This window comes from Salipiger sp. IMCC34102, assembly GCF_004145405.1.
Lineage (GTDB): Bacteria > Pseudomonadota > Alphaproteobacteria > Rhodobacterales > Rhodobacteraceae > Loktanella.
This window is the reverse complement of the sequence record NZ_SELQ01000002.1, coordinates 336232-393078: the sequence shown is the minus strand read 5'-3', so window position 1 is coordinate 393078 and position 56847 is coordinate 336232. Positions and strand designations below refer to the sequence as shown.

The 56847-nt window shown below is 66.5% G+C and carries 52 protein-coding genes and 1 tRNA gene (2 of these 53 cut by a window edge); 38 read left to right on the top strand and 15 right to left on the bottom strand.

Features of this window, described 5'->3' with window-relative positions; translation table 11 throughout:
* A protein-coding gene (locus EU805_RS06190; RefSeq protein ID WP_129763079.1) for a DsbE family thiol:disulfide interchange protein crosses the window boundary here: on the top strand, positions 1–479 show its 3' portion. The gene continues 61 nt to the left of window position 1, outside the view; 479 of the gene's 540 nt are visible here — the last part of the coding sequence; its start codon lies beyond the left edge, outside the window; the stop codon is at positions 477–479.
* Between the two features lie 42 nt (positions 480–521).
* Here EU805_RS06190 and EU805_RS06185 read toward each other — a convergent pair whose 3' ends face one another.
* From EU805_RS06185 to acnA, 4 genes are all read right to left on the bottom strand, one after another.
* Positions 522–1640 (bottom strand): C45 family autoproteolytic acyltransferase/hydolase, encoded by a 1119-nt coding sequence (locus tag EU805_RS06185; RefSeq protein WP_129763078.1) that lies wholly within the window; start codon positions 1638–1640, stop codon positions 522–524.
* A 1-nt stretch (position 1641) separates the two neighbouring features.
* Entirely contained in the window at positions 1642–2787 is a 1146-nt protein-coding gene (locus EU805_RS06180) for a PHB depolymerase family esterase (RefSeq protein WP_129763077.1), read from the bottom strand.
* Positions 2788–2808: 21 nt separating this feature from the next.
* Positions 2809–3225, bottom strand: coding sequence for a CopG family transcriptional regulator (locus tag EU805_RS06175; protein WP_129763076.1), 417 nt, complete (start codon positions 3223–3225; stop codon positions 2809–2811).
* A 135-nt stretch (positions 3226–3360) separates the two neighbouring features.
* A complete protein-coding gene (gene acnA, locus EU805_RS06170; RefSeq protein WP_129763075.1) occupies positions 3361–6138 on the bottom strand; it encodes an aconitate hydratase AcnA in 2778 nt (925 codons plus the stop codon).
* 237 nt (positions 6139–6375) lie between these two features.
* On the opposite strand from acnA, the gene EU805_RS06165 reads away from it, so the two are divergent.
* Positions 6376–7071, top strand: coding sequence for a thioredoxin family protein (locus EU805_RS06165; protein ID WP_129763074.1), 696 nt, complete (start codon positions 6376–6378; stop codon positions 7069–7071).
* A 61-nt stretch (positions 7072–7132) separates the two neighbouring features.
* On the opposite strand, the gene EU805_RS06160 is transcribed toward EU805_RS06165, so the two are convergent.
* The 3 genes from EU805_RS06160 to purB all read right to left on the bottom strand — a co-directional run bounded on the left by EU805_RS06160 (position 7133) and on the right by purB (position 10630).
* Positions 7133–7969, bottom strand: coding sequence for a lysophospholipid acyltransferase family protein (locus EU805_RS06160; protein WP_242494070.1), 837 nt, complete (start codon positions 7967–7969; stop codon positions 7133–7135).
* A gap of 98 nt (positions 7970–8067) precedes the next feature.
* A complete protein-coding gene (locus EU805_RS06155; protein ID WP_129763072.1) occupies positions 8068–9117 on the bottom strand; it encodes a FliG C-terminal domain-containing protein in 1050 nt (349 codons plus the stop codon).
* Between the two features lie 205 nt (positions 9118–9322).
* On the bottom strand, positions 9323–10630 hold the full coding sequence (gene purB / locus EU805_RS06150) for an adenylosuccinate lyase (protein ID WP_129763071.1): 1308 nt from the start codon (positions 10628–10630) through the stop codon (positions 9323–9325).
* Positions 10631–10703: 73 nt separating this feature from the next.
* Between purB and EU805_RS06145 the strand changes: the two genes are divergently transcribed.
* Complete coding sequence (locus tag EU805_RS06145; protein ID WP_129763070.1) at positions 10704–11120, top strand: DUF6314 family protein; 417 nt, start codon at positions 10704–10706, stop codon at positions 11118–11120.
* Positions 11121–11187: 67 nt separating this feature from the next.
* Complete coding sequence (locus tag EU805_RS06140; RefSeq protein WP_129763069.1) at positions 11188–11787, top strand: biotin transporter BioY; 600 nt, start codon at positions 11188–11190, stop codon at positions 11785–11787.
* A gap of 186 nt (positions 11788–11973) precedes the next feature.
* Here the strand turns inward: EU805_RS06140 and EU805_RS06135 are convergent, their stop codons facing one another.
* The 4 genes from EU805_RS06135 to EU805_RS06120 form a co-directional block, all read right to left on the bottom strand.
* Positions 11974–12798: a GGDEF domain-containing protein gene (locus tag EU805_RS06135; RefSeq protein WP_129763068.1), complete on the bottom strand. Its 825-nt coding sequence runs from the start codon at positions 12796–12798 to the stop codon at positions 11974–11976.
* Between the two features lie 70 nt (positions 12799–12868).
* Positions 12869–15334: a penicillin acylase family protein gene (locus EU805_RS06130; protein ID WP_129763067.1), complete on the bottom strand. Its 2466-nt coding sequence runs from the start codon at positions 15332–15334 to the stop codon at positions 12869–12871.
* Positions 15335–15396: 62 nt separating this feature from the next.
* Positions 15397–15744: a DUF4345 family protein gene (locus EU805_RS06125; protein WP_129763066.1), complete on the bottom strand. Its 348-nt coding sequence runs from the start codon at positions 15742–15744 to the stop codon at positions 15397–15399.
* Positions 15745–16031: 287 nt separating this feature from the next.
* Positions 16032–17069 carry an extracellular solute-binding protein gene (locus EU805_RS06120; RefSeq protein ID WP_129763065.1) on the bottom strand — a complete coding sequence of 346 codons (1038 nt, stop codon included), beginning with the start codon at positions 17067–17069 and terminating at the stop codon, positions 16032–16034.
* A gap of 486 nt (positions 17070–17555) precedes the next feature.
* Between EU805_RS06120 and acuI the strand changes: the two genes are divergently transcribed.
* The 10 genes from acuI (at position 17556) to EU805_RS06070 (ending at position 30892) form a co-directional block, all read left to right on the top strand.
* The gene (gene acuI, locus EU805_RS06115) at positions 17556–18539 is read left to right on the top strand and encodes an acryloyl-CoA reductase (RefSeq protein WP_129763064.1); all 984 of its coding nucleotides are present in this window, start codon (positions 17556–17558) and stop codon (positions 18537–18539) included.
* A 90-nt stretch (positions 18540–18629) separates the two neighbouring features.
* Entirely contained in the window at positions 18630–20354 is a 1725-nt protein-coding gene (locus EU805_RS06110; protein ID WP_129763063.1) for a BCCT family transporter, read from the top strand.
* Between the two features lie 138 nt (positions 20355–20492).
* On the top strand, positions 20493–22154 hold the full coding sequence (locus tag EU805_RS06105) for a BCCT family transporter (RefSeq protein ID WP_129763062.1): 1662 nt from the start codon (positions 20493–20495) through the stop codon (positions 22152–22154).
* Positions 22155–22252: 98 nt separating this feature from the next.
* Positions 22253–23677, top strand: a complete 1425-nt coding sequence (locus tag EU805_RS06100) for a deoxyribodipyrimidine photo-lyase (protein WP_129763061.1) — start codon at positions 22253–22255, stop codon at positions 23675–23677.
* Positions 23678–23794: 117 nt separating this feature from the next.
* Positions 23795–25000, top strand: a complete 1206-nt coding sequence (locus EU805_RS06095) for a cyclopropane-fatty-acyl-phospholipid synthase family protein (RefSeq protein ID WP_129763060.1) — start codon at positions 23795–23797, stop codon at positions 24998–25000.
* A gap of 31 nt (positions 25001–25031) precedes the next feature.
* Entirely contained in the window at positions 25032–25472 is a 441-nt protein-coding gene (locus EU805_RS06090; protein ID WP_129763059.1) for a TrgA family protein, read from the top strand.
* Position 25473: 1 nt separating this feature from the next.
* Positions 25474–26616, top strand: coding sequence for an NUDIX domain-containing protein (locus EU805_RS06085; protein ID WP_129763058.1), 1143 nt, complete (start codon positions 25474–25476; stop codon positions 26614–26616).
* 30 nt (positions 26617–26646) lie between these two features.
* The gene (locus tag EU805_RS06080; RefSeq protein WP_129763057.1) at positions 26647–27675 is read left to right on the top strand and encodes a cysteine synthase A; all 1029 of its coding nucleotides are present in this window, start codon (positions 26647–26649) and stop codon (positions 27673–27675) included.
* Positions 27672–30173: a DUF3772 domain-containing protein gene (locus EU805_RS06075; protein WP_129763056.1), complete on the top strand. Its 2502-nt coding sequence runs from the start codon at positions 27672–27674 to the stop codon at positions 30171–30173. The genes EU805_RS06080 and EU805_RS06075 overlap by 4 nt, the downstream gene beginning before the upstream one ends.
* Entirely contained in the window at positions 30170–30892 is a 723-nt protein-coding gene (locus EU805_RS06070; RefSeq protein ID WP_129763055.1) for an alanyl-tRNA editing protein, read from the top strand. Before EU805_RS06075 ends, EU805_RS06070 begins: the two co-directional genes overlap by 4 nt.
* Positions 30893–30902: 10 nt before the next feature.
* Here the strand turns inward: EU805_RS06070 and EU805_RS06065 are convergent, their stop codons facing one another.
* Genes EU805_RS06065 through EU805_RS06055 form a run of 3 tightly spaced genes read right to left on the bottom strand, consistent with a single transcriptional unit; the run spans position 30903 to position 33360 of the window.
* Positions 30903–31526 (bottom strand): hypothetical protein, encoded by a 624-nt coding sequence (locus EU805_RS06065; protein WP_129763054.1) that lies wholly within the window; start codon positions 31524–31526, stop codon positions 30903–30905.
* Positions 31523–32239 (bottom strand): glycosyltransferase family 25 protein, encoded by a 717-nt coding sequence (locus EU805_RS06060; protein WP_129763053.1) that lies wholly within the window; start codon positions 32237–32239, stop codon positions 31523–31525. The genes EU805_RS06065 and EU805_RS06060 overlap by 4 nt, the downstream gene beginning before the upstream one ends.
* Positions 32236–33360: an AI-2E family transporter gene (locus EU805_RS06055; RefSeq protein ID WP_129763052.1), complete on the bottom strand. Its 1125-nt coding sequence runs from the start codon at positions 33358–33360 to the stop codon at positions 32236–32238. Before EU805_RS06055 ends, EU805_RS06060 begins: the two co-directional genes overlap by 4 nt.
* Positions 33361–33503: 143 nt before the next feature.
* Here EU805_RS06055 and EU805_RS06050 point away from each other — a divergent pair.
* From EU805_RS06050 to EU805_RS05935, 24 genes are all read left to right on the top strand, one after another.
* Positions 33504–33593 (top strand) — tRNA-Ser (locus EU805_RS06050).
* A 192-nt stretch (positions 33594–33785) separates the two neighbouring features.
* Positions 33786–34319, top strand: a complete 534-nt coding sequence (locus tag EU805_RS06045) for an NADH-quinone oxidoreductase subunit B family protein (RefSeq protein WP_129763051.1) — start codon at positions 33786–33788, stop codon at positions 34317–34319.
* 11 nt (positions 34320–34330) lie between these two features.
* Positions 34331–34963, top strand: coding sequence for an NADH-quinone oxidoreductase subunit C (locus EU805_RS06040; RefSeq protein ID WP_129763050.1), 633 nt, complete (start codon positions 34331–34333; stop codon positions 34961–34963).
* Positions 34960–36198 (top strand): NADH-quinone oxidoreductase subunit D, encoded by a 1239-nt coding sequence (locus EU805_RS06035; protein WP_129763049.1) that lies wholly within the window; start codon positions 34960–34962, stop codon positions 36196–36198. The genes EU805_RS06040 and EU805_RS06035 overlap by 4 nt, the downstream gene beginning before the upstream one ends.
* Entirely contained in the window at positions 36195–36524 is a 330-nt protein-coding gene (locus EU805_RS06030) for a hypothetical protein (RefSeq protein WP_129763048.1), read from the top strand. The genes EU805_RS06035 and EU805_RS06030 overlap by 4 nt, the downstream gene beginning before the upstream one ends.
* Before the next feature lie 24 nt (positions 36525–36548).
* Complete coding sequence (gene nuoE, locus EU805_RS06025; RefSeq protein ID WP_129763047.1) at positions 36549–37958, top strand: NADH-quinone oxidoreductase subunit NuoE; 1410 nt, start codon at positions 36549–36551, stop codon at positions 37956–37958.
* Between the two features lie 128 nt (positions 37959–38086).
* A complete protein-coding gene (locus EU805_RS17570) occupies positions 38087–39157 on the top strand; it encodes a hypothetical protein (RefSeq protein ID WP_207208081.1) in 1071 nt (356 codons plus the stop codon).
* A gap of 3 nt (positions 39158–39160) precedes the next feature.
* Positions 39161–39370, top strand: coding sequence for a DUF5337 domain-containing protein (locus EU805_RS06015; RefSeq protein ID WP_129763046.1), 210 nt, complete (start codon positions 39161–39163; stop codon positions 39368–39370).
* Positions 39371–39412: 42 nt separating this feature from the next.
* A complete protein-coding gene (gene nuoF, locus EU805_RS06010; protein WP_129763045.1) occupies positions 39413–40696 on the top strand; it encodes an NADH-quinone oxidoreductase subunit NuoF in 1284 nt (427 codons plus the stop codon).
* Complete coding sequence (locus EU805_RS06005; protein WP_129763044.1) at positions 40696–41178, top strand: DUF3291 domain-containing protein; 483 nt, start codon at positions 40696–40698, stop codon at positions 41176–41178. The genes nuoF and EU805_RS06005 overlap by 1 nt, the downstream gene beginning before the upstream one ends.
* Before the next feature lie 59 nt (positions 41179–41237).
* Positions 41238–41624, top strand: coding sequence for a DUF5333 domain-containing protein (locus EU805_RS06000; RefSeq protein WP_129763043.1), 387 nt, complete (start codon positions 41238–41240; stop codon positions 41622–41624).
* Between the two features lie 139 nt (positions 41625–41763).
* On the top strand, positions 41764–43782 hold the full coding sequence (gene nuoG, locus EU805_RS05995; RefSeq protein ID WP_129763042.1) for an NADH-quinone oxidoreductase subunit NuoG: 2019 nt from the start codon (positions 41764–41766) through the stop codon (positions 43780–43782).
* A 35-nt stretch (positions 43783–43817) separates the two neighbouring features.
* Positions 43818–44156 carry a hypothetical protein gene (locus EU805_RS05990; RefSeq protein ID WP_129763381.1) on the top strand — a complete coding sequence of 113 codons (339 nt, stop codon included), beginning with the start codon at positions 43818–43820 and terminating at the stop codon, positions 44154–44156.
* A gap of 13 nt (positions 44157–44169) precedes the next feature.
* Positions 44170–45207 (top strand): NADH-quinone oxidoreductase subunit NuoH, encoded by a 1038-nt coding sequence (nuoH, locus tag EU805_RS05985; RefSeq protein WP_129763041.1) that lies wholly within the window; start codon positions 44170–44172, stop codon positions 45205–45207.
* 1 nt (position 45208) lies between these two features.
* Complete coding sequence (nuoI, locus tag EU805_RS05980; protein ID WP_129763040.1) at positions 45209–45697, top strand: NADH-quinone oxidoreductase subunit NuoI; 489 nt, start codon at positions 45209–45211, stop codon at positions 45695–45697.
* Entirely contained in the window at positions 45694–46092 is a 399-nt protein-coding gene (locus EU805_RS05975; RefSeq protein WP_129763039.1) for a carboxymuconolactone decarboxylase family protein, read from the top strand. Before nuoI ends, EU805_RS05975 begins: the two co-directional genes overlap by 4 nt.
* Positions 46089–46694: an NADH-quinone oxidoreductase subunit J gene (locus EU805_RS05970; protein ID WP_129763038.1), complete on the top strand. Its 606-nt coding sequence runs from the start codon at positions 46089–46091 to the stop codon at positions 46692–46694. Before EU805_RS05975 ends, EU805_RS05970 begins: the two co-directional genes overlap by 4 nt.
* Positions 46695–46696: 2 nt before the next feature.
* Positions 46697–47002, top strand: a complete 306-nt coding sequence (gene nuoK / locus EU805_RS05965; protein WP_129763037.1) for an NADH-quinone oxidoreductase subunit NuoK — start codon at positions 46697–46699, stop codon at positions 47000–47002.
* Positions 47003–47005: 3 nt separating this feature from the next.
* The gene (nuoL, locus tag EU805_RS05960; protein ID WP_129763036.1) at positions 47006–49189 is read left to right on the top strand and encodes an NADH-quinone oxidoreductase subunit L; all 2184 of its coding nucleotides are present in this window, start codon (positions 47006–47008) and stop codon (positions 49187–49189) included.
* The gene (locus EU805_RS05955) at positions 49189–50739 is read left to right on the top strand and encodes an NADH-quinone oxidoreductase subunit M (protein ID WP_129763035.1); all 1551 of its coding nucleotides are present in this window, start codon (positions 49189–49191) and stop codon (positions 50737–50739) included. The genes nuoL and EU805_RS05955 overlap by 1 nt, the downstream gene beginning before the upstream one ends.
* A 2-nt stretch (positions 50740–50741) precedes the next feature.
* A complete protein-coding gene (gene nuoN / locus EU805_RS05950; protein WP_129763034.1) occupies positions 50742–52175 on the top strand; it encodes an NADH-quinone oxidoreductase subunit NuoN in 1434 nt (477 codons plus the stop codon).
* Positions 52165–52926: a biotin--[acetyl-CoA-carboxylase] ligase gene (locus EU805_RS05945; RefSeq protein ID WP_370318172.1), complete on the top strand. Its 762-nt coding sequence runs from the start codon at positions 52165–52167 to the stop codon at positions 52924–52926. The genes nuoN and EU805_RS05945 overlap by 11 nt, the downstream gene beginning before the upstream one ends.
* A 16-nt stretch (positions 52927–52942) precedes the next feature.
* Positions 52943–53716, top strand: coding sequence for a type III pantothenate kinase (locus EU805_RS05940; RefSeq protein WP_129763033.1), 774 nt, complete (start codon positions 52943–52945; stop codon positions 53714–53716).
* Positions 53713–55392, top strand: a complete 1680-nt coding sequence (locus tag EU805_RS05935; protein ID WP_129763032.1) for a ribonuclease J — start codon at positions 53713–53715, stop codon at positions 55390–55392. The genes EU805_RS05940 and EU805_RS05935 overlap by 4 nt, the downstream gene beginning before the upstream one ends.
* Positions 55393–55527: 135 nt before the next feature.
* Here EU805_RS05935 and EU805_RS05930 read toward each other — a convergent pair whose 3' ends face one another.
* A protein-coding gene (locus tag EU805_RS05930; RefSeq protein ID WP_129763031.1) for a DEAD/DEAH box helicase crosses the window boundary here: on the bottom strand, positions 55528–56847 show its 3' portion. 267 nt of this gene lie beyond the right edge of the window; only the last 1320 of its 1587 coding nucleotides appear in the window; the start codon falls outside the window, past its right edge — the gene reads right to left on this strand; its stop codon occupies positions 55528–55530.

The following is a 56847-nucleotide window of genomic DNA, read 5'->3' as shown; positions in this document are numbered from 1 at the left end:
TGTTCTACGTAGGCCTCTACCGCGAGAACGCAGGCGAATTGCCGTCGACCTTCATTGGCCAGCAGGCCCCGGCACTTCCCGAGGAGGCCGTGGCCGGCACGACGCTTCTGACCGCGGAGGACCTCGCGTCGGGAGAGATCACCATCGTCAACTTCTGGGCCAGCTGGTGCCCGCCGTGCCGCGCGGAACATCCGAACTTGCAGGCTCTTTCCGACCAGGGCGTGCGCGTGGCGGGTGTGAATTTCCGCGACACCGGAGAGGACGCCGCAAGCTACCTCGCGGACGAGGGCGATCCCTTCTTCGCCACCGGGTTCGATCCGCGGGGGCGTCGAGCGATCGACTGGGGCGTGACCGCGCCGCCTGAGACCTTCATCGTCGGTCCCGACGGCACGGTCCTCAATCGCTTCATCGGCCCGCTCGTGGGGGACGATTACGAACAGCGCTTCCTGCCGATGCTGGAAGCGGCCCGCGCGGAGTGACGGGGCAGGGGCGGGCGGCCCTTCCGTGCCGCCCGCGTGCCATCAGGCGTATTCGGCGATGTAGTCCTCCACCGAGCGCCCGCGGCCTTCGGCGTAGTCGCGACCGACCTTGACCCAATCGACCCGCGCCGCCGCCGACCAGTCGATCCCGGCGCGCACGCCCGTCGCATCGGTCGCCGCGGCAAGCGTGCCGCCCGCGTAATCGGCCGTCCGCTGGCCTTCCTCGAAGGCATTCAGCGATTGGTCCCAGCGGTCACCCGCGATGGTCAGCGCCAGGCTCAACGCCCTTGGATCGTATTCCGCGGTAAAGAGCGTCCCGAAGCCTTCGCCGTAGCGAGTCTGGATCAGCGGCGCTTCGAGGAAGCGGTCTGCAAGGTCCCGCGCCGGGGTGTCGAGGGCGGACAGGTGATCGTGCCGCTCGGTCGTGCGCGTGAAACCGGGCCGGTCTGCGGGCACGGGTCCGCTTTGGTGGTTGGTGGCAATGGCCTTGTCCATGACCTTGGCCCCGCCACCGGGTGAAAGTTCGACGCTCGCGGTTGCACCGGCGGCATCGGCCAGCACCACGTTGTAGGCCATGTGCGACGGCACGCGGTGCAGGACGGCGAGCGCCTCCTCGACCGTGTCGCAGACCTCCAGCACGTAGCGCAGGATCGTGGTGATCCCGAAACCTTCGCCGCTTTCCGCGCGGCCACCGTAGGCCAGTGCTATGGACAGGCCAGCCGCATTGATCCCGTCGGACAGGCCCCAGAGGAATTCCACCATGCCCATCACGGGACGCCCGGTCCACTCGGTCCGAAGCAGCAGCCCTTCGTTGAGGGTGGGTGACAGATCGTAATTGCGCACCAGTCGCACGTCGTGCGCGTCCGCGACGGCGGCCAGGGAGCATCCGCCCAGATACGTCGGTGGGCACCAGGTGGAAAGGAACTGCCTGGCCCGATCCGAGCCTCCCGCCAGCAGCACCAGCCGGTCGTAGGTCGCCAGAAGCTCCGGCATGTGCCGCTCGAGCGCCGCGCGACAGGCGGCGGGCGTCGGTCCGGCATCGCCGCCGCGGGCGGTGAACCAGGCCTCGTAGGCGGGCCAGGACCGCTCCCACCGGGCCCGCCACTTGGGGCCGGGCGTGGGTTCGGAGACGGCGTCGAAGGTGAGTGTCATGTCGGTCATGTCAAATATCCTTGTCGTCGAAGAAGAAGCGGATCATCTCGGCGCTGGCATCGGGGCCCGCCGCATCGGTGTAGGAGCCCGTAGGCTGCCCGCCCGACCAGGCGTGGCCCAGCCCGTCGATGGTCCAGTGTTCCAGCAGGGTGGTGCCATTGGCATCGGTCGTCGTCTCGACGCGCCAGTCGCGGCCCTTCGTGGTGCCCCTGCGCTCGGTCTGGATCGTCTGGCCGCCAGCGGTGGTCAGCACGTCGCGCCCGATGGTTTCCCCGTTGGAAGGATGCACCGTCGCATCCGCGCTGCCGTGAAAGACGATGGTCCGGGCGATGCCGTTCCGGGGCAGGACCCGCCGGTCGGCGGCGGTGCCCCCCATGGCAGCGAAGGCGGACGGGACGTCGCGCGCGGCCCCGTACGCCAGGCCGGAATGAGCGCCGACGGCGGCGAAGGAATCGCCATGCGTCTCGCCCAGGATCACGGCCATGGCCGCCCCGGCCGAAAGGCCCGCAACGAAGGTCCGCTCGGCACCGATCCCGAAGCGCGCCGCAACCTCCCGGGCGAGGCCCGCCAGGATCGCGGGTTCGCCCCGGTCGCGGGTCTGGTCGCTGCGCTGGAACCAGTTCCAGCAGGATTGCGCGTTGTCGCCTCGCGACTGACGGGGATAGATCACGACGAATCCCCGGGCCTCGGCCAGCGCGTTCATGCCGGTGCCGGCGGCGAAATCCTCTGGCGTCTGGGTGCAACCGTGCAACATCATCACGACGCCGGTGACGGCATCGGCCTTCGCGGGCACGTAGAGCCGATAGTCGCGGCGGCCCGCTGCGTTGGAATAGCTGCCGGTCTCGAATGCGGCCCCGTCGGGAATGACGGGATCTGCCGTCGCGCCGAAGTTGGCCATCGCGCCGCCGGATCGCGTCATGCCCGAAAGGCGGGAGGTCAGGTCGCCGAAGTCCATGTTGGGCATCCGGCTTTTGAGCTGCGCCATGGGATCGGCGGTGTTCCGTGCGGCTGATCGGATTGTCGGAGCCGGGGAAGACCCGTCCCCTCCGGGCATCAGCCCGTGTTGCGCCAGCGTGCGCCGGACGAGGTCGTTGGCTGTGGCAAGACGTGCGTCACCGGTCGCCGGGCGCGGGGCGCCTGCGTTGAGAAGTCTCATGATGTCAGTTCCTTGAAGGAGTTACTTGATTCGGTCGGCGAGGGCCGCCTTGACCTCGGCGCTGGCCTGTAGCGCGCCGAGGACGGTGATCGATCCGATGGTGGCCAAGGCCAGTTCGGGCGTGACGTCGGGATGGATACGCGCAAGGCCCACGACTTTGACGTGCAGCACCTCGTTCGCGGCCCTCAGGGCCTCGAGGTCGGTCACGGAATAGTCGCGCAACCCCAGCTCCATGGTGTGCCGGTCGATGGAACGCGACACGGTATCGCCCTGGGTATCAAGCTGGTTGCGGATCGCGGTGCGAATGAAATCGCTGCGATTGGAATAGAACCCCTCCTGCACCAGCAGGTCGATCCGGCCGAGGTCCACATAGCCCAGGTTGATCGTGATCTTCTCGCTTTCGGGCATCTTGTCCCGAATGTTCCTGACGTTGCTCATCATCCATTCTCCATCCGTGTGGATGGTATATGGCTGTGCGCACGCGCTGTGCAAGGGGAGGGTCGAGAAAAGACGTTCGAACGAAAACGGGCCGCGCAGATCTGCGCAGCCCGTCGGTCGTGATGATGGCCTGGCTCAGGCGGCTTGCGCGAGGTTGCGCAGCACGTAGTGCAGCACGCCGCCATGTTCGACATATTCGATCTCGATCGCCGTATCGATCCGGCACTTGATCTCGATGTCCTTCGTGGTGCCGTCCGCGTAGGTGATGGTCGCGGTGCAGACCTGCTGCGGCTTGACGTCAGAGAGGCCCTCGATCGTGATCTGCTCGTCGCCGGTCAGGTTCAGCGAGGACCGGGTGTCGCCGCCCGTGAACTCGAACGGGATGACGCCGAAGCCCACGAGGTTCGAGCGGTGGATCCGCTCGAAGCTTTCCGCGATCACGGCCTTCACGCCCAGCAGGGCCGTGCCCTTGGCCGCCCAGTCGCGCGAGGATCCCGCGCCGTACTGCTCGCCGGCCACGACCACCAGTGGCGTGTCGTTGGCCTGGTGTTCCATCGCCGCATCGAAGATCGACGTCTGCTCGCCATCCGGCCCCTTGGTGTAGCCACCTTCGACGCCGTCCAGCATCTCGTTGCGGATGCGGATGTTGGCGAAGGTGCCGCGCATCATCACCTCGTGGTTGCCGCGACGGCTGCCGTAGGAGTTGAACTCGCGCACCGGCACCTGGCGTTCCACCAGGTACTGGCCCGCGGGGCTGGATTCCTTGAAGGATCCCGCCGGGCTGATGTGGTCGGTGGTGACCATGTCGCCCAGCAGGGCCAGCATCCGTGCGTCCTTCACATCGTCGATCGCGCCCGGCTCCTTGGACATGTTCTGGAAGTAGGGCGGGTTCTGGACATAGGTCGATTGCGGCGGCCAATCGTAGGTCTCGCTGTCGGTGACCTCGACCGCCTGCCACTTCTCGTCGCCCTTGAAGACATCGGCGTATTTCGACTGGAACGCCTCGCGGGTGACGGTCTTCTCGACCAGCTCGGCAATCTCCTTCTGAGAGGGCCAGATGTCCTTGAGGTAGACGTCGTTGCCGTCCTTGTCCTTGCCCAGGCTGTCCTTGGTGATGTCGACGTTCATGTCGCCCACCAACGCGTAGGCCACCACCAGCGGCGGCGAGGCCAGGTAGTTCGCGCGCACGTCCGGGCTGATCCGGCCTTCGAAGTTGCGGTTGCCCGACAGGACCGAGACGCCGATGATGTCGCCGTCATTGATCGCCTTGCTGATCTCGGGCTCCAGCGGGCCGGAGTTGCCGATGCAGGTAGTGCAGCCGTAGCCCACCAGGTCGAAGTCCAGCGCGTCGAGGTCATCCTGCAGGCCCGCGGCTTCGAGGTACTGCGACACCACCTGGCTGCCCGGCGCGAGGGAGGTCTTCACCCAGGGCTTGCGGGTCAGGCCCTTTTCGCGGGCCTTGCGGGCCACCAGACCGGCACCGATCATCACGTAGGGGTTCGACGTGTTGGTGCAGGAGGTGATCGAGGCGATCACGATGGACCCGTCGTGGATCTGGTAGTTGTCGCCGTGGGGATTGTTGACGTAGGCGCGCTGGTGGTGACCTTCGTCGCCGGGAATCTCCAGCGGTTCGGGCTGGCCGCCTTCGCCTTCCCAGCGGATCTCGGAGGTGACGGTGGTGTCCTTGCCCTCGCGGATGCCCTTGACGTACTTGCCGAACTCCGTCGCCGCCACGTCCAGCGCGATGTGGTCCTGCGGCCGTTTCGGGCCGGAGATCGCGGGCACGACGGTGCCCATGTCCAGCTCAAGCGTGTCGGAATAGATCGGGTCGTAATCGGCGTGACGCCAGAAACCGTTTTCCTTGGCGTAGGCTTCGACCAGCGCGATACGGTCCTCGTCGCGGCCCGTCAGGCGCAGGTACTTCAGCGTCTCGTCGTCGATCGGGAAATAGCCGCAGGTCGCACCGTACTCGGGCGCCATGTTGCCGATCGTGGCGCGGTCCGCCAGCGGCAGGTTGTCGAGGCCCGGCCCGTAGAATTCGACGAACTTGTTGACCACGCCCTTCTCGCGCAGCATCTCGACCACGCGCAGCACGAGGTCGGTGGCGGTGGTGCCTTCGGTCATCTCTCCGGTCAGCTTGAAGCCCACGACCTCGGGGATCAGCATCGAGATCGGCTGACCCAGCATCGCGGCCTCGGCCTCGATTCCGCCGACGCCCCAGCCCAGGACGGCAAGGCCGTTGACCATCGTCGTGTGGCTGTCGGTGCCCACCAGCGTGTCGGGATAGGCGATTTCGGTCCCGTTCTGGTCGGTGTCGGTCCAGACCGTCTGCGCGAGGTATTCGAGGTTCACCTGGTGGCAGATGCCGGTGCCCGGCGGGACCACGCGGAAGTTGTTGAAGGCCTTCTGACCCCACTTGAGGAACTGGTAGCGCTCCATGTTGCGCTCGTACTCGCGGTCCACGTTCATCTGGAAGGCGCGAGGGTTGCCGAATTCGTCGATCATCACCGAGTGGTCGATGACCAGATCGACCGGGTTCAGCGGGTTGATCTGCTGCGCGTCGCCGCCCAGGGCCACGATCCCGTCGCGCATCGCGGCAAGGTCGACCACGGCCGGGACGCCTGTGAAGTCCTGCATCAGCACACGGGCAGGGCGGTAGGCGATCTCGATCGGGTTCTTGCCGCCGTTCTCGGCCCACTTGGCAAAGGCCTTGATGTCCTCGGAGGTGACGGTCTTGCCATCCTCGAAGCGCAGCATGTTCTCCAGCACGACCTTGAGGGCCGCGGGCAGTTTGCTGAAATCACCCAGACCGGCCGCGCTCGCCGCATCGATGGAATAGTAGTCGACCGATTGGTCGCCCACGGACAGCGTCTTGCGGGTCTTGTTGGTATCGGTGCCGACAGTGACGGTCATGGCAATCCCTTTCTGATATGGCTCTCAAGCGACTTAGCCCCGGTTTTGACGAAAGGAAGGGAAGCGCGCAAGAGGGGTGGCGAGATTTCGGCATACTATTGCATACAAATGTGTCCATCTCGCGACGCGCCCAGTTCGCAGGGATGTCGTCAGGGCCACAGTCGTGACAATCTCGATTGGTTGATTGGCACGCGGGTCCCGCCTTGCATAAGACACCCCCACCAACCGGAGAAGTTCATGCGCCATATCCTCACCCCCATCGCGATGCTCGCCGCCCTGTCAGCGCCGGTGGCGGCCCAGACCTCGCGACCGGTGGTGGAACTCTATACCTCGCAAGGGTGCTCCAGCTGCCCGCCGGCGGACCGTCTTCTGGCGGAGCTGATCGAGGCGGGCGACGTCATCGCATTGGCGCTGCACGTGGACTACTGGGATTACATCGGTTGGGTCGACGATCTGGCCGATCCGGCCTACAGCGCGCGGCAACGGGCCTACGCGCGGGCGGTCAAGGCACGGCACGTCTTCACGCCGCAGATGGTGATCGACGGCCAGATGTCGGTGGTCGGCAGCGATCCTGCGGCGCTGGATGCGGGATTGGCGCAGGCGAAGGCGCAGCCTGCACCGGTCGACTTGACCGCGACCCGCGCGGCGGGCAGCCTGCACATCTCGGCCCGGGCGACGGGTGTCGTTCCCGCGACGGCCATCGTGCAGGTGGTGCGCTACGCCCCGTCCGAGACCCGCGTCATCACCCGTGGAGAGAATGCGGGCAAGACGATCACCTACCGCAATATCGTCACCGACTGGGCGGTCGCCGGCGAATGGCGCACCGGAACACCGCTGGAATTGAGCGTCCCGCTCGCCGACGAGAGCCCCGTGGTCGTCATCCTGCAAGGCGATCCGACCGGCCCGATCCTGGCGGCGGTCGAGCCGAACTGAACCGGCTCCACTTGGACGGCCCCGGGTCCGGGGCAACCGATGCCGCACGCGCCGTGACCGGTCAGCGCTTCGACTGTTTCCACCGGCGGTGCACCCAGAACCATTGTTCCGGATGTCGCTCGATCCGCGCCTCCAGCCGGGCAGTCGCGGCGCGCATCATCTCGTCCGGCGGACCATGGGGGATCGGGGCATCGACCTCCACCCGGAACGAGACCCCGTCGGCCTGCCGGATCCCGAAATAGGGGATCATCGCCGCGTCGAAGCGCACCGCCATCTCGGCGGCGGAGAGCGAGGTCATGGCGTCGCGGCCCAGGAAGGGGATCGGGACGCCTTCGTGGACCATCACGTCGAACAGCAATGTGCCCAGCCCGCCGGACTTGAGATGCCGCGCGAAGCCCATGGTCCCGCGACTTCCCTGCGCGAAGACCGGCCCGCCCCAGCTTGTCATCGTCTCGCGGTAGTGGGCGTCGATCTGGGGGTTGGCCATCGGCCGGTAGAGGCCCCCGATGGTCAGGCCCCTTTGCGTGAGCACGTGGCGCGGGGCCTCGAAGTTCCCGAAATGCCCGGTGACGAAGATCACGGGCCGCCCCTGTGACACGGCCTCCTCGAGTGCCGCGACACCCGGACCTTCCGGCGTCGTCCCGGACAGGCGGGCGCCGAATTCGACGTGCGAGTAGTTCTCGATCAGCGTCCGGCCGAAGTTGTCGCAGACCTGCCGCGCGCGTTCGCGCCGCTCCGTCGCGGTCAGTTCGGGCCGGATCAACGCGAGATTGGCCTCGGCACGAGCACGGTAGCCGCTGAGCGGTCCGACGACCCGCGCCATGACACGCCCCATCAGCGCAAGCCGTGTCCCGTAGGGCAGGCGACGCAGCCCCCATAGAACCCCACGGAGGGTCATATCCTGCAGGCGATGGGACAGTCGGCCGTCGTCAGGGGCAAGGGAACGGGTCATGCCTTGCGATACCGCTCCCGGCCGGTGGTGAAAAGGGCCCTGCGTCAGCCGTCCTTGGGGGCCTTCAGCCGGATCGTGCCGGCGTCGGCCTGGTCGCGTATCACGGCGGCAATGGCACCGACCGCGTCTTCCCCGTCAGAGGTCGGGATTTCGCCCATGTCGTCCCCGGCATCGCGGATCTGCTGGGCCATGCGCTGGCTGAGACCATTCAGCAGGAAGTCCGCGGCTTCGCGCAACTGTCCACCTTCCGCTATCGCGAAGGCCACGCCGCGGGCCAGTTCGGTCGGATCCACATCGCGCAGGCAGCCCGGCACGTCGAATTGTTCCAAGCGGTCGGGGATATCCTCGAAGGTGAAGATCGCGCGGCGCACGTCGGTTGCGAAGTCGCGGTCGGCCTCCTCGAGGTCTCCAAGCATCGTGTTGCGTGCCTTGGAGGAGGAGGAATTCAGGATATCCCCCATCCGGGCCGAGGGGGCCTTGCCGAAGGCCGGTTGCCGGAGCGATCCGTAGCTGGCCGCCAGCGCCTGGCCGATCCGCGTCACCGCCACCGGGGCGATATCGCCGGTGGTCTTCACCGCCACCGCGATGCGCCGCGCGCGTTCGCCGGGCAGGGCGCCCAGCAGGCGCGCCGCCCGTGCGACGGGCAGTTTCGACAGAAGGACCGCGCTGACCTGCAGATCCTCGGTTTCCAGGATCTGGCGGATCGTGGCGTCGTCGAGGTTCAGGACCGTGCCCCAGCGTTCGACCTGGCCGCCGCTCTCGATCTTCTCGCGCAGGGTCGCCAGCAGTTCGGGCGAGATCAGGTCGCTCATCGCCTCGAGCGTGGCCAGGGGATCGCCCGGCGCGCTGAGCCCGATGGCGTCCAGCAGCGCCACGAACTCTTCCGCCACGGCGTTGACCGTGTCGCGGTCCACGAGCCGGATCGCCGCGATTTCGCGCGTCAGGTCTTCCTGTATGCGTTCGGGCAGGCTCGACAGGGCCAGCCGGTTGCCGTCGTTGATCAGCAATTGCACGATGATCGCAGCCTTGCGCTGCCGCGTGAGCTGCTGGGGCGGTGTGCCCGCGTCGGGAGAAGGGAGGTCAGCGTGATGCATGCCCTCCGCTAGGGAATCTTCGTGAACGATCCCTGAACGCGAGCGCCGCGACGCGGCAGAAATCTGCCCTCGCCCATGTCAAGGACCGGACGGGAGGCCTTGGCGCGGCCATGCCTCCCGGCGGTTTGTTGCCTCCGGGCCGCAAGGTTCAAACGTGGCGCTGGCGGCGCATGGAGTGCTGCGGTCGGACGCGCCGGGCGGAATGTCACGCGTCGCCGAAGACCCGCTTGAAGATCGTGTCCACGTGCTTGGTGTGATAGCCCAGATCGAACTTCTCGCGGATCTCGTCTTCCGACAGGGCGGCCCGCACGTCGTCGTCGGCCAGAAGCTCGGTCATGAAATCCCGGTCTTCCTCCCAGACCTTCATCGCGTTGCGTTGCACCAGCGTGTAGGCATCCTCACGGCTGACGCCCGACTGGGTCAGGGCCAGAAGCACGCGCTGCGACATCACCAGCCCGCGGAACTTGTTCATGTTGTCGAGCATGCGCTGCGGGTAGATCACCAGCTTCTCGACCAGCCCCGCCAGCCGGTGCAGCGCGAAATCGAGGGTGATCGTGGTGTCCGGGCCGATCGCGCGTTCGACGGAGGAATGGCTGATGTCGCGCTCGTGCCAGAGCGTCACGTTCTCCAGCGCAGGCGTGACCGACATCCGGACGAGGCGCGCAAGGCCGGTCAGATTCTCCGTCAGCACCGGGTTGCGCTTGTGGGGCATGGCGGAAGAGCCCTTCTGACCTTTCGAGAAGAACTCCTCGGCCTCCAGCACCTCGGTGCGCTGCATGTGGCGAATCTCCGTCGCGATATTCTCCATCGAGGAGGCTATGACGCCCAGCGTGGCGAAGAACATCGCGTGCCGGTCGCGGGGGATGACTTGCGTACTGATCGGTTCGGGCGTCAGGCCCATCTGCGCGCAGACGTGTTCTTCCACCGCCGGGTCGATGTTGGCGAAAGTGCCCACCGCGCCGGAGATCGCGCCGGTCGCGATCTCCTCGCGCGCGGCGACAAGCCGGCGGCGACCGCGGTCCATCTCGGCGTAGAAGCGCGCGAAGGTCAGGCCCATGGTGGTGGGTTCGGCGTGGATGCCGTGGCTGCGCCCGATGCGCACCGTGTCCTTGTGTTCCATCGCACGCGCCTTCAGCGCGGCCAGCACCCGGTCCAGCCCTTCCAGCAGCAGGTCCGCGGCGCGGGTCAGCTGCACGTTCAGCGTGGTGTCCAGCACGTCGGAGCTGGTCATGCCCTGATGGACGAAGCGTGCGTCCTCGGACCCGATGTGTTCGGCCAGGTGGGTGAGGAAGGCGATGACGTCGTGCTTGGTGACGGCCTCGATCTCGTCGATGCGGGCCACGTCGAACTCCACGTCCTTGGCCTTCCAGACCGCGTCCGCGTTTTCCTGCGGGATCGTGCCGAGCTTTGCCATCGCATCGCAGGCGTGGGCCTCGATCTCGAACCAGATGCGGTACTTGGTGGCGGGCTCCCAGATGGCGACCATGTCGGGGCGGGAATAACGCAGGATCATGCGGGAGGCCTTTCGGGTTGGCAGCGGGGTCGCGCGCGTCATACTGGGGTGCGGCGAATTTGGAAAGGTGGCCATGCCGGAACTCGGCGACTTCGAAGGGGATTGGCGGCTTGCGCGCCTGATCGACGACCGCCTGGCGGGGCAAGAGGGCCGGTTCGAGGGCCGCGCGCGCCTGACGGCGGCGGGCGACGGCGCGCTTGCCTATGTCGAGAGCGGGACGCTGCATCTTGGCGCGGCCCCGCCCCTGCAGGCAGAACGACGCTACATCTGGCGCGCGCAGGACGGTCGCATCGCGGTCTTCTTCGCGGACGGTCGGACCTTCCACAGTTTCCGTCCCACGGGCGAAGGCGCGGGAACCGACCACCCGTGCGGGGCCGATTTCTACCGCGTGGCTTATGATTTCAATGACTTTCCTCGGTGGACGACCCGATGGCGCGTGAGCGGTCCACGCAAGGACTACGAGATGCGCACGACTTACCTGCGTGCGTGATGCCTTGCGCCGCGCGCGTGGCTGCGCCAAACATGGGTGAAGTTTCAATTAGGACGGAGGGGCGGCAATGGCGCTCACGATGACGGACAAGGTGCTGGGGGAGACCTTCGGCGCGACCGAAGGCACCGCGTTGCGGGTCAAGCAGGCGGTGATGGTTGTCGCCGGGATCGCGCTTCTGGCGCTTGCGGCGAAGATCAAGATCCCGATGTGGCCCGTGCCGATCACGATGGGCACCTTCGCGGTCCTGACGCTGGGGGCCGCATACGGGCCACGCCTGGGTCTGGTGACGATCCTGGGCTACCTGATCCTTGGTGCGCTCGGGCTCGAAGTCTTCGCCGGATCGGGTGCCGAGGCCGCGGGCCTGAGCTACATGATGGGCGGCACCGGGGGCTACCTTCTGGGCTACGTGTTTGCCGTGGGCCTGCTGGGCATGGCCGCGCGCGCGGGCCTCGATCGCAGCGTCGGCGGCATGGTCGCGGCGCTGGTCGCGGGCAACGTCGCGATCTACGTCCCCGGCGTGCTGTGGCTGGGCGTGCTCTACGGCTGGGACCAGCCGCTCATGGCCTGGGGTGTGACGCCCTTCCTGGTCGGCGACGTCCTGAAGCTGGCCCTTGCCGCCTTGCTTGTGCCCGGCCTGTGGAAGCTGGTGGGCGACGCCCGCCGCTGAAAGGCGTGCGCGCTTACGGGGCCAAGCCCGGCGGTCAGACCGACCGCCGGGCTTTTTCGTGAAAAGGCCCGGTGCATTGCGGCGCATCCGGTCCTCAACGTGCGGTCGCAGCTTGATGTCACACGCGGTGAGGCGCGGGCGCGCTGCCGCTGCCTCTCCCCAACGAAGCGGCCGTCATTCCATGCGTCACGCACCCGCACCGGTCGCCCTGTGGGCGCTCCGCTCGTAAGATTTCGGGGACAGGTTCGGTGCCGCTTCGTGGAAGCGCGCGGCCGATCGCGTCAACCTGGCGCCACCGGCGATCTTCGAGCGGTAGAGCGCCGCGTCCGCTTCGCGCAGCATGTCATGGGGGTCGAGATCGGGATCGAAGACCACGACCCCGGCCGACAGCGTAAGCGATCTGGTCGGACCCTCGTCCTGCAAGCCGAAGCACAGGTTCGGGCAAAGGTCGGTTTCGATCGCGTCGATCGCGGACCGGGCCGATGCGCCGGTGGCCAGGACGCCGAACTCCTCCCCCCCGATCCGCGCGAAGAGAAGCTCCGGTCCCGCCCGGCGCCGCATCCAGTCGGCAACGGCCAGAAGGGCCCGGTCGCCCGCATCATGGCCGAGCGTGTCGTTGATCGTCTTGAACCGGTCCGCATCGAGGATCGCGAGATAGCCGCGTGCGCCCGTCCGCCGACTTTCCGCGATGCCGTCGAAGAAGGCCCGGCGGTTCGGCAGGCGGGTCATGGGATCGGTCGCCGCCAGATTGGCCAACCGTGCATTGGACTGGCGCGCCACGGAAAACCCGAACATCAGCAACAAGATGAAAGGGGTCGAGGTGCCGAAGATGATCGCGACCCGAACCGGTGTTTCATGCAGGATCGTGCCGGTCAGCCCGTATTCTAAGGCCACCGAGATCACATAGATCAGGGCATTGAACGCCATGAACTTCAGCAGCGCGCTGATCCGCCCCGTCGGCGTCGCCAGACGCAACAGGACGAGAGGTATATCGCGCAGCGAACGGATCATGGGTCCTGCTAGACAAAAAATGTTACCAAAAGGTTAACACGTTCACAGCGGTCCGACGCGGCAGCCGTCGTCAGCGGACCTCCGGCATCAACGTCAGCGTGCCGAGGGCCGCCGCGCGCGCCAGCGCCGGGTCGAGGGACATCGGCACGTATTCCCCGCGCCGCCAGAGCTCGCCCAGGTTGTCGTAGTAGCGCGACAGGAAATGCCCGGACTGGCCGGTGGCCGTCACGTAGACCGAGCTGTCGGGATCGGCGAAATCGTAGACCCCCCGGTAGCCGGCCGCGTGGACGTTGCGGAACGGGTGCGGTCCGGTTCCCGAGGTGCGCCCGCGCATCAGCGTGTTGTCGCCGCCCGAGGTCGATTGCCGGATGTTGACGAACCATTGCAGCACCGGCACCTCCCCGAGCGTCGGGTGGTCGTGGGTCGCCTGGTGGGCATCGCCCCAGCGCAATGCCTCGATGTTGGTGCCGTAGGTTTCGTCGATCCATTGCAGCGCATCGTCGAGCGCCAGCCGGGCGATCTGGGTGCAGGTCTCCTCCGGAGCCGACTGGGCCACGTCGCACCAGGCGGCGGCGCCGCCCACGTCGCGATAGACCCGCTCGATGAAGACCGGATCGACGTGGGTGAACTCCTCGGCCAGCGGGCCCAGCTCGTCGCGGATCAGCCGGTCCTGCAAGGCGCGGATCCAGGCCGCGTAGATGAGCGGCTCCGGCAGGTGCTCGTTCATCTCGCCATTCCAGTCGGCCAGCAGCGACAGGGCGATCTGGCGGCGGCGTTCGGGTGTGTTCTCGGGCGCGGCTTCGCCGGTGAACCACAGGTCGGCGCCGATCAGGGGCAGGAGCGACCGGGCGGTGAAGCTGACGGTGTCGAGTTGCGCCTCGATGAAGCTGTCGCGCGTGTGGACCTGGCGGCTTTGCATGAGCCGCCGCCAGCGATTGATCCGCTGCGTATCGCCCCAGCGGAAGCTGACGTGATCGGGGAAGGGCCGGTCCACGGTCTTGTTGTTGGTATTGCCCAGAATCCCGCCCTCGGGGGCTATGAACTCGGGGTTGGTGTCGTAGGGCATCCGCCCGTCCCAGCGGTTCTCGGGCAGGTAGCCGTAGGACGGCATGCGCCCTTGGCTTTGATGGGCGGGATCGCGGCGGGGGATGACTCCGATGGTCTTGAGCGCCACGTCCGTGCGATCCGCCAGCGTCAGGTTCTGGGCCGGTGCCATGTAGCTTTCGGCCGCGTCGATGGCGGCTTCGATCGTGCGGGCCCGCATCATCGCCATCGCGGCAGAAACCGACGGGTCCGACCCCGACAGCGCCGTCCAGGACAGCGAGGCCACGTGCCCCGGCGGGGTGACGGTGCCCACCTCGTAGACGGGACCGGGCAGGACGGGGCCATTGTCTGTCCAGCGCAGCCGCAGAGTGATCGCGGGCGCGCCCTTGACGCGCACGATGCTGTCGCGGCTGCGAAAATCGGCCCAGCCGTCGGGCGTGCGGTACTGCCCGGGATTGTCGGGATTGACCTCTTCGAGGTGAATGTCCTGATCGTCGACGTAAGCGGTCGTCACGCCCCAGCCGATGTCCGCGCTGCGACCCGACAGGACCACCGGCAGGCCCGGGATCGTGGCGCCGATCACGTCGCCGGTTTCGAGTTGCAGCCGCGCGAGGTACCAGATTCCGGGGGCGGTCAGCCCCAGGTGAGGATCGTTGGCCAGCAAGGTCGAACCGGCGGCGGCCCTGTCGATGCCCGCCGCCCAGGCGTTCGAGGCACCCGAAAGCTCGTGCGATTTCACCGGCGACAACGGGTCGTCGAAGGCCCTTGCGCTGCGCAGGCCCGGCTCCACCCCGTCGATCATCGCGCGGTATTCCGGCAAGGCCGCGATCCCGCGCGAGGGATCATCGGGCAGGATGTCCGCCAGCCGCTCGGGCGGGACCATGAGGGACGTGCGCGCGCGCAGCACTTCGCTGCTGGCGTGGCCCGAGAGTTGCAAGGCCATCAGCTTGAGCACCGCGATGCTGTCGGCGGGCTGCCAGGGGGCGATGGCGTGGTCGAAGATCCACATCTCCGGCGCGCCGCGTCCGTGGGCGCCCGAGTTGATCTCTTCCAGCCAGGCGTTCACGCCATCGGCATAGGCCTCCAGTGCGGAGGTCGTCTGCGCGTCCTGCGTCTCCACCGAGGAGACGGCCAGATTGTAGAGGTCGAGCCTGCGCAACAGATTGTCGATCGACACGGTGCGCGGCCCGAAGAGTTCCGACAGGCGGCCCTGGGCGGTGCGCCGCAGCATCGTCATCTGCCACAGGCGGTCCTGCGCATGGGCGTAGCCCAGCGCGAAGTAGGTATCCTCGTCGGTCTGGCCGAAGATATGCGGCACGGCGGCGTTGTCGCGCACGATCTCGACCGGTGCCGTGATGCCTGCGACCGTGTGGGTGCCGTCGATGTCGGGCAGGGAGCGCGAGGCGAAGTACCACACCAGCACCAGTCCCCCGAGAACGACGACGAACAGGACGGTCGCGAGCCGCAGGAGCCATCGGAAAAGTCTTGCCATGTGGGTGCCTCGTCGCTGCGGTTGGCCTCGTGTCTAGCCAACCGCGCGCGTGGAGGAAAGCGTCACAGGTTGATCGCGATGGCCAGGAGTCCCACGACGGCCTCCACCGCGAAGAAGATCCACTTTGAACGGCTGGACCCGTCCAGCACGATCGAGGTCAGCCGTCCGACCGCGCCGCCCCCCCATGCGAAGCCGATCGCCGCATAGGCGCCGGGCAGGCCGGTAAGCAAGGCGCCAAGCCCCAGACCCACGAAGAGCGCCCCCGAGGCCGCGCGGACCTCTGACACGCCCATGGTGCTGTCGTTCTTCGTGGCGAGGTCGAGCTTGTCCATCGTGTAGCGCGGTGCCAGCCAGCCGAGTGCGCCGAAGCCGATGGACAGAAGGGCCAGCAGGATGTTGATAAGGTCCATGGAAAGCGTCCTTTGTCACTATGCGTTCCGTCGGAAGCTAGTTCGGCGGGAGGGACTGCCCAGCCGGGGAGGGGCTCTACCCCCCGTCCCGCGGACGTCCCCCGTGGTATCTCGGGCTTAAAGAAGTCCGGGCGCGAGGCCGCACGGCCGCGAGTGGGGCCTCGATGCGGGCGTGCGTGAGAGCTGCCTGGCGTGGATTGGGAGGCGGCGATCGCGAATCCGGGTGGTACGAAAAAGGCGGCCCTCGTGAGAAGGCCGCCTTGTCATTCCCGGTCTGAAGGGTGGGATCAGAAGCCGGCCTTGATCAGCTCGAAGGTCTCGGCTTGGCGTTCACGCATCTCGTTGCTCATCGGCAGCTGCGCGAGCACCGGAACGGCGATGGGTTCGAGCCCGGAAGCGGCGAGGTCCTCTTCGCTGACCACCTCGTTGAGGGCGACGGCGTTCGCCGATCCGAACCCTTCGGCCAGCAGCGGCTCGACCGAGGCAGGCGCCAGCATCGCGTTAAGGTAGTCATAGGCCCTGTCCTCGGACCCTTGCCCGTCGGACAGGTTGACGTAGCCGCACAGCCAGAGCGACGAGCCTTCCGCCGCTTCGCGCTGGAAGCCGATGGGGCGATTTTCCTCGACCATCGTGGGATAGGTCTCGTTCCAGGCCCAGCTTACGAGGATTTCGCCCGAGGCCATGAGCTGCGCCAGTTCCGCGGGATCGGTCCAGTAGGTGCGCAGGTTGGGGTGCACCTCGCGCAGCCAGTTCGACGCGGCCTCGAATTGCTCGTCGGTGGCGTTGGTCCAGTTGTCCACGCCGGTCGCGAGGTAGGCCAGTGCATAGGCGTCGTCGACGTTGTCGGGCAGCGTCATGCGGCCCGCGTAGGCGGGGTTCTGGAAGACGTTGAGCGAGCTTACGTCCTCGGCCGGCACCTCGTCGGGGTTGTAGGCGATGGCGGTCGAGCCGAAATCGGTCGGGATGAAGTAGACATCTTCACCCGCGGCCACGTCCTCGCCGGTGAGGTTGCTGTCGAGATCCTCGTAGGCGTCGATCCGGCTGGTATCCCAGGGATCGAGGATCCCGCTGTCGGCCCACTTGGTGACCGATCCCGCGCAGATGTGCGCGACATCCGCCTGGAAGCCGGAGCGGATCTTCTGGAAGGCCTCGTCCTCGTCGCCGAAGAAGGTGAAGGACGGCGTGTCGCCGTTCTTCTCGATGTAGCCGGTGTGGAAATCGGGATTCTCGAAGCCCGGGTAGTCGAAGACCAGAAGGCTATCGTCCTGGGCCGCCGCGGCGGAGGCGAGGGTGATGAGGGCGGTGGTGCACAAGATGCGGTTCATGATGGAAGTCTCCCGGTTGAATGGTCTTGTTGCGGGGAATGCTAGGGCTGCGCGCCGCGCCGTTCAAGCGTCAAGGCGCCTCATCGGGGGGACCCGCCTGACGGGGAAGGACCTGCGATTGCAAGGTGCCGTGGCGGCTGTGCTCACTGGAGTTGCCATGTCGTCGATCGCGATCGGGTTTGCCCCCGGTGTTCGGGGCGCCCAAGAGGTGTTTTCAGGCAGGACGCCGCTTGATCCGCCGGGCGAGATGGGCCTTGATGGCGGGCGGGGTGTGTGTCGCTCCGACCTGGAGGAGACCATCGCGTTCGCAGCATGCGCCCGGTTTTTTGCGGGGAGGCGCGGCGGTGCGAAGCAGGCGGCGCTTACCGGTGAGGCTGCTTGCGATGAAAAGATGCTGTGCGAGCCGTTGCGGAGGCAGGGCGGGACGGCACTGTCGGAGCCTCCGGCGGGAGTTTGATTTGCCAGATGAATGAAGGGAGAGATGCGATGTTCGACGCGGTAGTGGTGCGAAAGGGCGATGACGGGAAGACCTCGGCGCAGGTCGAGCAGCTTGAGGTCTCCGACCTGCCGGAGGGCGAAGTTCTGGTCTCGGTCGAATATACGACCGTCAATTACAAGGACGGGTTGTGCATCGGGTCGGGCGGCGGCCTCGTGCGGACCTATCCGCACGTGCCGGGCATCGATTTCGCCGGGACGGTCGAGGAGTCCTCGGACGATCGCTATGCCCCGGGCGACAAGGTCGTGCTGACCGGCTGGCGCGTGGGTGAGGCGCATTGGGGCGGTTACGCGCAAAAGGCGCGGGTGAAGGCCGACTGGCTGGTCCCCTTGCCAGAGGGGCTGACGACGCGGGCCGCGATGGCCGTGGGCACGGCGGGCTTCACCGCAATGCTGGCGGTCATGGCGCTGGAGGATCGGGGGATCAAGGCAGGTCCGGTGCTGGTGACCGGCGCCTCCGGGGGGGTGGGGTCGGTCGCGACGACGATCCTGGCGGGCCTCGGTCACCGGGTGGCCTGCGTGACCGGTCGGCCCGAGAGCGCCGACTACCTGCGCGACCTGGGGGCGGCCGAGATCGTGGCCCGCGACGAGATCAACGAGACGGTGAAGAAACCGCTCGAAGGCGAGCGCTGGGGCGGCTGCGTCGACGCGGTGGGCGGCGCCATGCTGGCGCGAGTGCTGGGTCAGATGGAATATGGGGCCTCGGTCGCCGCCGTGGGGCTGGCCGGCGGGGCGGATCTGCCCGCGACGGTCATTCCCTTCCTGCTGCGCGGGGTCAGCCTGCTGGGGATCGACTCGGTCCTGCAGCCCTTCGAGAGTCGGCAGCGAGCCTGGGAGCGGATCGCGCGGGACCTGCCTTTGGACAAGCTCGACGCGATGATCCAGCCCGCGACGCTTTCGGATCTGCCGAAGCTTGGCGCGGAGATTCTCGACGGACAGGTGCGCGGGCGCGTCGTCGTGGATGTAAACGGCTGAAAGCGTCGATTTTCGTAGGAGAAGGCGCGGGCCGCGTATAAAAAACCCGTCAGAGCAGGGCACGGGGCCCTGCATGACGGAGAACACGAGATGGCGCTCAAACCGATATTGACCGATCTGCCGATCAAGGTGGCGAAGCGGGGGTTCTACTCCGGCTTCAACCTCGACGTGACGTTGTCGTCCAAGATCGTCATCGGGTTGCTGGTGATCTGGGCGGTGGCCTTTCCGAACAACGCGGGCCGCATCCTGGGCGAGTTCAACAGCTTCATCCTGACGAACTTCGCCACTTGGTACGTGGCCGTGATGGCCTTCTTCGTGATCGTCTGCCTCGGGCTGGCCTGCTGGCCCATCGCGGGCAAGCTGAAGCTGGGCCTGCCGGATGACGTGCCCGAGTTCGACAACTTCTCGTGGTTTTCGATGATGTTCGGGGCCGGGATCGGGGTCGGCATGCTGACCTGGGCCGTGGCCGAGCCGATCTATCACTTCAACAACAACCCCGACGTGATCCTGGGGGGCGCCACGGCGGCGGGCGCCGACAACGCGATGAACGCCTTCAAGTGGTCCTACCTGCATTGGGGGTTCACCGCCTGGTCGGCCTACGCCATCGCGGGGCTGGGACTTGCGTTCTTCGCCTACCGGCGTAGCCTGCCGCTGACGATCCGCTCTTCGCTGACGCCGCTCTTCGGCGCGCGGCTGTCGGGCAAGCTGGGGCACGTGATCGACGCGGTGGCGGTGATCGCCACGGTCCTGGGCGTGGCGCAGACGCTGGGCTTCGGCGTGAACCAGTTCATCGACGGGTTGAGCCGGATCGGCGTCGGCGACTGGCTGATGCGCACCGACGCGGAGGGTGCGGTGAGCCCCTCTGTGCTGGGGATCCTGGTGGCGATCACGGTGATCATGGGCGCCTCGACCCTGTCGGCGCTGTCTGGCGTGGGCAAGGGCATCAAGTGGCTGTCCAACCTCAACATGGTGCTGTCGATCTTCCTGCTGGGCTTTTTGATGATCTTCGGCGCGACCTTCTTCGGCGCACAGGCGTTCTTCGTGGGCATCTGGGAATATATCGTGGCGCTTCCCGCCATGATGGTCAGCGTCTACGGCGGCGAGAGCGAGACGGACGTGGCGCTAGCCAGCTGGCAGGGCGGCTGGACGGTCTTCTACTGGGCCTGGTGGGTGGCCTTCGCGCCCTTCGTGGGCCTGTTCCTGGCCCGGATTTCCAAGGGGCGGACGATCCGCGAGTTCGTGCTCGGCGCGATCCTGGTGCCCGCACTGATGTGCTTCGTCTGGTTCGCCTGGGCGGGCGGCACCGCCATCGACCTCGAACTGTCGGGCCAGGCGGGCGGCGCCATCTTCGAGGCGACGGACGGCGGCAAGATCTTCGCCATGACCGATATCCTCATCGGCAGCGAGATCCTGCAGTACGCCATGGCCGTCATCATCGTGGTACTGCTGATGACCTACCTCGTGACCTCGGCGGACTCGGCGGTGCTGATCGTCAACACGATCAACGCCGCGGGCGACGAGGGCCCCAAAGCGCGGCCCCACATCATCTTCTGGGGCGTGGCGCTTGGCGCGGTGGTGGCGGCCCTGCTGATCATCGGCGGGATCGGCGCGATCCAGACCGCCATGGTGATCGGGGCGCTGCCGTTCTCGGTGGTGATGGTGCTGATGGCCGTGTCGCTGATCAAGGCGATCTGGCTGGACAGCCGTCGGCTGAAGGCGGGGATGCCCACGACGGCGGAGCCCAACGTCGCGGAGCTGCACCACCAAAAGGGTGCCGCCCAGGGCCGGCCGGGGCAACCCAGCCCGGCCGAATAGCCGCCTGAACACCGGCAGGCAAGGGCCTCGCGCCAAGACGCGGGGCCTTTTTTTATTGCCCCCGAGGTGAACGGCGGGTTTGCGCCGACGGGTAAACGCGTGTTAGGTTAACACACATGTAAAATTTGGAGTCCGTTTATGACTGACACAACTGGGCAGGGTATACCCGAGCCCGATGGTGCCGTTAACACCATCGAGACCGAATACGACATTGGACAGGACAACATCGAAGGTTCCTTCGGCAGGATCGGATACGACATCCACAACCCCGTCTTCGGCGTGTCGGCGGGTGCGGTCATCGCCTTCGTGTTCTACACGCTGGCGCTTCCCGAACAGGCCAGTGGCGCGTTCAGCTGGCTGTTCAGCGCGGTCACGCAGGGCTTCGACTGGTTCTTTCTGACGGCGGCGAACATCTTCGTGCTGTTCTGCCTGTTCCTCATCGTCTCTCCGCTGGGCCGTGTGCGGCTGGGCGGGGCGGACGCGACGGCCGACTACACCTACCTTGGTTGGTTCGCGATGCTCTTTGCGGCCGGCATGGGCATCGGCCTGATGTTCTACGGCGTCTCGGAACCGTTGACGCACTTCTCCACCGCGATGGGCGGCACCGCCCCGGCGCCGCTGGAAGGGGCCGACACCTCCGTCGCGCGGACCGACTGGTCGCCGCTCAACGGGGCCGCCGACAACCAGCAGGAAGCGATCCGGCTGGGTATGGCCGCGACGATCTTCCACTGGGGTCTGCACCCCTGGGGCATCTACGCCGTCGTGGGTCTCGCACTGGCGCTCTTCAGCTACAACAAGGGCCTGCCGCTGACCATCCGCTCCGCCTTCTACCCGCTGCTGGGCGAACGTGTCTGGGGCTGGCCCGGTCACGTGATCGACATCATCGCGGTCTTTGCCACGCTTTTCGGTCTGGCGACCTCGCTGGGCTTCGGGGCCACACAGGCGACCGCCGGTCTCAACGAGCTCTTCGGGATCCCGACGGGCAACACGACCGAGGTCATCCTGATCACGCTGATCACCGCCGTCGCCCTGGTGTCGGTGCTGCGCGGCCTGGACGGGGGCGTGAAGGTCCTGTCCGAGCTCAACATGGGGCTCGCGGCCCTCTTGCTGATCTTCACCTTGCTGGTGGGGCCGACCGTGGCGCTTCTGGTGCTGTTTGGTGAATCGCTGCTGGCCTACGTCACCTTCCTGCCCGCCCTGTCGAACCCCGTCGGACGGCTCGACACGAACTTCGTGCAGGGCTGGACGTCCTTCTACTGGGCGTGGTGGATCAGCTGGTCGCCTTTCGTCGGCATGTTCATCGCGCGCGTCAGCCGCGGCCGGACGGTGCGTGAATTCGTCACCTGCGTCCTGCTGATCCCGAGCCTCGTCTGCGTGCTGTGGATGTCCGTCTTCGGCGGCACGGCGATCCTGCAGGTGGTCAACGACGGCTACACCGCGGCCCAGGATGCCGAACTGCCCGTGCAGCTTTTCGCGATGCTGGACGCGCTGCCGCTGGCGCAGATCACCAGCTTCATCGGGATCGTCCTGGTCATCGTCTTCTTCGTGACCTCGTCGGACTCGGGTTCTCTGGTCATCGACACGATCACGGCCGGCGGCAAGATCGACGCTCCCGCACCGCAGCGCGTGTTCTGGTGCCTGTTCGAGGGCGCGGTGGCGATCGTGCTGCTGCTCTCCGCGGGCGGACTTGGATCGTTGCAGTCGATGGTCATCTCGACCGGGCTGCCGTTCACGGTGGTGCTGCTCTTCATGTGCTGGGCCATCTTCCAAGGGCTGCGGTCCGAGCCGAAACCGGCCTGATCGCCGTCACAGCGAACATTCTGAAACGCCCCGCCTCGTGCGGGGCGTTTTGCGTATGGGCAGGGTTGATCCGGCGGGACCGGCGCTAGATGTGGGCGATGTCCGATACCTCTCCGATCCTTCTGTGGTTTCGCCGCGATTTGCGGCTCTCCGATCATCCCGCCCTGGCGAAGGCCTGCGACAGCGGCCGGCCCGTCATCCCCGTCTTCATCCACGACGGCATCGTGGCCGATACCGGTGCCGCCGCGCGGATGCGCTGGGGCATGTCGATCGCCGCCCATGCCGACGCCCTGCAGGACAAGAACAACCGCCTGATCCTGCGTCGCGGCCCCGCGCTGGAAGTGCTGCGCGAACTGGCCGAGGAGACCGGGGCAGGCGCCGTCTGGTGGTCGCGCCTTTACGATCCCGACTGCGTGGAGCGCGACACCCGCGTGAAGGAGGGGCTGACCGACGACGGCCTCGACGCGCGCAGCTTCGACGGTCACCTTCTGTTCGAACCCTGGACGGTGGAGACCAAGAGCGGCGGTTTCTACAAGGTCTTCACCCCGATGTGGCGCGCCGTGCGCGAGCGCGAGCTGCCGGGCACGACCGCGGCACCGTCGAAGATTGCCGGTCCCGGCACGTGGCCGGACAGCGACGACCTCGACGAGTGGAAGATGGGGGACGCCATGGACCGCGGCGCGCCGATCGTCCGGCCCTGGTGCACGGTCGGCGAAGAGGCCGCGCAACAGCGTCTTGCCACCTTCATCCAGCACCGCCTGTCCGACTACGAGACGAACCGAGACCTTCCGGCCAAGAAGGACGGCACCTCCGGTCTGTCCGAGAACCTGACATGCGGAGAGATCTCGCCACTTGCGTGCTGGCACGCGGGCCAGCGGCAGGTCGGCGAAGGGTCCAAGGACGCGGAGACGTTCCTGCAGGAGCTGGTCTGGCGCGAGTTCGCCTATCACCTCATCTATCACACGCCCCGGATCGCCACCGACAACTGGCGCGAGAAGTGGGACGATTTCGACTGGAACACCGACGAGCGCAAGGCCGAGGTCAAGGCGTGGAAGCAGGGCCGGACCGGGATCAAGTTCGTCGATGCCGCCATGCGCGAGCTTTACGTGACCGGCACGATGCACAACCGCGGCCGGATGATCGTGGCGAGCTACCTGACCAAGCACCTGCGATGCGACTGGCGGATCGGTCAGCGCTGGTTCCAGGATTGCCTGATCGACTGGGACCCGGCCAGCAACGCGATGGGCTGGCAGTGGTCGGCCGGGTCGGGGCCGGATGCCACGCCGTATTTCCGCGTCTTCAACCCGGTCACGCAACTGGATCGGTTCGACAAGGACCGTGCCTATGTCGATACCTGGATCGCCGAAGGGCAGGACGACCCGCCTAAGACGGCGCTGTCCTACTTCGAGGCGATCCCGAAGCACTGGTCGATGTCCGCCGACGATCCCTATCCCGATCCGATCGTGGACGCCGACGAAGGGCGCAAGGCCGCGCTGGCCGCCTACGACGACTTCAAGGAATAGCCGCCGCCCGACCGGATGCGTGCAACTTGTCGCGGTGACAGCCCGTGTCTGCGGGTTACAAAGTTAATCCAGTGCTATAGTGGCATCTGAACCGACCATCCAGAGGACCCCACGCGCATGATCCTGACGACCACCGAGGGCCAGACCGGTCTTCCGCGCTACTTCGCCTCTGTCTTCAACATCCTCAAACTCAAGCGCGGACGCCTGGATGTGATCCTGCCCGACGGGCGGCATTTCCGCGCGGAAGGTGAGGGGCCGGGCCATGTGGCTGAGGTCACCGTGCACAACGGCGACGTGTTCGCGCGCACCGTGCGCGAAGGGGACCTGGGGCTCTGCGACGCCTACCTCGACGGCTGGTGGTCGACGCCGGACCTGCAGGCCTTCATGGACCTCGTGCACGACGACGCCGAGGAGATGTACGATGGCTTCCCCGGGCAGGCGCTCGTGCGGATGTACGAGAAATTGCGGTTCTGGTTGCAGCGCAACTCCAAGAAGCAGGCGCGGCGCAACATCGAGTTCCACTACGACCTGGGCAACGATTTCTACGCGACCTGGCTGGACGAGAGCATGACCTACTCCAGCGCGATCTTCGAGACCGGGCAGGAAAGTCTGGAAGCCGCGCAACGCAGGAAATACGCCTCCATGGTGGACGAGATGGGCGCAAAGCCCGGTGACCACGTGCTGGAGATCGGCTGCGGCTGGGGCGGCTTCGCGGAATACGCCGCCGCCGAACGTGACCTGAAGGTCACCTGCCTGACGATCAGCACCGAGCAGTTCAACTATGCCGTCGACCGAATGGAGAAAGCGGGCCTGTCGGATCGCGTGACCATCAAGCTTCAGGACTACCGCGACGAACGCGGCACCTACGACGGCATCGCCAGCATCGAGATGTTCGAGGCGGTGGGCGAACAATACTGGCCCGTCTACTTCGAGACCGTGCGAAACCGCCTGAAGCCGGGCGCGCGCGCCACGTTGCAGATCATCACCGTGGCCGACCGCCGGTGGACCGTCTACAAGCGCGGCCCGGATTTCATCCAGAAATACATCTTCCCCGGCGGCATGCTGCCCAGCCCCGGTGCCCTGCGCCGGGTGGTGGATGCGGCGGGGCTGGTGGTCGTCAAGTCCAAAGAGTTCGGCCAGAGCTACGACCAGACCCTGCGCCGCTGGCACGAAGCCTTCAACGCATCCTGGGCAGAGGTCGCGAAGATGGGGTTCGACGAGCGCTTTCGGCGGATGTGGAATTTCTACCTCACCTCTTGTGCCTCGACCTTCGCGAGCGGAAACTGCGACGTGACCCAGATCACCATCGCCCGACCGGCCTGAGCGTCGTCGGGCGCGACCCGGAGGGCCCCGCATGCCGACCGCCTCTAAACTGACCGGAGCGATCCTGTTCGGCGCGATGGGGCTTGCGCTTGCGGTGCTGTTCGTGCCGGCCCTCCAGGGGGCCGACGCGGCCCGGCCCTGGCACGCGATCTGCGGTGTGATCGGGCTTTGGGCGGGATGGTCGGTGATTGGGGCCCGCACCGGGCAGGGCTACGGTCAGGCGGTGGGCATCGGGTTGACCGCGGCTGCGGCACTCGCCGTCGTGACACTTTTCGTGATGAGCTTCTGGACGATGATCTCGCGGGCGATGCGCGGGGCCTACGACGATCCGGTCGAAGCGGTCGTGCGGATATTCGAGTTCATCGCCGAGTACGCGGTCCAACTGGCCAGCGTCGAGATCGCCGCCGTTCTGGTCATAGGCGGCGTGATCGCCGGGCTGACCTGCGAGTTCATCGGCCGACGGTATCGCTGAGATGGATCTCTTTCTCTACGGCACCTTGCGGGACGCGGACCTGCGCGAAGCCGTCGCCGGTGCGGGGGCGGCGACGGAGCCGGTCCCCGCGACGGTGGAGGGGTATCGCCTTCGGCCCCTGATGGGATCGGTGGTGCCGCTGATCGAACCCGGCGAAGGGGCGCGGTGCGAGGGACTTCTCTGGCCCGACCTGTCCGATGTTCAGGCCGAACGGATCGCGCTCTACGAAGGGGCTTTCGGCTACACACTGGTCGAGGTTCAGGTCACCGTGGGCGGCCTGTCGCGCTCTGCGCGGATGTGGCTGCCGCCCGAGGAGGCCGAAGCGGGGGAGGGCGATTGGTCGCTTTCCCATTGGCAGGCGGAATACGGTCCGGCCGCGGTCTGGGCGGCGGAGGAGCTTTTCGCAACGACGCCGCGTCCCGCAGCGGAAGATCTGCGCGCCCAGTTCCCGATGATGCAACGCCGGGCCTGGAACCGGCTGCAGGCCACCCGCCGCGCGGCACCGGCGGATTTGCGTCACGCGGCAGCACCCGGCGATGCGGTCAGCCTGAACCGCGCACAGCCTGCGGGCAACTTCTTCCGCCTGCAGGCGTTCGAGGTCACGCACCGCGGTTTCGACGGCACGACACAGGGGCCGCATCCGCGCGAAGTGCTGGTGGGCACCGATGCGGTCCTCGTTTTGCCCTACGACCCCGCCCGCGACCGCGTCGTGCTGGTCGAACAGGTCCGCATGGGCGCGCTGGAACACGGCGCCCCCAACCCTTGGACGCTGGAGCCGGTCGCGGGCATGATCGACGCCTTCGAGGCCCCCGAGACGGCGGCCTTGCGCGAAACCAGCGAGGAAGCCGGACTGGATGTGACGCTGGTGCGCGCGATGGCGGGCTATGCCTCCCCGGGGAACGCCACGGATTACTTTCACTGCTTCGCGGGCCTCTGCGACCTGCCCGAGAGCGACTCGCGCTGGCGCGGCGGGCTGGCGGAGGAACACGAGGATCTGCGGCTGCACGCGATCCCCCTCGACCGGGCGCTGGCGCTCGTCGACAGCGGAGAGATCACGGCCTTGCCCTGCATCGGCCTTCTGAACTGGTGCGCACGCAACCGCGACCGGTTGCGACTTGAGTTCGCCGCGCGCGAGGTTAGGTAGGACGGGCAATTCACGCGAAAGGCCGCCCTCATGCATATCAAGTCCGATCTTGCCGACGCCGTGGGCAACACCCCGCTCATCAAGCTTCGCGGTCCTTCCGAGGCGACCGGCTGCACGATCCTTGGCAAGGCGGAGTTCCTGAACCCAGGCCAGTCGGTCAAGGACCGCGCAGCGCTCTACATCATCCGCGACGCGGTCGCGAAGGGGCAGCTGAAGCCCGGCGGTACGATCGTGGAGGGCACGGCCGGCAACACCGGGATCGGTTTGGCCCTCGTCGGTGCCTCGATGGGCTTCAGGACGGTCATCGTCATCCCCGAAACCCAGTCCGAGGAAAAGAAGGACATGCTGCGGCTGGCCGGCGCGGAACTCGTGCAGGTTCCCGCGGTGCCTTACAAGAACCCCAACAACTACGTCAAATACTCGGGCCGCCTGGCCGAGAAGCTGGCTCAGGACACGCCCGAAGGCGTCATCTGGGCCAACCAGTTCGACAACGTGGCGAACCGGCAGGCCCACGTCGAGACGACCGGACCCGAGATCTGGGAGCAGACGGAAGGTAAGGTAGATGGATTCACCTGTGCCGTGGGCTCCGGCGGGACGCTGGCGGGGGTGGCCGAGGTGCTTCAGCCCAAGGGCGTGAAGGTCGCGCTGTCCGACCCCGAAGGCGCCGGGCTTTTCAAGATCTATACCGGCGAGGAAAATCCCGGCGACAGCATCACCGAAGGCATCGGTCAGGGACGGATCACGGCGAACCTCGAAGGGTTCACGCCCGATTACTGCTACCGGATCAGCGACGCCGAGGCGCTGGAGGTCACCTTCGATCTGCTCAAGACCGAGGGGCTGTGCCTTGGCGGGTCTTCCGGCGTCAACGTCGCGGGCGCGATGCGTCTGGCCCGCGAACTGGGGCCGGGTCATACCATCGTGACGATCCTGTGCGACTACGGCACGCGCTACCAGTCCAAGGTCTGGAACCCCGACTTCCTGAAATCGAAGGGGCTGCCTTACCCGGATTGGCTCGACCAGTCCCCGCAATCGATCCCCGGCGTGTTCGAGGACGCATGACACGCATCCTTGCGGTTCTGCTGTGCTTGCTCTTCGGGTTCCAGGCAAGCGCACAGGTCGGCCTCGACGCCCTCACCGGCGGGTCCGAATCTGCCGCCGAGGAAGAGGCGGCGTCGGCCGACGCCGTCGACCCCGATCCCGGCGCACTCAATGATGCCGAAGCCGCGCTGGCCGACCGCACCGGTCCACTGTCCGACTGGCGCGACCTGGCGGCCATGGCAGAGGAAACCCTGGCCACCGAGGCGTCGGTTCCGACCCTGCAGGCCCTGCGCACGCGGCTTTTCGATTGGCGCGCGCGGTTCATGGCCTATTCCAACCTGAACACCGGACGGATCAGCACGCTGCGGGCCCAGATCGCCGCCCTGACGCCCGCCACCGAAGGCGCCGAGGTTCCACCCGCCATCGCGGCACGTATGGAAGAGGTCCGCGCCCAGCTCGACGCGCTGCAGGCGCCCGCGATGCTCGCCTCGGAGGCCTACGCCCGCGCCAACGGGTTGATCGCCGAGATCGACCGCACCCTGCGCGCCGCCGACACCCGGCGGTTGACCGTGCGTGCGTCGTCGCCGCTCAACCCCGACAACTGGGCCGCGGCGACGGAGGCGGTTTCCACGTCGATGCGACAGGTCGGCGATCGGCTCTACGCGCAGGTCACCGACGCGGAGGTGACGGGCAATCTGTGGCAGACGGTGCCGCTGGGTCTTCTGGCGCTCGCGGCGGCGCTGCTGTTGCTGGTGCGCTCTCCTCGCTGGCTGTCGCTGGCGCAGACGAAGGTCGAAGCGAGCCAGGCGCGGGGCAGGGCCCTGTGGGCGACCTTGCTCTCGGCCCTTCAGCTTCTGCTGCCCCTGCTGGGCATGTCGGCGCTTTTCATAGCCCTGCGCCAGTTCGGCGTGCTGCCGCGCACCGGTCAGGCCCTGTTGGCGGCGCTCTACAACGCGGGCGTGATCGTGATCGTCGCGCGCTGGCTGAACCTGAACCTCTTTCCGAAAGATGCCACCCGCGGCCCGCTGGGCTACGATGCGGAGAATCGGCACAAGTTCCGCCACGCCGGGATCGGGCTTGGCGTGATGGTGGCGATCGTCCTGGTGGTGAACGCGATGCTGCGTGACGTCGGGGCCGCGACCATCGCGATCTCCGTCGTGAGCTTGCCGGTGCTGATCGTAACCTGCCTGCCGCTCTGGCGCATGGGCTGGCTGCTGCGCCACGCCCCCGTGGGCGGCGAGGCGCAGGAGGGGCCGGGGCGCAAGCGGATCATCGTGGGACAGCTTTGCACGCTGGTGGCGGTCGCGGCCCCGATCCTGGCGGCCTTGGGCTTCGCGGACGCCACGCGGGCGCTCTTCTCTCCCACGGTGATGACGCTGGCCATCCTTGGTGGCTTCGTGGTCATGCAGCGGCTCGTGACGCGGCTCTTCGCACCGGCCGATCCGGCGGAGGAGACGTCCTCGCTGGTGCCGATCCTGGTCGGTGTCATGCTGTTCATCGCCCTCATTCCTGTCACGGCCCTGGTCTGGGGCGCCTCGACCGCCGATTTGATCGAGGTCTGGACCCGGTTCCGCGCGGGCTTCCGGATCGGAGAGGCGACGATCTCGCCCACCGATTTCCTGACCTTCGCCGCCGTCTTCGCCATCGGCTACATCGCGACGCGCGTTCTGCAGCGCTCGCTTCGCACGACGGTGCTGCCGCGGACGCGGCTCGACCTCGGGGGGCAGAACGCCGTCGTGTCCGGCCTGGGCTACATCGGGATCACCCTGGCGGCCTTGCTTGCGATCACGCTGGCGGGGATCAACCTCAGCAGCCTCGCGATCGTCGCGGGTGCCCTGTCGGTCGGGATCGGTTTCGGCCTGCAGACCATCGTGTCGAACTTCGTGTCCGGGATCATCCTGCTGATCGAGCGCCCCATCGGGGAAGGCGACATGATCGAGGTGAACGGGCAGGTGGGCTACGTGCGAGACATCTCGGTCCGGGCGACGCGGATCGAGACCTTCGATCGCACGGACGTCATCATCCCCAATGCCGACCTCGTCAGCGGACAGGTGACGAACTGGACCCGGGGCAACCTCGTCGGCCGTCTGATCCTGCCGGTCAGCGTGGCCTACGGGTCGGACGTGGCGGCGGTGAAGGAAATCCTTCTCGAGGTGGCCGACGACAACCCGATGGTGATCGCCGATCCCGCTCCACAAGCGCTGTTCATGGCCTTCGGGGCATCCTCTCTCGATTTCGAGCTGCGGGTGATCCTGCGGGACGTGAACTGGAAGGTGATCGTCATCGACGAGATGAACAGCCTGATCGAGCGGCGTCTGGATGCCGCCGGGATCGAGGTGCCCTTCCCGCAGACGGACATCTGGATCCGGTCGCGCGACGCGGCGGGGACCGCGTCGGACGAGGGCGCGCCGGTCCGGCAACGCCCGGACGAGCCGCAATCGATGCTGACGGCGGAGGACCTCGAAGACGGCACGCCGGAAGGCGAGGGCGATGCCGACGCAGGTGCAACCGCATCATGAGCGTGCCGCTCTATCTCGAGGATGCCTACCGCGTCGAGGCGGGAGGGGTGGTCACCGCCCTGACCGAGGAAGGCGGGATCGTGCTCGACCGGACCCTCTTCTACCCCAGGGCGGGGGGGCAGCCGGGCGACAGCGGGCGGCTGGACTGGGCCGGCGGCAGCCTGGCGATCGGAACGACGGTGAAGGGGCAGGGTGACGACATCGTGCTCGTCCCGGCAGAGCCGTCCCGTCTGCCCGCGCCGGGAACGCCGGTCACGCAGCGCATCGACCGGGCGCGCCGCAGGGCACACATGCGGATGCACACAGCGCTTCACCTGTTGTCCGTGGTGATCCCCAGGCCCGTCACCGGCGGCCAGATCGGCGCGGACAAGAGCCGTCTCGACTTCGACATGGACGCCCCGCCGAAGGACCGCGAGGCTGTGCAGGCCGCACTCGATGATCTCGTCGCGCGCGACCTGCCGGTGACCGCGGAGTGGATCACCGAGACCGCACTCGCCGCGGCCCCGCAATTGGTGAAGACCCTGCGGGTGAAGCCCCCGCGCGGCGCCGGACGGATCCGCCTGGTGCGGATCGGCGAAGGGGAGGCGATGGTCGATCTGCAACCCTGTGGCGGCACCCATGTTGCGCGCACCGGCGAGATTGGCGCGCTGCGGCTTGGCAAGATCGAGAAGAAGGGCCGCGAGAACCGGCGCGTCTACCTGCACCTGGGAAACGGCTGACGGCACCCGGTCAGGGGGGATCACCGACGGGATGCAGGGTAAGCGCGCCCTCGTCGGCCCAGCCGCGCAGGACCCGCGCCTCCGCCGGCCAGTCGTGACGCTTCCAGCCTTGAAACCCGAAGCCGTAGAGATGGATCTGGTGGGTCTCGGGCGGGTAGCTGTCCCGCGCGTGCTGGACGGCAAGGAAGCCCGTGCTGGGGAACATCGTCCGCGGGACGGGGTCGATGCCCAAGGTTTCGCATGCGGTCAGGTAGAGGGAGGCCGGCCAGATCGCGAAGCTCTTGCCGGTGTCCGCCGCCGCCCGGGCGCAGGCCTCGGCCCAGTCGGCACGGCGGCCCTTCAGGCGCGACAGCAGGTTGGGTTTGCGCATGTAGGCCGCGACGATCTGCGGCGCATGGGGCGCGACGATGGTCCGGGCCGCCGAAAAGCAGGGGTCGGCCAGGTAGGCGCGTTGCGTCAGGTAGGTGCCGATCTGCTTGGTGCTGTTGGCCAGGACGAGGTGGGTGGTCGCGACACTTTCCGTCCGGTTCGCCTCCGGGACGCGGTTGAACCTGAAAATCACCTTCGCCTGCGCAATCTCTGCCTGATCGCGCTTGGCCACCGGACCGTTGCCGACGATGGCGACGCGGATCACGGGGCCCGCACCCGTGCCGTCGCCCGAAGCGCCAGTCGGTAGAGCGGGCGGGCGATTTCTCGGCCAAGTCTGGCCCCCGGCGACAGGCGCGTGCCGATGGTGGAGCCGCCGATCTCGCGCGAGATTTCGGAAACTCCGCTGGGCAACACGCAGTGCATCGTCTGGCCGGTGATCCAGGTCATCTGCAGCAGGGTGTCGACGGGCCGATCGAAGCGCTGCGTCGCCTCAAGCAGGCGCGCGGCTGCGGCACGGCCCACCAGTTGCGCCTGCGCCCCCAGGCCGGTGACCTGCGGACGAAACAGACGCGTCGCGCCGTCCTGCGCCAGTTCCTCCGCCGGTCGTTCGATGGTGCGAATCGGGAATCGGATGTAGCTCTCCGGCGTGGCTTGCGCCCGGGCCAGCGACAGGGCCGCGGGAAACCGGACGGGGTCGAAGGTGCAATCGTCCTCGACCACCAGCGCCGTGTCGTCGGGCCCCTCCAGGATCGTTTTCCAGGCCAGGCGGTGACTGTGCAGGCAGGCGATTTCGGCCGGGCGTAAGGCGAAGGGGTAGGGGGGGAAATGAAGCCTGCGCCGGGCGCCCAAGTCGCCGGTCAGCGCACGCGCGTCCACCGCGTCGAGCATATGGACCGGTCCGGGCAGGATGCCCTGCAGGCGCGCGACGTTGGGCGCACGCTCCACGGCCCGCGCCAGATGGATGATGTAGCTGGTCACGGGCGCGGTGCCCGCGAGGGGGGCAGTTCGCCGTCGTCCTCCGGCAATCCTTCGCGCGACAGAAGGATCGCGACGGGGCGCAGCGCTTCGACGTGACTGCACACGACCAGCAGCATCACCATGATCGGCACCGACAGGAACATTCCCGGGATGCCCCAGACCGCGCCCCAGAAGGCGAGGCTCAGCAGGATTCCGAAGCTCGACAGGCGCAGGGCGCGGCCCATGAGCATCGGGTCGATGATCGAGCCGTTGACGAACTGGATCGTGCCCGCGACCGCGAAGATCACCGTCGTGTACCAAGGATCGCCCAGCTGAATGTAGGCGGCCAGCGCTACGAGGCCCGTCGCGATGATCGAGCCCACGTTGGGGATGAAGTTCAGCACGAACGTGATGACCCCGAGGGGCAGGGCGATCTCCAGCCCGAAGGCGCGCGCCAGCACGTAGGTCATCGCCCCCGTGACCAGGCTGATGCCCGTCTTGACCAGCAGGTAGTAGTTCACGCGGTGGATGATCGACCCGATGATCCGACCGACCCGGCGCGCCTGCTCTGGATCGCCGATGAAATTGGACAGCTTGGTCTGGAACCAGACCCGCTCGACGAAGAGGAACCCCACGAAGAGGATCACCAGCACGCTGGCCTGCGTCATCGAGGTGGCGCCGCCCGCCGCACCGCGCAGGTAGCCCGACAGTTCGATCGAAGCGACGGAGTTGCGCACCGCCTCTTCCACGTCCGCACCGGCCCAGCCGAAGAGCGCCGCGATGGCGTCGGGGGCCCGCTCGGCGTAGGCCAGCGTGGTGACGAGCACGGTGTTGAGCTGCGCCACCAGGATCGAGGTCAGCGTGATCAGCGCCGCGGCGATCAGCAGCACGGCCGCGAGGCTGGCGAGCCAGTTGGGGATACGCACCGGTCCGATACGCTGCCGGGCGATGAAGTTGATCACGTCGGAGGTCAGCGAGAACAGGATGATCGCGGTCGCGAGCGAGATCAGCAGGAATCGCGCCTGCACCAGCAGAAAGAGCACCACGGCAAAGGCGATGATGACCAGCGCCGTGGTCTGCACGCGCGCGGGATCGACCCGCACGCTGCTGCGTTCCACCTTCGAAGGGGGCGTATGTTTCATCGACCCCGCCTTTCGTTCGTGCAGCATCGCCAAGTCCGCCCCGACTATGTCGCCCGGGCGCACAAAGAACAATGCCCACCCCGTGCGATTCCGCGCGCATCGGGCTTGCACAGCCCGCGCCCCGCCGCTAAGTAGCCCGCACCGGAGAGGTGGCCGAGTGGTCGAAGGCGCACGCCTGGAAAGTGTGTAGGCGGGAGACCGTCTCCAGGGTTCGAATCCCTGTCTCTCCGCCAGATACCCCCCCTAGATCTTTTCTCCGCGATGGTGCGTCCCAAGCTCCACCGGCCAGCAATACAATCGCGTGAACGGGCGCGTGTGACGCAGGTGGGGGGGCGGCATGTCGCCTTGACCTTGTTGAGCGCGGCACTTAGGTCGAAGAGGACCGGCCGAAAGGCCATCGACCACCAGCCAGGAGCGGATCGCGCATGGGTATCGCCACAGGTCTCAACGACGCAGGCCCCGATCGGGAAGTCGCCACGCAGGCGCTCAACAAGGAGTTGAGCGACAAGGGATTCCTCGTCACCTCGACCGCGGACATCGTGAACTGGGCGCGCACCGGCAGCCTGCACTGGATGACCTTCGGGCTGGCCTGCTGCGCTGTCGAGATGATGCACACCTCCATGCCGCGCTACGACGTGGAACGCTTCGGGACGGCACCGCGCGCGTCGCCACGCCAGTCCGACCTGATGATCGTGGCGGGCACGCTGACCAACAAGATGGCGCCCGCGCTGCGCAAGGTCTACGACCAGATGCCCGAGCCGCGCTACGTGATCTCGATGGGGTCCTGCGCCAACGGCGGCGGCTACTATCACTACAGCTATTCCGTGGTGCGCGGCTGCGACCGGATCGTGCCCGTGGACATCTACGTGCCCGGCTGCCCGCCGACGGCGGAGGCGCTGCTTTACGGGATCCTGCAGTTGCAGCGCAAGATCCGCCGCACCGGCAACATCATTCGCTGAGGAGGCCGCCCATGTCCGACGCCCTGACCGAACTTGGCCAGCATCTGGAAACCCGCCGCAAGGATTGCGTCCTGTCGTGGGACGTGGCGCATGGCGAGCTGACCGTGAAGGTGGCCCTGTCCAACATCGTGGGCCTCGTCGACTTCCTGAAGGCCGATCCGGCGTGCAAGTTCTCGACCCTCGTGGACATCACCGCGGTCGATCACCCCAATCGTCCCAAGCGGTTCGAGGTCGTCTACCACTTCCTGTCGATGTACCGGAACCAGCGTATCCGCCTGAAGATCGACGTGCGCGAGGAGGACATGGTGCCCTCGATCCTGCCGGTGCATCCCAGCGCCAACTGGTTCGAGCGCGAGATCTTCGACATGTTCGGCATCCTCTTCTCGGGCCATCCGGACCTGCGCCGGATCCTTACGGACTACGGCTTCCGCGGGCATCCGCTGCGCAAGGATTTCCCGACGACGGGCTACACCGAAGTGCGCTACGACGAAGTGCAGAAGCGCGTGGTCTACGAACCCGTGAGCCTGGTTCAGGAATACCGGCAGTTCGACTTCATGTCGCCCTGGGAAGGGGCCGAATACATCCTGCCGGGCGACGACAAGGCGGCCCCGGACGGCCACGTGAGCAAGGAGAGCGCGAAATGATGGACGGCGACATCCGCGTGAACACCTACGACGACGGATCGACGGACGCGCGCACCGGCGAACAGAAGATCCGTAACTTCAATATCAACTTCGGCCCGCAACACCCTGCGGCGCACGGCGTTCTGCGCCTCGTTCTCGAACTCGACGGCGAGATCGTGGAGCGCTGCGACCCGCATATCGGCCTGCTGCACCGCGGGACCGAGAAGCTGATGGAAAGCCGGACCTACCTGCAGAACCTGCCGTATTTCGATCGTCTCGATTACGTGGCGCCGATGAATCAGGAACACGCCTGGTGCCTTGCCATCGAGCGGCTGACGAAGACGGAAGTTCCGCGCCGCGCCTCGCTGATCCGCGTTCTCTTCGCCGAGATCGGGCGCATCCTGAGCCACCTGCTGAACGTGACCACGCAGGCCATGGACGTGGGCGCGCTGACGCCGCCGCTCTGGGGCTTCGAGGAGCGCGAGAAGCTGATGATCTTCTACGAACGCGCCTGCGGTGCGCGGCTGCATGCCAACTACTTCCGCCCGGGCGGCGTGCACCAGGATCTGCCGGACCAGTTGATCGAGGATATCGACGCCTGGTGCCAGCAGTTCCCAAGCGTCATCGACGACATCGACGGGCTTCTGTCCGAGAACCGGATCTTCAAGCAGCGCAACGCCGACATCGGCATTGTGACCGAGGAAGAGATCCAGCAGTGGGGCTTCTCCGGCGTGATGGTGCGGGGATCCGGGCTTGCCTGGGACCTGCGGCGGTCGCAGCCTTACGAGTGCTACGACGAGTTCGACTTCCAGATCCCCGTGGGCAAGAACGGCGATTGCTACGACCGTTACCTCGTCCGGTTGGAGGAGATGCGCCAGTCGGTCCACATCATGCGCCAGGCCTGCGAGAAGCTGCGCGTCGAGAAGGGCGAAGTCATGGCGCGGGGCAAGATGACCCCGCCGACGCGCGGTCAGATGAAGACCGACATGGAAAGTCTGATCCACCACTTCAAGCTCTACACCGAAGGCTTCCACGTGCCCCCCGGAGAGGTCTACGCCGCGGTCGAGGCCCCCAAGGGCGAGTTCGGCGTGTACCTCGTGGCGGATGGCACCAACAAGCCCTATCGCGCCAAGCTGCGCGCGCCCGGATATCTGAACCTGCAGGCGATGGACCACATCTCCAAGGGGCACCAACTGGCCGACGTCGCCGCCATCATCGGCACCATGGACGTCGTTTTTGGAGAGATCGACCGATGAAGCGTATCCTGACCCCGCTGGCCCTGATCGGCGTGACCGCCTGTTCGCCCGGCATTCCGAGCCTGGGCAACAACATGCCCGCCGATCCGATGGAACAATCGGCGCCGACGCCGCAGCCCACGCTGCTAACGGCCAAGGAACGGCTGGTGCGCGGGATCGAGGACAACGGCTGCGCGCTGACGACGGAGAACGTCTCGGACGTGCTGACGGATGCCACCATCAGCCAGCAGGAACTGCTCTCGCTGACGCCGCAACTCGAAGCCGAAGGCCGGGTGGAGGTCTCTGGCAGCGGCGCGATCCGCGTGCTAAGCGACCGCTGCATCTGACCCGACCCTGCGAAAGACTACGACATGCTAAGACGCCTGCACCCCGACCAGCCGGATTCGTTCGCTTTCACGGATGCCAACCGCGCCTGGGCCGAGGGGCAGATGACCAAGTTTCCCGAAGGCCGCCAGGCCAGCGCGGTCATTCCGCTGCTGTGGCGCGCGCAGGAACAGGAAGGCTGGCTGACCCGCGCAGCGATCGAACACGTGGCCGACATGCTGGGCATGCAATACATCCGCGTGCTCGAGGTCGCGACCTTCTACTTCATGTTCCAGCTGGCCCCTGTGGGCTCCGTCGCGCATATCCAGGTCTGCGGTACGCTGTCTTGCATGATCTGCGGCGCCGAGGACCTGATCGGCGTCTGCCGCGAGATGATCTCGGACAAGCCGCACACGCTGTCCTCCGACGGTAAGTTCTCTTGGGAGGAGGTCGAGTGTCTCGGCTCCTGCGCCAACGCGCCGATGGCTCAGATCGGCAAGGATTACTACGAGGATCTGACCGCCGAAAAGCTGCGCGAGCTGATCGAGCGGATGGGCAAGGGCGAGGTTCCGGTCCCCGGACCGCAGAACGGGCGCTACGCTTCCGAGCCGCTCTCGGGGCTGACCAGCCTCAAGGACCACGAAAGCGGCAAGGCCCAGTTCAACGCGAGCGCCCAGCTGGCCACGGACATCGGCGACACGCTCAAGCGGATCGACGGGACCGAGGTGCCGCTGCTCACGCCTTGGCAAAGGGCCGGGACGGCGGACGAAGATCCCGTCGCCGCCGCGCGCGACGAGAAGATGGCCCCCGACGGACCGGACGGCGCGCAGGGCGGCCGGGTTGCGGGCGATGAAGAGGCGCCGCGTGACGTGGGCGATGCCTCCGACGGGATGGCCGAGGTGCGCGGCGAAGCGCCCGACGTCGAGCCGTCCGGCAAGCCAGAGGAAGGCAGCGTCGCCCCCGAGGAGAAGGTCGATACGCGCGAGACGATGAAGGATTCCTCGCTCGACAGCGAAGAGGACGCGCGCGAGAACCTCAAGGGCGCCTCCGGCCACGATGGAGAGGACACGCCCGCCCCCGGTCCGCGCACGACCGGCGCGGGGCCCAAGACCGGCGGCGCTGCCGTCGATACCGACGACAGCGACGTGACGGCGCGCGACGGTGCCGCCTCGTCCAAGCCCACCTCGGCCGCCCACAACCCGTTGGAAGGGGTCGAGGAATCCGAACCCGAAACGCTCGACGGCCCCCGTGGGGGCGAAGCGGACGACCTGAAGCAACTCAAGGGCGTGGGCCCGAAGATCGAAGGCATGCTGCACGATCTGGGCATCTACCATTTCGACCAGATCGCAAGCTGGTCGGAGGCGGAGATGGCCTGGGTCGATTCGCGGCTGAAATTCCGTGGCCGCGTGATGCGCGACGATTGGGTCGGTCAGGCGCGGCATCTTTCCGCTGACTAGCGCGCGGCGCATCATTTTTCACCTTGTTTCCAGGCCTGAACCGGACACGTCGTCCCGGTTCGGGCCTTTTTTCTGGTCTGACGCTCGAACGCGCTTAGTCTCTTGGGAAGGCAACCAGAGGAAGTGCGATGAAAACGACGGCTCCGAAGGAAGTGGGAATTCTGTTGATCGCGGCGGCGCTCGGGCTGATCGCCGGCGTGGTCGCAGCGATGTTCGGGGCCGGCTTCGGGTGGGCCTTGCTCGTCGCAGGGGTGGTGACGGTGATCGTCGCCTATGCGGTCTGGAAGGGACGGCAAGGCCCGGCGGCCACCCGGACGGTCGAACCCCGCGCGGCGGGGCGGAGCACGAACGCTCCGGCGACAGGTGCCGCCGCGTCGCATGCCACCGGCGCGACCGCGGCCGGTCCGCAAGGGGCGGGCGCTGACACCTCCGATCATGCACGACAGGGCGAGGGTACGGCCCCCACGCAGGTCGACGCACGCGAGGACGAAGCACACGAAGTTGACGCCGTGCCTGCACCCGGCGCGAAAGGTGCGGCATCGGTCGAGACCGCCGAGGCGCAAACCTCGCCCGTCGGTCCGGCCCCGTCGACCGAGCCGTCCGTGGCCCCCGATGCCGCAGCCGACCCCGGGTCGAAAGGGGCGTCTGAGGTAATGGCCAGACCGGAACCGAAAGCGACGGGCCCGTCGCCCGACTCCGCGATGTCCGATCCCGGTGCGCCCGGCACGTCCGAGGTGGAGGCACAGCCGAAACCGGTCCCGGCCAGCGTCTCGACGGCATCCGGCGCGGCCGTGCCGATCACGGCTGCGACGCCCTCCGATGCTGCAACGCCGCCCAATGCCACGCCGACGCCCGGAGGTGAGAGGCCATCCGACCCGGCGGAGATGGGGGAGGGGACCGCAACCGATGATGCGGCCAAGCCCGAGACGCTTGGCGCTCCACGCAACGGAACGGCGGATGACCTCAAGCGGATCAAGGGGGTGGGGCCGAAGCTCGAATCAGCCCTCAACGATCTCGGCATCTACCATTTCGACCAGATGGCCGGTTGGTCCGACGCGGAACTGGCCTGGGTCGACGACAACCTCGTGGGCTTTCGGGGGCGGGCCAGCCGCGACGCCTGGGTCGATCAGGCCAAGGCCCTGTTCAACGCGACGGAGGCGGGGGCCTCGACCCCGGCCGTCACGGACGATAGGTCCTGACGCATGAGCCAGCACACCGAAGAGACCGCGCGCCAGGGGCGCATCGCCGCAATCGTGATCGCCGCGGGCGGTGTGCTCGCGATCCTCGCGCCGTGGCTCGTGGCCGTGACGGGCCTTCCGCCGCGGTTCGAGATCCTGTTCTACCTCATCAGCCTGGCTGCGTTCATTTGGTCACTGGTTGTCACCGTCAGAATCTGGCAAAAGACGCGGTAACGGGGGCCGGTGGGCCCTGACTGACGTTTGAGGACCCGCGCCATGCTGAAAGATCAGGACCGCATTTTCACCAATCTCTACGGGATGCACGACCGGTCGCTGAAGGGCGCGCAGGCGCGCGGCCACTGGGACGGCACGAAGGATATCCTGGGCAAGGGCAAGGACTGGATCGTCGAGGAAATGAAGGCCTCCGGCCTGCGCGGACGCGGCGGGGCGGGCTTTCCGACGGGTCTCAAGTGGTCCTTCATGCCCAAGGAAAGCGACGGGCGGCCTGCCTATCTGGTGGTGAACGCCGACGAATCCGAGCCGGGCACCTGCAAGGACCGCGAGATCATGCGCCACGATCCGCACACGCTGATCGAAGGCTGCCTGATCGCCAGCTTCGCCATGCAGGCCCACGCCTGCTACATCTACATCCGCGGCGAATACATCCGCGAGAAGGAAGCGCTGCAGAACGCCATCGACGAGGCCTACGAGGCCGGTCTGATCGGCATGGACGCCTGCGGCTCCGGCTGGGACTTCGACCTCTACCTCGCGCACGGGGCGGGGGCCTATATCTGCGGCGAGGAAACGGCGCTTCTGGAAAGCCTCGAAGGCAAGAAGGGCATGCCCCGGATGAAACCGCCGTTCCCGGCGGGCGCGGGCCTCTACGGTTGCCCGACGACGGTGAACAACGTGGAATCCATCGCCGTGGTGCCGACGATCCTGCGCCGGGGCGGTGCATGGTTCGCCGGCATGGGACGTCCGAACAACGCGGGCACCAAGCTCTTCGCGATCTCCGGCCACGTGAACAACCCCTGCGTGGTCGAGGAGGAGATGAGCATCTCCTTCGAGGAGCTGATCGAGAAGCACTGCGGCGGCATCCGCGGCGGTTGGGACAACCTCAAGGCCGTGATCCCGGGCGGGTCGTCCGTGCCTTGCGTGCGCGGCGAGAAGATGCGCGACGCGGTGATGGATTTCGACTACCTGCGCAACGAGTTGCAGTCGGGTCTGGGCACCGCGGCGGTCATCGTGATGGACAAGAACGTCGACATGATCAAGGCGATCTGGCGGCTGGCCAAGTTCTACAAGCACGAATCCTGTGGCCAGTGCACCCCCTGCCGCGAGGGCACCGGCTGGATGATGCGCGTGATGGAACGTCTGATCGCGGGCAACGCCGCGGTCGAGGAGATCGACATGCTGCTCGACGTGACCAAGCAGGTCGAGGGTCACACGATCTGCGCCCTCGGCGACGCCGCCGCCTGGCCGATCCAGGGCCTGATCCGCAACTTCCGCGACGAGATCGAGGACCGCATCAAGCACAAGCGTCCCATCGCCGCGGAGTAATGCCGCTCGCGGAGCTCAACTTCGGGACGCTGCGCTATCCGTGGGACGATCCCCGAATCGCGGATTTCCAGAATGCGCTCGACTGGGTGAACCTGCTGGCGCAGCGCAGCGACGGTTTCGTCTGGATGCTGGACGGCGAAAGCATGTTCGAGGCGCAGACGGAGCTGTCGGGTGCCTTCGCGCTTCGGCCGAACACGGCAAGCACGCTTTTGGTCTGGCGCGACGCCGATAGCCTGTGGTCCTTCGTTCACAAGACGGTGCACGCGAAATTCCTGGCCCGTTCCGCGGAATGGTTCGTGCCGGACGACAGCGGTCACCTGGTGATCTGGACCGTGCCGCAGGACCACCGCCCGGACCTTGCGGAAGGGCTTGCGCGGTGGCGTGCCCTCGAGCAGGCGGGCGAGACGGCGGAGACCTTCGGCGCGCGCGGGCTGTTGAAACGGGTCAAAGATCCGAGAGCGGGGCGCGCGACGGCGCCCTGATATTGGATAGCGCGGGCGGCGGCCCCATCTGTGATGTCTTCCCAACAGGACGACAGACCATGCGCACCTTCGCCATCGCCGCCATCATGGCCACCGCCACCACCACGGCCAGCGCGCAACTGCGCGACGAGACCGCCATCACCGAAGGGCTGATCGCCGTCGGCATGGCCTACGAAATCTCCGAGCAATGCGACAGCATCAGCGCGCGCACCCTGACGGGGATCGCGACGCTCTTCGGGCTGAAGAACCAGGCGCGCTCCCTGGGTTATTCCAGCGCCGAGGTTGACGCTTTCGTCGACAACGACGCCGAGAAGGATCGCCTGGAAGCCATCGCCTGGACCCGTCTCGAACGGCTTGGCGTCGATCGCGCCGATCGCGAGAGCTTCTGCCGCGTCGGCCGCGCGCGCATTGCTCAGGGCGACGCGGTGGGACGGCTCTTACGCTGACGAGCTGTCCGACGGCGGGCTGCGTCACGCCGCAGCAGGGCGCGGAAAAACCCGCGCTCCCGCTGGCATCCCGGCGCGTGGCGCGCTAGAACCGCGGGCAACAGCGCCCTGGCGGGCGCGCGACGTCCGGAGAGCTTCCATGTCCGACCTCAAGACAATCAACATCGACGGCACCGATATCGAGGTCGACGGTGCGATGACCCTGATCCAGGCCTGCGAGGTCGCGGGCATCGAGATCCCCCGCTTTTGCTATCACGAGCGCCTGTCGATCGCCGGGAACTGCCGGATGTGTCTGGTCGAGGTCGTGGGCGGCCCGCCCAAGCCCGCCGCCTCCTGTGCGATGCAGGTGCGCGACCTGCGCCCCGGCAAGGACGGAGAGCCGCCGCGGGTGAAGACGAATTCCCCCATGGTGAAGAAGGCCAGAGAGGGGGTGATGGAGTTCCTGCTCATCAACCACCCGCTGGATTGCCCGATCTGCGACCAGGGCGGCGAGTGCGACCTGCAGGATCAGGCGATGGCCTACGGCGTCGATTTCAGCCGCTTCCGCGAGCCCAAGCGCGCGACCGAGGATCTGGACCTCGGGCCGCTGGTCGAAACCCACATGACGCGCTGCATCTCCTGCACCCGCTGCGTGCGCTTCACGACCGAAGTCGCCGGCATCCACCAGATGGGCCAGACCGGTCGCGGCGAGGACGCCGAGATCACTGCCTATCTGGGTGAGACGCTTTCCTCGAACATGCAGGGCAACATCATCGACCTGTGCCCGGTGGGCGCGCTGGTCAGCAAGCCCTACAGCTTCACCGCCCGCCCTTGGGAGCTGTCGAAGACCGAATCCATCGACGTGATGGATGCGCTCGGCAGTTCCATCCGGGTCGACACCAAGGGGCGCGAAGTGATGCGCATCCTGCCGCGCAACCACGACGGCGTGAACGAGGAATGGATCAACGACAAGACCCGCTTCGTCTTCGACGGGTTGCGCCGCCAGCGTCTGGATACGCCCTACGTCCGCGAGAACGGCAAGCTTCGCAAGGCCGAGTGGCCCGAGGCGCTCGCCGCGGTGGCCAAGGCCATGACGTCCGGGAAGGTCGCGGGCCTGATCGGGGATCTGGCCCCGGTGGAAGCAGCCTTTGCGCTCAAGCAGTTGGTCGAAGGTCTGGGCGGCTCGGTCGAGTGCCGGACCGATGGCGCTGCACTGCCTGCGGGCAATCGTCTGGGCTATGTAGGCAATGCCGCGATCGCCGATCTGGACGAGGCGGAGGCGATCCTGCTCATCGGCACCAACCCCCGGGCGGAGGCTGCCGGCCTGAACGCGCGCATCCGCAAGGCCTGGCTGCGGGGGGCGGATGTCTCTCGCAGCGGGTCGCCGGTGGATCTGACCTACGACGTGACCGAGCTCGGCTCGGATCGCGCGGCTTTGAACGGCGCTTCCGGGTCCGATGGCCCGCTCGCCTCGGACAAGCGCAGCCTCGTGATCGTGGGGCAGGGCGCCCTGCAGGGCGAGGACGGGGCCGCTGTCTTGGCCGCCGTGCAGAAGATGGCGCAGGACGCTGGCGCGAAGGTCATGATCCTGCACACCGCCGCCAGCCGCGTCGGCGCGATGGACGTCGGCGCCGTGACCGATGGCGGCCTTTCAGCAGCGCTCGACGGCGCGGAAGTGGTCTATAATCTGGGCGCCGACGAAGTCGATGTGCCGGCCGGGGCCTTCGTCGTCTATCAAGGCAGCCACGGGGACCGCGGGGCGCACCGCGCCGACGTAATCCTGCCGGCCGCCGCCTATACCGAGGAGAACGGCCTTTTCGTGAACACCGAAGGCCGCCCCCAGCTGGCGATGCGCGCCAGCTTCCCGCCGGGTCAGGCCAAGGAGAACTGGGCGATCCTGCGGGCGCTCTCCGCGGAACTCGACGCGACGCTGCCGTTCGATTCGCTGGCGCAATTGCGCCGCGCGATGATCGAGGCGCACCCGGTGCTCTCCAAGGTCGACCAGGTGCCGGACAACGAGGGCGAGGCCCTGGCCGCCGGCGATCTGGGATCGGGCGATTTCGATTACGCCGTGCCGGACTTCTACCTCAGCAACCCGATCGCCCGCGCCTCGACCCTGATGGCGGAACTGTCGGCCAACGCGAAGATGCGCGTCTCGGACAAGATCGCGGCAGAGTGAACCGGGTCCTGCCGATCTGGCTGGCGCTGGGTCTGATGACCGGCTGTGCCGCACCGGAACCCGCCGGTCCGCGTTTCCTGGGGGTCGAGACGGCCCTGCTGGAAGGTGACCTCGTGCAATTCGACGTGGCCGTCGCCGGGACCGACGATCCCACGGTGGCAGAGGAGTATGCCGCCTGCGCCGCCGCCCAGTACGCCCTCATCCGGGGGCAGGGATTCACACGCCGCGTGCGGGTAAATACGACGCAGGAGGGTGGCACTTGGCGCGCGGATGCTGTTTACACGATCTCGTCGGATCTGCCGCGCGGTCGTGCCACCCTTGACGCCGCCGTGAAGGTGGCAGACTGCGGCGCCTCCGGGTTCCCGACCGTCTGAACAGGATTTGGATATGTACACCTTCTTTACACAAACCAATTCGGGCCAGGTCCTGTTGATCCTCGGACAATGCCTGCTGGTTCTGATCCCGCTGCTGCTGGCGCTGGCGATGCTGATGTACGCCGACCGCAAGATCTGGGCCGCCGTCCAGATGCGCCGCGGTCCCAACGTGGTGGGCCCCTGGGGCGTGCTGCAATCCTTCGCGGACTTCCTGAAGTACATCGTCAAGGAAATCGTCGTCCCGGCGGGCGCCGACAAGCCGGTCTACTTCATCGCACCGATGCTGTCCTTCGTGCTGCCGGTCATCGCCTGGTCCGTGATTCCCTTCAACGAAGGTTGGGTCCTGTCCGAGATAAACGTGGCGATCCTCTTCGTCTTCGCCGTCTCCTCGCTGGAGGTCTACGGCGTGATCATGGGCGGCTGGGCCTCGAACTCGAAATATCCGTTCCTGGGCTCGCTCCGCTCCGCCGCGCAGATGATCTCCTACGAGGTCTCGCTGGGGCTGATCATCATCGGCATCATCATCTCCACGGGGTCGATGAACTTCGGCGCCATCGTCGAGGCGCAGCGCGGTGCGGGCATCCTGTCGTGGTACTGGGTCGCCCACTTCCCGATGCTGTTCCTGTTCTTCGTGAGCGCCCTGGCCGAGACCAACCGTCCCCCCTTCGACCTGCCGGAGGCGGAATCGGAGCTCGTCGCGGGCTATCAGGTGGAATATTCCTCGACGCCGTTCCTGCTGTTCATGATCGGCGAGCTGATGACCGTGGTGCTGATGTGCGCCCTGGTGAGCCTGCTGTTCCTCGGTGGCTGGCTGTCGCCGATCCCCGGGCTGCCCGACGGCGTCCTGTGGATGGTGCTGAAGATGATGATCTGCTTCTTCGTCTTCGCCATGGTCAAGGCCATCACCCCGCGTTACCGCTACGACCAGTTGATGCGCATCGGCTGGAAGGTCTTCCTGCCGCTGTCGCTGGGCTGGGTCGTGCTGGTGTCGTTCCTTGCGAAATTTGAAGTGTTCGGGTCGATGTGGGCCCGTTACACGATCGGAGGCTGATATGGATTATACCCGCGCCGCCAAGTACTTCCTGATGACGGACATCTGGGCGGGCTTCCGTCTGGGGTTCAAGTATTTCTTCGGGCCCAAGGCCACGGTGAACTACCCCCACGAGAAGGGCCCGCTTTCGCCGCGCTTCCGCGGGGAGCACGCCCTGCGCCGCTATCCCAACGGGGAAGAACGCTGTATCGCCTGCAAGCTGTGCGAGGCGATCTGCCCCGCGCAGGCAATTACCATCGATGCCGCTCCGCGCACCGACGACGGCAGCCGCCGGACGACGCGCTACGACATCGACATGACGAAATGCATCTACTGCGGCCTCTGCCAGGAGGCCTGCCCGGTGGACGCCATCGTCGAGGGGCCGAACTTCGAGTTCAGCACCGAGACGCGTGAAGAGCTTTACTACAACAAGGAAAAGCTTCTCGACAACGGTGACCGCTGGGAGGTCGAAATCGCGCGCAACCTCGAGATGGACGCGCCCTACCGATGACCGACACGAACCCGTTCGCCGCGATGATGCGCCTGGGCGAGACCTGGGTCGAGCAGATGAACCCGGCCATGAAGACGTTCTCGGTCAATGGCATGGAAGGGTTTTTTCCCACCATGCCGGCTTCCGCGATGGAGATGTTTTTCGGCAAGGGGTTGAACCCCGACGGGCTTGACGCCAAGACGCGGCTGACGGTGACACTGACGGGACTCGTGATCCTGGGTGCGCAGGCGGAAAGCCAGATCCGGCTGACCGTGCGCCACCTGATCGAGGCCGGCGCCACCAAGCAGGAAGTGGCCGAGACCATCGCGCAAGCGGGTCTGTTCGGCGGCGTTCCCGCGATGACCAGGGCGATGGAGCTCGCCACGGACGAATTGAGCAAGGACGACGACGCATGACGGTCATGGTGTTTACCTTCTACCTCTTCGCGGTGACGACCCTTCTGGGCGGGCTGATGACGGTGCTTTCGCGCAACCCCGTGCACTCGGTCCTGTGGCTGATCCTGGCGTTCCTGTCGTCGGCGGGTCTTTTCGTGACCCTGGGGGCCGAGTTCGTCGCGATGCTTCTGATCATCGTCTACGTGGGGGCCGTCGCGGTCCTGTTCCTTTTCGTCGTCATGATGCTGGACGTGGATTTCGCGGCGTTGAAGGCCGAGATGTCGAAATACCTGCCCATCGGCTTGCTGATCGGGATCGTGATCCTGATGCAGCTGGCGGTGGCTTTCGGCGCCTGGGGCTATTCGCCCGGCATCGACGAACGCCTCGCCGCCCCCTGGGCCGTCGGAGAGAACACGGGCCTGCTGGGCCTTCTGATCTATGACCGCTATTTCATCCTGTTCCAGCTTGCCGGCCTTATCCTGCTGGTCGCGATGATCGGGGCGATCGTGCTGACGCTGCGCCACCGGGTGGACGTCAAGCGCCAGAACGTGATCGCGCAGATGCACCGCGACCCGAAGCTGGCGATGGAACTCAAGGACGTGAAACCGGGGCAGGGGCTGTAATCATGATCGGACTGGAACACTACCTGACCGTCGCGGCGGCGCTCTTCGTGATCGGGATCTTCGGGCTTTTCCTGAACCGCAAGAACGTGATCATCCTGCTGATGAGCATCGAGCTGATGCTTCTGGCGGTGAACATCAACTTCGTGGCTTTCTCGTCCTTCCTGAACGATCTGGTCGGACAGGTCTTCACGCTGTTCGTGCTGACCGTGGCCGCCGCCGAGGCCGCCATCGGCCTTGCGATCCTCGTCTGTTTCTTCCGCAACCGGGGCACCATCGACGTTGAAGACGTCAACGTGATGAAGGGTTAAGCCATGTATTCGATCATCCTCTTTGCGCCATTGGTCGGCGCGCTGATCTGCGGCTTCACCTGGAAGGTCATCGGCGAGAAGCCCGCGCAATGGACCGCGACGGCCTTGCTGTTCCTGTCGGCGGTGCTGTCGTGGTGGGCCTTCCTGACCTTCGACGGCACGAACACCAGCTACACGCTGATGCGCTGGATCGAGAGCGGATCGCTGTCGACCGACTGGGCGATCCGCGTCGATCGGCTGACGCTGATCATGCTGATCGTGATCACCAGCGTCTCAAGCCTCGTGCACCTGTATTCCTTCGGCTACATGGCGCACGACGACAACTTCCGCGACGATGAAAGCTACCGCCCGCGCTTCTTCGCCTACCTGTCGTTCTTCACCTTCGCGATGCTGATGCTCGTGACGGCGGACAACTTGGTGCAGATGTTCTTCGGCTGGGAAGGGGTCGGCGTCGCCTCCTACCTGCTGATCGGGTTCTACTTCCGCAAGCCCTCCGCCAACGCCGCGGCGATCAAGGCCTTCGTGGTCAACCGCGTGGGCGACTTCGGCTTCGCGCTCGGCATCTTCGCGCTGTTTTTGCTGACCGACAGCATCTCCTTCGACGTGATCTTCGCGCAAGCTCCCGAGATCGCTCAGACGCAGTTGACTTTCCTGTGGCGCGAATGGAACGCGGCGGAGGTCGTGGCGCTGCTGCTCTTCATCGGCGCGATGGGCAAATCCGCACAGCTTCTGCTGCACACCTGGTTGCCGGACGCGATGGAAGGTCCGACCCCGGTGTCGGCGCTGATCCATGCGGCCACCATGGTGACCGCGGGCGTGTTCCTCGTCTGCCGCATGTCGCCGCTGATGGAATTCGCACCTTATGCCACGGGCTTCGTCGTGTTCCTGGGCGCGACCACGGCGTTCTTCGCCGCGACCGTGGGCCTGGTGCAGACCGACATCAAGCGCGTGATCGCCTATTCGACCTGCTCGCAGCTGGGTTACATGTTCGTGGCGGCGGGTGTCGGCGCCTATTCGGTCGCGATGTTCCACCTGTTCACGCATGCCTTCTTCAAGGCGCTGCTGTTCCTCGGGGCGGGGTCCGTCATTCACGGAATGCACCACGAGCAGGACATGCGGAACTACGGGGGGCTGCGCAAGAAGCTGCCCTATACCTTCTGGGCCATGATGATCGGCACGCTGGCGATCACCGGGGTCGGGATCCCGCTGACGCACATTGGCTTCGCCGGTTTCCTGTCCAAGGACGCCGTGATCGAGAGCGCCTGGGCCGGCGGCACCGGCTACGCTTTCTGGATGCTGGTGGTGGCGGCGCTGATGACCAGTTTCTACAGCTGGCGCCTGATCTTCCTGACCTTCTTTGGCACGCCGCGCGGCGACAAGCACACGCATGAGCATGCCCACGAGAGTCCCGCCATCATGCTGGTGCCGCTGGGTGTCCTGTCCGCAGGCGCGATTTTGGCCGGGATGATCTGGTACAACCCGTTCTTCGGCAAATCCGAAAGCGTTGCCGCCTACTTCTCGATCCCCGCGGCCGAGGCGCAAGCCACGGGCGATCACTCCGAAGGGGTGACCGGCGCGGTCGAGGAACTGGCCGAAGGCGATCTCGAGGAAGCAGGCGAGGCCATCACCGAGGATGCCGTGACCGACGCCGAAACCGAAGAGCAGGCCGTCGCGATGGAGGAGGGCGATCACGCCGAAGAAGGCGGTCATCACTTCACCTTCGGCGGGGCGCCGGGCGAGGGTGCGATCTACATCTCGCCGGACAACCATGTCCTCGACGATGCGCACGAGGCACCGATCTGGGTCAAGGTGGCCCCGTTCTTCGCGATGCTGATCGGCTTTCTGACGGCGCTTCAGATGTACATCCGCCGTCCGGAGCTCCCCGCCCAACTCGCGGCGAACCAGCGGCCGCTCTACAACTTCCTGCTCAACAAGTGGTACTTCGACGAGCTCTACAACTTCGTCTTCGTGCGCCCCGCGGGCTGGCTTGGCCGGACCCTGTGGAAGCGCGGTGACGAGGGCACCATCGACGGCGGCATCAACGGGCTTGCCCTGGGGATCGTCCCCTTCGTCACGCGGAACGTGAACAGGATGCAGTCCGGCTATCTCTTCACCTACGCCTTCGCGATGGTCGTGGGCCTGGCGCTGCTGCTGTCGTGGATCACCTTCACCGGAGGCGCCAACTGATGGGCAACCTGCTTACGCTCACCACCTTCATCCCGGCAATCGCCGCCGCGATCCTGGCGCTGTTCCTGCGCGGCGACGATGCCGCGGCGCAGCGCAACGCCAAGTGGGTGGCCATGGCCGCGACGGTGGCGACCTTCCTCGTCTCGCTCTTCATCCTGTCGGAATTCGACCCCCAGGACACCGGTTTCCAGATGGTCGAACAGGCCGACTGGCTTCTGGGCATGCAGTACAAGATGGGCGTCGACGGGATCTCCGTCCTGTTCGTGATGCTTACCACGTTCCTGATGCCGCTGGTCATCGCCGCCTGCTGGGGCGTCGAGACGCGGGTGAAAGAATACATGATCGCGTTTCTCGTGCTGGAAACGCTGATGCTAGGCGTTTTCATGGCGCTGGACCTGATCCTCTTCTACCTCTTCTTCGAGGCGGGCCTCATTCCGATGTTCCTGATCATCGGCATCTGGGGCGGTGCGAACCGGATCTACGCCTCCTTCAAGTTCTTCCTCTACACCTTCCTCGGCTCGGTCCTGATGCTGGTCGCGATGGTGGCGATGTTCGCCTACGCGGGCACCACCGACATCCCGACGCTGATGGAGACGACCTTCCCGTCGAACACCTTCACGCTTCTCGGCGTGCCGATCACGGGCGGGGCACAGTCGCTGCTGTGGCTCGCGTTCTTCGCCAGCTTCGCGGTGAAGATGCCGATGTGGCCCGTGCACACCTGGTTGCCGGACGCCCACGTGCAGGCGCCGACCGCGGGCTCGGTGGTGCTCGCCGCGATTCTGCTGAAGATGGGTGGCTACGGCTTCCTGCGGTTCAGCCTGCCGATGTTCCCCGTCGGATCCGAGGTCTGGGGCACCTTCGTGCTGTGGCTGTCGGCCATCGCGATCGTCTACACCTCGCTCGTGGCGCTGGTGCAGGCGGACATGAAGAAGCTGATCGCCTACTCGTCCGTCGCCCACATGGGCTACGTGACCATGGGGATCTTCGCGGTGAACCAGCAGGGGCTGGACGGGGCGATCTTCCAGATGATCAGCCACGGCTTCATCTCTGGCGCGCTGTTCCTCTGCGTCGGCGTGATCTACGACCGGATGCACACCCGCGAGATCGACGCCTACGGCGGGCTGGTGAACCGGATGCCGGCCTACGCGATGATCTTCATGTTCTTCACCATGGCCAACGTGGGTCTGCCGGGCACCAGCGGCTTCATCGGCGAATTCCTGACGCTGATGGGCGTGTTCCAGGTCAACACCTGGGTGGCACTCGTGGCGACCTCCGGCGTGATCTTCTCGGCGGCCTACGGGCTGTGGCTCTACCGCCGGGTCGTCATGGGCGATCTCATCAAGGAGAGCCTGCGTTCGATCAAGGACATGACCGCGCGAGAGCGCTGGATCTTCGCCCCGCTGGTTGCCATGACGCTTCTGCTGGGGGTCTATCCCAGCCTCGTGACCGACATCACCGGACCCAGCGTCGAGGCGCTGATCGGCCAATACGACACCGCGACCGCGCAGTTCGACACTGCCAATGACGTCGCCCTTTCCGAGGGGAACTGATCATGGGACCCGATCTTTCCGTCGCCCTGCCGGAGATCCTGCTGGCGGCCTACGCCATGGCGGCCCTTCTGGTGGCGGTCTACACGATCAAGGACGGCGCGGCCGGACTTCTGGTCTACGTGACCTCCGCCGTCTACGTGTTGCTGGCCATCTGGATCGGTCTTGACGGCCAGCCGGGCATGATCGCCTTCGACGGGATGTTCATCTCGGACGGATTCTCCCGCTTCGCGAAGGTCACGATCCTTCTGTCGGCGGCGGCGATCCTGCTGATGTCCAAGACCTACATGGAACGCCGCAACCTGCTGCGCTTCGAATATCCTGTCCTGCTGTCGCTCGCCGTGGTCGGCATGATGGTCATGGTCAGCGCGGGCGATCTGATGGCGCTCTACATGGGGTTGGAGCTGCAGTCGCTGGCGCTCTACGTCGTCGCCTCGCTGCGCCGCGACAGCGTGAAATCGACGGAAGCGGGATTGAAGTACTTCGTGCTCGGCGCCCTGTCCTCGGGCCTGCTGCTTTATGGCGCCTCGCTCACCTACGGGTTCGCGGGCACGACGATGTTCTCCGGCATCATCGTGGCGGTGCAGGGCGACGTGTCGCTCGGACTCCTGTTCGGCCTCGTCTTCCTGATGGCGGGCTTCGCCTTCAAGGTTTCGGCCGCTCCTTTCCACATGTGGACGCCGGACGTCTACGAAGGCTCGCCCACGCCGATCACCGCCTTCTTCGCCACTGCCCCCAAGGTCGCGGCAATCGCGCTCTTCGCGCGGGTGATGTTCGACGCCTTCGGTGGCGTGGTCGGTGACTGGCAGCAGATCGTGGCTTTCCTGTCGGTGCTGTCGATGTTCCTGGGCGCCGTGGCCGGGATCGGCCAGCGCGACATCAAGCGCCTGATGGCCTATTCTTCGATCAGCCACATGGGTTTCGCGCTGATGGGTCTCGCGGCCGGCACGGCCTTCGGGGTGCAGGCGATGCTGATCTACATGGCGATCTACGTCACCATGAACATCGGCACTTTCGCCTTCATCCTCGGGATGGAGCGGGACGGCCGCCCGATCACGCAGATCGACAGCCTGCGAATGTATGCGACGGCCCAGCCCCTCCGCGCCTTGGCGATGCTGGTGCTGATGTTCAGCCTCGCGGGCGTGCCGCCGCTGGTGGGCTTCTTCGGCAAGTTCTACGTGCTGCGCGCGGCCGTCGACGGTGGGCTTGGCTGGCTGGCCGTGGCAGGCGTCGTTGCCTCGGTCATCAGCGCCTTCTACTACCTGCGGATCGTCTACCTGATGTACTTCGGTGAAGAGACGGAGGCCCTGGACGCGCCGTCGCAACCGATGCTGGGCGTCTTTCTGATGGGCTCGGCCGCGATCATGGTCTTCGGGGTCGTCAACCTCTTCGGGATCGAACCCTGGGCGGCCGCCGCCGCGCTCACCCTTGTCAATTGATCCAACACAGGACGCTCTCTGGCCGGAGGGCGTCCTTTGCCGCCATCTGGACAGCGTCAATTCCACCATGGCGGAGGCCGCGCGCATCGCGCCGACCCTGGAAGCGCCGACCTGGATCATCGCGGACGAACAGACCAGCGCGCGGGGGCGGCGCGGGCGCGATTGGGCCTCGCCGACGGGCAACTTCGCCGCCACGCTCGTCTACAAGCCGAACTGCACCGCACAACAGGCTGGGCTGCGATCCTTCATGGCCGCCATCGCGCTTTTCGAGGCATTGGCCATGTCGATCGACCGCACCAAGCTTTCGCTGAAGTGGCCCAACGACGTCCTGCTGAACGGTGGCAAGGTGGCGGGCATCCTGCTGGAATCGGCAGGCTCAGGGCCATACGTCGACTGGCTGGCGGTCGGCGTTGGCGTGAACCTGACGGAGGTGCCGCAGAGCGTGCGCGACGCCGCCTTCCCGCCGGTGTCGCTTGCCGGGGAAGGGGGGAGGCCCACGGATCCGCAGACGTTCCTCGTACGGCTCGCCGCCGATTACGCCACGCAGGAGGCGAAACTCTGGGAGTTCGACTTCGGCCTCATCCGCGACGACTGGCTGCGCCGGGCCGCCCGGCTAGGCGAGGTCATCACCGCCCGCACCGCCCGCGAAGAGATCACCGGCACCTTCGAGACCATCGACGAGGATGGCAACCTCGTCCTGATCACGCCGGAGGGGCCGCGCGCGATCCCGGCGGCCGACGTCTATTTCTAGGCGAAAGGGCGCGGGCATGCTGCTGACGGTCGATTGCGGAAACACGAACACCGTCTTCGCGCTTTGGGACGGGGCGCGGTTCCTGGGCACCTGGCGCACCAAGACCGATTGGCAGCGCACGGCGGACCAGTATTACGTCTGGCTTTCCACGCTGATGGCCATGCGCAAGCTCGACGTGACCGTGACCGACATGATCATCAGCTCGACCGTGCCGCGCGTGGTCTTCAACCTGCGGGTCCTGGCGGATCGGTACTTCGCCTGCCGCCCGCTGGTCGTCGGCAAGCCCGAGTGTCGCCTGCCCGTCGCCCCCCGGGTCGATGCCGGAACCGCGGTGGGGCCGGACCGGCTGGTCAACACGGTGGGCGCCTTCGATCGGCACGGCGGCGATCTGATCGTCATCGATTTCGGTACGGCAACGACCGCCGACGTAGTGGACGCCGACGGCGCCTATGTCGGCGGCGTGATCGCGCCCGGCGTGAACGTCAGCCTTGAGGCGTTCCACATGGCCGCCGCCGCCTTGCCTCACGTCGATGTCACCCGGCCGGACCGCGTCATAGGGACCAATACGGTCGCCTGCATGCAGTCCGGGGCCTTCTGGGGTTACATCGGGCTGGTGAAAGAGATAACGCAACGCATCAAGTCCGAGCGCGACCGTCCCATGACGGTGATCGGAACCGGCGGCCTCGCGTCGCTGTTCGCGCAGGGCGATACATTATTTGACCAGGTCGAGGATGACCTGACGATGCACGGCCTGACCGTGATCCACGCTTACAACAAGGAAACCGAATGAGTGCTGCAAAAGCAAAGGACCGACTGATCTACCTCGCCCTGGGCGGCGCCGGAGAGATCGGCATGAACGCCTACGTCTACGGCTACGGCCAACCGGGCAAGGAGCGGTTGATCGTCGTCGATCTGGGCGTGACCTTCCCGGACATGGACGGAACCCCCGGCGTCGATTTGATCTTCGCCGACATCTCGTGGCTGAAGGAACGCCGCGACCGGATCGATGGAATCTTCATCACCCACGCGCACGAAGACCACGTCGGCGCCGTGGGCCTTGCCTGGGAGGATCTGGGCGCGCCCATCTACGCGCGCAAGTTCACCGCGAACATTGCCAAGCGCAAGATGCAGGAACGCGGTCTGCCCGATAATGTCGTGCAGGTCGTCGAGGCCTGGCCCGAGGTCACCAAATGCGGTCCCTTCACCGTGGGCTACGTGCCGATCAGTCACTCGATCCCGGAAAGTGCGGGACTGGTGATCGACACCGACGGCGGGCGGATCGTGCACACGGGCGATTTCAAGATCGACATGACGCCGGTCGTGGGCGACCCTTTCGACACCGCCCTGTGGGAAGAGATCGCGAAGCCCGGCGTGAAGGCGCTGGTCTGCGATTCGACCAACATCTTCTCGCCCAACCCGGGCCGGTCCGAAATCTCGATCGGGCCCGCGATCACCGACCTGATGAAGGACGCCGAGGGGATGGTCGTGGCCACGACCTTTGCGTCGAACATCGCGCGGCTCAAGACGCTGGCGACTGCGGCACAGGCCGCCGGGCGCACGGTCTGCCTTCTGGGCCGGTCGATGCAGCGCATGACACAGGCCGCGATCGAGACCGATCTTCTGCACGACTTCCCGCCCACGATCGGCCCGGAGGAAGCGCAGAACATCCCGCGCGAGAATCTGATGCTGCTGGTGACCGGCAGCCAGGGCGAGCGCCGCGCGGCCTCCGCCCAGTTGAGCCAGGGCAGCTACCTCGGTCTGTCGTTGAAGGAAGGGGATACGTTCCTGTTCTCGTCCAAGACGATCCCGGGGAACGAGAAGGGCGTCATCCGCATCATGAACCAGCTCAGCGAGCTGGGGGTCGATATCGTGGACGACGACGGCGGCAAGTACCACGTCTCGGGCCATGCGAACCGCCCGGACCTCGAGACGATGCACCAGCTCATCAAGCCGCAGTTCCTGATTCCCATGCACGGCGAGCACCGTCACCTGCGAGAGCACGTAAAGGTCGCAGGATTGCGCGGGCTTCCGGGCATCGTCGCGGTCAACGGCATGATGGTCGACCTGTCGGGCAATGCGCCCAAGGTCGCGGAATACATCGACACCGGGCGGACCTACCTCGACGGCGCGACGACGATCGGCGCGATGGACGGGGTTGTGCGCGACCGGATCCGCATGGCGCTGAACGGGCTGGTCGTCGTGACCATGATCCTGGACGAGAACGACGAATCGCTGGGCGACCCCTGGGTCGAGATTTCTGGCCTCGCCGAAGAGGGCCGGTCGGACGTCTCGCTTGCCGAGGCGCTGGAAGACAGTCTTGCCGAGTTCGTGAACCGGGCAGATGCCAAGGTCCTGCGCGACGACGTGAAGCTCGAGAAAGAGCTGAAATTCCACGCCCGCAAGGCCGCCCAGGCCGAGATCGGTAAGAAGCCGGAAGTCATCGTGGTGATCAGCCGGTTGAACTGACCGGCCCTTCGGAACAAGCGAAAGCCCGCGCGATCGGCGCGGGCTTTTTCATGTCCTGATGGTGAATCCGGGCGGGGCGACCCTACGGTCGGGGGAACTGGCTGAACCCCAGCTGAGCCGTTCAGGCGTTGCGCCTCAGCCAGCCCCGCGTTCGGCAAAACTCTTCGCGATGAAATCGGGAACGTCTTCGCCCATGCCGACGACGGCGCGCCCATGCCCGCCCTTGTCGTTGGACTGGCCCTCGCGCTGGTCGTTGCCACCTCGCGCGCGACCGCGGCCGCCGCGGCTGGAGCGTCCGCCCTTCGGTGCATCGGATTGCGGCTCTTCGGTCGTCTGTGCGGCGCGCGGCTGCGACGGCGCTTTCGCGGCAGGTTCCGTATGGATGTCCTCCGCGACGGTCTGCGCATCCTCGGTCGCGGCCGCGGGATCCGGCGTCCGGGGCGATGCGGTGGGCGCGCTTTCGTCGGGTTTCGGGCTGTCCTTGCGACGCGACCGGCTGCGGGTGCGCTTGGGCTTGTCTTCGGTCGCGGCGGCAGGTGCGGCCTCGGTCTCGGACGCCTCGGCGGGAGTCGTGCCCGTCGGATTATCGAGGCGCGGGATGGTGGTCTGGACCAGCCGTTCCACGTCTTCGAGGTTCTTCACGTCGCGCGGCGCGCAAATCATGATCGCCGTGCCCTTGCGGCCCGCGCGGCCCGTGCGCCCGATGCGGTGTACGTAATCCTCGGCATGGGACGGCACGTCGAAGTTGAAGACATGGGTCACCGCCGGAATGTCCAACCCGCGCGCGGCCACGTCGGAGGCCACGAGGAAGCGCAAGGTTCCGTCGCGAAACCCCTCCAGCGTGCGGGTGCGGTGCGACTGATCCAGGTCGCCATGGATCGGGGCCGCGTCGTAGCCATGCTTGGACAGCGACTTCGCGACCGTGTCCACGTCGGACTTGCGATTGCAGAAGATGATCGCATTGGTGCAGGCGTCGCCTTCGGCGTCGATGAGCGCGCGCAGCAGGTCGCGCTTTTCGCGGTCCGCCTTGGCCTTGGTCGAGCCTTCGAAGATCACCACGCCCTGCTTGATGTTCTCCCCTGTCGTGGCCGCGCGGGCGACCTCGACCTTGGCGGGGCTGGAGAGGAACGTGTTGGTGATCCGCTCGATCTCGGGCGCCATGGTGGCCGAGAAGAACAGCGTCTGGCGCGTGAAAGGCGTCATCTGGAAGATACGCTCGATGTCGGGGATGAACCCCATGTCGAGCATCCGGTCGGCTTCGTCCACGACCATGATCTTCACGTCCGACAGGATCAGCTTGCCGCGTTCGAAATGGTCGATCAGCCGGCCCGGCGTCGCGATCAGCACGTCGACGCCCTTGTCGATCAGCGCGTCCTGTTCCTTGAACGACGTGCCGCCGATCAGCAGGGCCTTGGTCAGCTTGGTGTACTTGGCATAGGCGTCGAAATTCTCGGC

Excerpts from the sequence above, each read along its gene's own strand:
- EU805_RS06185 (WP_129763078.1), bottom strand. The coding sequence starts at position 1,640 with ATGACCGACATGACACTCACCTTCGACGCCGTCTCCGAACCCACGCCC.
- EU805_RS06180 (WP_129763077.1), bottom strand. The coding sequence starts at position 2,787 with ATGAGACTTCTCAACGCAGGCGCCCCGCGCCCGGCGACCGGTGACGCA.
- EU805_RS06175 (WP_129763076.1), bottom strand. The coding sequence starts at position 3,225 with ATGAGCAACGTCAGGAACATTCGGGACAAGATGCCCGAAAGCGAGAAG.
- acnA (WP_129763075.1), bottom strand. The coding sequence starts at position 6,138 with ATGACCGTCACTGTCGGCACCGATACCAACAAGACCCGCAAGACGCTG.
- EU805_RS06165 (WP_129763074.1), top strand. The coding sequence starts at position 6,376 with ATGCGCCATATCCTCACCCCCATCGCGATGCTCGCCGCCCTGTCAGCG.
- EU805_RS06160 (WP_242494070.1), bottom strand. The coding sequence starts at position 7,969 with ATGACCCTCCGTGGGGTTCTATGGGGGCTGCGTCGCCTGCCCTACGGG.
- EU805_RS06155 (WP_129763072.1), bottom strand. The coding sequence starts at position 9,117 with ATGCATCACGCTGACCTCCCTTCTCCCGACGCGGGCACACCGCCCCAG.
- purB (WP_129763071.1), bottom strand. The coding sequence starts at position 10,630 with ATGATCCTGCGTTATTCCCGCCCCGACATGGTCGCCATCTGGGAGCCC.
- EU805_RS06145 (WP_129763070.1), top strand. The coding sequence starts at position 10,704 with ATGCCGGAACTCGGCGACTTCGAAGGGGATTGGCGGCTTGCGCGCCTG.
- EU805_RS06140 (WP_129763069.1), top strand. The coding sequence starts at position 11,188 with ATGGCGCTCACGATGACGGACAAGGTGCTGGGGGAGACCTTCGGCGCG.
- EU805_RS06135 (WP_129763068.1), bottom strand. The coding sequence starts at position 12,798 with ATGATCCGTTCGCTGCGCGATATACCTCTCGTCCTGTTGCGTCTGGCG.
- EU805_RS06130 (WP_129763067.1), bottom strand. The coding sequence starts at position 15,334 with ATGGCAAGACTTTTCCGATGGCTCCTGCGGCTCGCGACCGTCCTGTTC.
- EU805_RS06125 (WP_129763066.1), bottom strand. The coding sequence starts at position 15,744 with ATGGACCTTATCAACATCCTGCTGGCCCTTCTGTCCATCGGCTTCGGC.
- EU805_RS06120 (WP_129763065.1), bottom strand. The coding sequence starts at position 17,069 with ATGAACCGCATCTTGTGCACCACCGCCCTCATCACCCTCGCCTCCGCC.
- acuI (WP_129763064.1), top strand. The coding sequence starts at position 17,556 with ATGTTCGACGCGGTAGTGGTGCGAAAGGGCGATGACGGGAAGACCTCG.
- EU805_RS06110 (WP_129763063.1), top strand. The coding sequence starts at position 18,630 with ATGGCGCTCAAACCGATATTGACCGATCTGCCGATCAAGGTGGCGAAG.
- EU805_RS06105 (WP_129763062.1), top strand. The coding sequence starts at position 20,493 with ATGACTGACACAACTGGGCAGGGTATACCCGAGCCCGATGGTGCCGTT.
- EU805_RS06100 (WP_129763061.1), top strand. The coding sequence starts at position 22,253 with ATGTCCGATACCTCTCCGATCCTTCTGTGGTTTCGCCGCGATTTGCGG.
- EU805_RS06095 (WP_129763060.1), top strand. The coding sequence starts at position 23,795 with ATGATCCTGACGACCACCGAGGGCCAGACCGGTCTTCCGCGCTACTTC.
- EU805_RS06090 (WP_129763059.1), top strand. The coding sequence starts at position 25,032 with ATGCCGACCGCCTCTAAACTGACCGGAGCGATCCTGTTCGGCGCGATG.
- EU805_RS06085 (WP_129763058.1), top strand. The coding sequence starts at position 25,474 with ATGGATCTCTTTCTCTACGGCACCTTGCGGGACGCGGACCTGCGCGAA.
- EU805_RS06080 (WP_129763057.1), top strand. The coding sequence starts at position 26,647 with ATGCATATCAAGTCCGATCTTGCCGACGCCGTGGGCAACACCCCGCTC.
- EU805_RS06075 (WP_129763056.1), top strand. The coding sequence starts at position 27,672 with ATGACACGCATCCTTGCGGTTCTGCTGTGCTTGCTCTTCGGGTTCCAG.
- EU805_RS06070 (WP_129763055.1), top strand. The coding sequence starts at position 30,170 with ATGAGCGTGCCGCTCTATCTCGAGGATGCCTACCGCGTCGAGGCGGGA.
- EU805_RS06055 (WP_129763052.1), bottom strand. The coding sequence starts at position 33,360 with ATGAAACATACGCCCCCTTCGAAGGTGGAACGCAGCAGCGTGCGGGTC.
- EU805_RS06045 (WP_129763051.1), top strand. The coding sequence starts at position 33,786 with ATGGGTATCGCCACAGGTCTCAACGACGCAGGCCCCGATCGGGAAGTC.
- EU805_RS06040 (WP_129763050.1), top strand. The coding sequence starts at position 34,331 with ATGTCCGACGCCCTGACCGAACTTGGCCAGCATCTGGAAACCCGCCGC.
- EU805_RS06035 (WP_129763049.1), top strand. The coding sequence starts at position 34,960 with ATGATGGACGGCGACATCCGCGTGAACACCTACGACGACGGATCGACG.
- EU805_RS06030 (WP_129763048.1), top strand. The coding sequence starts at position 36,195 with ATGAAGCGTATCCTGACCCCGCTGGCCCTGATCGGCGTGACCGCCTGT.
- nuoE (WP_129763047.1), top strand. The coding sequence starts at position 36,549 with ATGCTAAGACGCCTGCACCCCGACCAGCCGGATTCGTTCGCTTTCACG.
- EU805_RS17570 (WP_207208081.1), top strand. The coding sequence starts at position 38,087 with ATGAAAACGACGGCTCCGAAGGAAGTGGGAATTCTGTTGATCGCGGCG.
- EU805_RS06015 (WP_129763046.1), top strand. The coding sequence starts at position 39,161 with ATGAGCCAGCACACCGAAGAGACCGCGCGCCAGGGGCGCATCGCCGCA.
- nuoF (WP_129763045.1), top strand. The coding sequence starts at position 39,413 with ATGCTGAAAGATCAGGACCGCATTTTCACCAATCTCTACGGGATGCAC.
- EU805_RS06005 (WP_129763044.1), top strand. The coding sequence starts at position 40,696 with ATGCCGCTCGCGGAGCTCAACTTCGGGACGCTGCGCTATCCGTGGGAC.
- EU805_RS06000 (WP_129763043.1), top strand. The coding sequence starts at position 41,238 with ATGCGCACCTTCGCCATCGCCGCCATCATGGCCACCGCCACCACCACG.
- nuoG (WP_129763042.1), top strand. The coding sequence starts at position 41,764 with ATGTCCGACCTCAAGACAATCAACATCGACGGCACCGATATCGAGGTC.
- EU805_RS05990 (WP_129763381.1), top strand. The coding sequence starts at position 43,818 with ATGACCGGCTGTGCCGCACCGGAACCCGCCGGTCCGCGTTTCCTGGGG.
- nuoH (WP_129763041.1), top strand. The coding sequence starts at position 44,170 with ATGTACACCTTCTTTACACAAACCAATTCGGGCCAGGTCCTGTTGATC.
- nuoI (WP_129763040.1), top strand. The coding sequence starts at position 45,209 with ATGGATTATACCCGCGCCGCCAAGTACTTCCTGATGACGGACATCTGG.
- EU805_RS05975 (WP_129763039.1), top strand. The coding sequence starts at position 45,694 with ATGACCGACACGAACCCGTTCGCCGCGATGATGCGCCTGGGCGAGACC.
- EU805_RS05970 (WP_129763038.1), top strand. The coding sequence starts at position 46,089 with ATGACGGTCATGGTGTTTACCTTCTACCTCTTCGCGGTGACGACCCTT.
- nuoK (WP_129763037.1), top strand. The coding sequence starts at position 46,697 with ATGATCGGACTGGAACACTACCTGACCGTCGCGGCGGCGCTCTTCGTG.
- nuoL (WP_129763036.1), top strand. The coding sequence starts at position 47,006 with ATGTATTCGATCATCCTCTTTGCGCCATTGGTCGGCGCGCTGATCTGC.
- EU805_RS05955 (WP_129763035.1), top strand. The coding sequence starts at position 49,189 with ATGGGCAACCTGCTTACGCTCACCACCTTCATCCCGGCAATCGCCGCC.
- nuoN (WP_129763034.1), top strand. The coding sequence starts at position 50,742 with ATGGGACCCGATCTTTCCGTCGCCCTGCCGGAGATCCTGCTGGCGGCC.
- EU805_RS05940 (WP_129763033.1), top strand. The coding sequence starts at position 52,943 with ATGCTGCTGACGGTCGATTGCGGAAACACGAACACCGTCTTCGCGCTT.
- EU805_RS05935 (WP_129763032.1), top strand. The coding sequence starts at position 53,713 with ATGAGTGCTGCAAAAGCAAAGGACCGACTGATCTACCTCGCCCTGGGC.